The sequence below is a fragment of the Caballeronia sp. S22 genome, from assembly GCF_964261745.1.
In the GTDB taxonomy this organism is placed as follows: Bacteria; Pseudomonadota; Gammaproteobacteria; order Burkholderiales; family Burkholderiaceae; genus Caballeronia; species Caballeronia jiangsuensis.
The window spans coordinates 1255333-1311851 of sequence record NZ_OZ180035.1 but is presented as its reverse complement, the minus strand read 5'-3'; the positions used below and the strand labels follow the sequence as shown (position 1 = coordinate 1311851).

Below are 56519 nucleotides of genomic sequence, written 5' to 3'. Positions count from 1 at the left end.
GCCGGTCGCGCCTTCGCTCTGCGCGATCTCGTTCTCGTGATGCGGGAACTGCAGGTCCTGCCCGCCGCCGTGGATGTCGAACTGATCGCCGAGCAGCGTGCAGCCCATCGCGGAACATTCGATGTGCCAGCCCGGACGCCCGCGGCCCCACTTCGAGTCCCAGCCGGAGTCGGCGGGTTCGCCGGGCTTCGCCTGCTTCCACAGCACGAAGTCGAGCGGATCTTCCTTCGCGTCGTTCGCGGCGACGCGCTCGCCCGCGCGCAGGTCTTCGAGCGACTTGCCCGAGAGCTTGCCGTAGTCGGCGAACTTGCGCACCGCGTAGTTCACGTCGCCGTCCTTCGCCTGATATGCGTAGCCGTTCGCCTGCAACGCATCGATCATGCCGAGCATCTGCGGGATGAAGTCGGTCGCGCGCGGCTCGATGTCCGGGCGCTGGACGCCGAGCGCGTCGGCATCTTCATGCATCGCCGTGATGAAGCGATGCGTGAGCGACTTGATCGGCTCGTTGTTCTCGACCGCGCGGCGGATGATCTTGTCGTCGATGTCCGTGATGTTCTGCACGAACGTGACCTTGTAGCCGATCGTGCGCAGCCATCGTTGCACAATATCGAACACCACCATCACGCGCGCATGGCCGATGTGACAATAGTCATACACCGTCATTCCGCAGACATACATGCGTACCTCGCCGGCTTTGAGCGGCGTGAAGGGTTGCTTGTCACGGGCGAGCGTGTTGTAGATGCGCAGCGAGTTCATAGAAGGCGAAGCATGGACCGGAGTCAACCGTGTGCAGGGCAGCAGGCGGCGTGGTCGATGCGTGCGGGAGCGAACGAGACCCACACGCGAGCACGAACACGACGGTCATGCGACCAGGACGGAAGCGGCCACGAGTGGCAAAAGACAGTCTGGCGCCGGCGCGATACGCGTGCCTGGAGAACCAGGCGCAAGACACGTGCGCGGGACGTGCAGACCTTTTGTTAGAATGGGTCGGAGTATAACACCGGGACTTGAGCCTATGAAATGTCGAAGCGGCCGCGCGGCGGGCTTTACGAGCCGCGCTCCGGGCCAGGCTGAAAGCCTTGCCGGACGGTGTGCCGCATCGGGCATTTCTGCTCGCACATCGATCGTCGCGATCGTTCACGCAACCACGCGCTCGCGGTCTTTTTCGCCGCTTTCGTGGCTTCTTTCGCTGCATCATTCTTTGACTCGATTCCAAGTGACTCATCGCAAAGCGCGCACGTCTCTGCAACTCTCTTGCCGGTTCGCTTCCCGGACGCTCGCCATCGCCACCTTCGCGTTCGCCGCATGCGTCGGCATGTCCGGGGCCGCGCTCGCGCAGACCTCGACCGCCACGCGCGATGACACGCCGCAGATCGACTCGGCCATCGCGAGCAAGGACTGGAACGCCGCGCTCACGCAACTCGATGCGCGCATCGCGAGCAATCCGCGCGACGTGCAGGCGAAGTTCAAGCGCGCCACCGTGCTCGCGCGACTGAACCGCGACGACGACGCCATCGCCGCCTTCACCGAAATCACGCAGGCCTATCCCGAACTGCCCGAGCCGTACAACAATCTCGCCGCGCTCTACGCGAAGAAGGGCCGCTACGAAGACGCGCGCGCCGCGCTCGAAACGGCCGTCAAGGCGAACCCCGGCTATGCGCTCGCCTACGACAACCTGGGCGATCTTTATCTTCGTCTCGCGAGCGAGTCGTACAAGCGCGCGCAGTCGCTCGGCTCGAAGAGCCCGCTCACGAGCCAGCGCATCACGGCGATCCAGAACATCTACACGCCGCCGAAGAAGCGCGCGGGTGCGGCCGACGGCGCATCCGCAGCGGGCGCGGCCATCGCGCCGCGCACGGCCGCCGACGAATGGGCGCCCGCGTCCGGCGCCGTCTCGCCGGCCATGCCCGCGCCCGACGAGTTCTCGCCGTTCGGCGGCCCGACCGGCCCGCTGCCGACCACGCCCTATGTCGCACCGAAGGCGCAGCCGTAAGCGCCCTTCGCTGCCGACTGTCCGCATTCACCACACGAGGATCGATCCTTCATGAAATTCCTGATGTTGGCGCTTTCGAGCGCGGCCCTGATTGCGAGCGCGCCGGCGTTCGCCCAGCCGAATGCGCAGGCCGCGCACCCCACCGTGCTCATCAAGACCACGCAAGGCGACATCAAGGTCGAGTTGTATCCCGAGAAAGCGCCGAAGACCGTCGCGAACTTTCTCGACTATGTGAAGTCCGGTCAGTACAGCGGCACGATCTTCCATCGCGTGATTCCGGGCTTCATGATCCAGGGCGGCGGCTTCAGCACGAGCTTCGCCGAGAAGCCGACGCGCGCGCCGATCCCGCTCGAAAGCAGGAACGGTCTGAAGAACGCCACGGGCACGCTCGCGATGGCGCGCACGAGCGACCCGAACTCGGCCACCGCCCAGTTCTTCATCAATACAGTCGATAATGCGGGTCTCGACTATCCGAGCCCGGACGGCAACGGTTATGCCGTGTTCGGCAAGGTCGTCGCGGGCATGGACGTCGTGAAGAAGATCGAAGGCAGCCCGACCACCACGCGCGGGCCGATGCAGGACGTGCCGCAAAAGCCGACCGTGATCGAGTCGGCCACCGTGGTCTCGCAGTAATCCGAAGCGCCTGTCGCTAACCTGGCGCGCGCGCCGCGCCAGCGCTCAATCAAACTCAATGGAGTGAACATCATCATGGTCGAACTACATACCAACCACGGCGTCATCAAGCTGGAACTGGACGCGGACAAGGCGCCGAAGACCGTCGAGAACTTCCTCAACTACGTGAAGAAGGGTCACTACGACAACACCGTGTTCCATCGCGTGATCGACGGCTTCATGATCCAGGGCGGCGGCTTCGAGCCCGGCATGAACCAGAAGCCGACCGATGCGCCGGTCAACAACGAAGCGAACAACGGTCTCAAGAACGACGCCGGCACGGTCGCGATGGCGCGCACGAACGATCCGCATTCGGCGACCGCGCAGTTCTTCATCAACGTGAAGGACAACGACTTCCTGAACCATTCGTCGCCGACGCCGCAAGGCTGGGGCTACACGGTGTTCGGCAAGGTTGTCGAAGGCATGGACGTGGTCGAGAAGATCAAGAAGGTCAAGACCGGTTCGAAGGGCTTCCATCAGGACGTGCCGGTCGACGACGTGGTGATCGAGAAGGCCGTCGTGGTCTGATCCCGGTCATGGCATGATCGATACGAAGACTTCATTCGATCGCGAAGCAGCGGGTGCAGCGAACAACGCGCGCCCGCTGTTTTTCATTGCCGATCTGCATCTCTCGGAAGCGATTCCGAAAACGGTCGCGGCCTTCGAGCATTTCATCGAGGTCACGGCGAACGATGCGGACTCCGTTTTCATTCTCGGCGACCTGTTCGAGTTCTGGATCGGCGACGACGTTCTCGATGGTCCCGCGAACGACGCGCGCGCCACCTTCGCGCGCCGCATGACGCGCCTCATGCACACGCTCTCCGAACGCGGCATCGGTCTCTACGTGATGCACGGCAATCGCGATTTCCTGCTGGGCAAGCGCTTCATGAAAGACGCGGGCGCGATGCCGCTGCCCGACCCTTTCGTGATCACCGCGTTCGGCAAGCGCGTCGTGCTCGCGCACGGCGACGGCCTGTGCACGGCGGACCGGGCGTATCAGGGCTTCCGCAAGTTCGCGCGCAACCGCTTCGCGCAACGTCTCTTTCTGGCGTTGCCGCTCAACACGCGCCTCGGGATCGGCCAGCGCATGCGCACGAAAAGCGAAGGCTCGCGCGTGATGGGCGACAAGGCCAAATACGATGTCACGAAGAAGGCCGTGTCCGAGCTTTTCATCCACAGCCACACGAATACGCTGATTCACGGCCACACGCATCGTCCGGCGATGCATCGCGAAGTCGCGGGCGTGCGCTGGGTCCTGCCCGACTGGGACTTGGATGCGAAGACGCCGCGCGGCGGCTATCTGCGCCTCGATGACGAAGGCGTGCGCGCGCTGCCGCTCTAGCGTTCGAGCGACGCGACCCGCTCTTCCGTGGCCTTGCCGTCCATCGACGTGCACAGGCGCTTGAGATCGACGAGCGCGGCGCCGTCGACGGCATTGAGCGCTTCCACGCGCGCGCCGAGCCGCTCCAGCGCCGCGACGATGTCGTCGATGCGCTGCGTCTGCGTCGACGCGTGATCGATCAGGCCGTGAATCGCGAGCGAGACAGGATCGTCAGCGTTCGGCGTGATGCCGTAGGCGCAGAAACCTTCGCTCTTCGTTTCCTTCGGCTTCGAAACCGCCGGCATCACGATGCGCGCCGGATTGCCCACCGCCGTGCCGCCCGCCGGCACCGGCTTCACGACCACCGCGTTCGATCCGATCTTCGCTTCCGCGCCGACAGTAAAGCCGCCGAGCACCTTCGCGCCCGCGCCGACGATCACGCCGCGTTCGAGCGTCGGATGGCGCTTCGCGCCGCGCGTGAGCGACGTGCCGCCGAGCGTCACGCCCTGATAGATGGTGCAGTCGTCGCCGATTTCCGCCGTCTCGCCGATCACCACGCCCATACCGTGATCGATGAACACGCGCCGCCCGAGCGTCGCGCCCGGATGAATCTCGATGCCCGTGAGAAAGCGCGCGATCTGCGACACGAACCGCGCGAGCCAGCGCCATTGCCCGCGCCAGCACGCGTTCGCCACGCGATGCAGCACGATCGCGTGCAGCCCGGGATAACAGGTGACGACTTCCCAGGCGCTGCGGGCGGCGGGATCGCGCTCGCGGATGGCGGCGATGTCTTCGCGAAGTCGGTCGAACATGGCGGTGTCTCGATTGTGGGAAGGGGCGTGCAGGCGTCCGTGCAATGAAAACCTAAAGCACGGAACGCGCAAAGCTTATATCGGCCGTCGCCGTTTTTCGCCGATTGTAGGACGAGCGCGAAGAGTTCGCTCGATGCCCCCGACGGCAGCGCGGTCGTCGCCATCGGCCAGACGAGAGCCCGCGAGGGCACGCGCGTTCTAGACTTTCTTCGTGTGCAGCAGGATGTGCTTCGCCATTCCGCGGAGGATATTCACCTCTTCGCGCTCCAGTCCCGCGCGCGCGAAGAGCCGCCGCACGCGCGACATCAGCTTCTTCGGATTGGCCGGATCGAGGAAATCCAGCGCGACGAGCGCGTCTTCGAGATGCGCGTACATGCCTTCGATTTCTTCGCTCGACGCGCTCTGCCCCGCCGATTCGACGACGGCAAGCGCATTCGCGGGCGCCTGAAACGCGAGCCGCAGTTCGTAGGCGAGCACCTGGACGGCCTGCGCGAGGTTGAGCGAGCTGTACGCGGGATTGGCGGGAATATGCGCGAGCGCGCTGCAGCGCTCGACGTCCGCGTTCGACAGCCCCGTGCGCTCGTTGCCGAACACGAGCGCGATGTCGCCCTGACGCACGAATTCGTGCGCGCGTTCGGCGAGCGCGCGCGGCAGCATCTGCGGCGGACCGTATTCGCGCATGCGCGCCGTGAGCGCGACCGACCAGTGCACGCCCACGAGGGCATCGGCGAGCGTATCGACAACGTGGGCGGACGCGAGGACGTCATCGGCGCCGGAGGCCATCGCGATGGCTTCGGGCTCGTTCTTGACGTCGGCCAGTCGCGGCGCGACGAGGACGAGGCGCGCGAAGCCCATCGTCTTCAACGCGCGCGCGGCCGCGCCGACATTGCCGGGATGACTCGGCTCGACGAGGATGAAGCGCGTGGAGGTGAAGCCGCCTGCGGGCGCGGAAAGTTCGTTGGGTTCCAAGGCGCGATATGTGCTGAATGTGCGAACCCGATATGTTAACGCGCTTTGCCGAAGCGGCGAAAACGCGCGGCCACTTTCGGGTAAAATGGCCCCTTCGCGCGCCGCGAACGGTTTTTTCATTCAGTCGAACCTTCGCGCGAACGCACCGCTCTTATTCAATTCGTCTTTCGTCGACATAGTCGTTGTCGCCAACTTTTCCGTCCGCGCATTCATTTCACGTGAGCGCCGGCCGTCAGAGGATTTCGCTCATGCATCCGATGCTCAACATCGCTGTCAAGGCCGCACGCCGCGCCGGACAGATCATCAATCGCGCGTCGCTCGATCTGGACCGCATCCAGGTCAGCAAGAAACAGCACAACGACTTCGTGACGGAAGTCGACAAGGCGTCCGAAGCCGCCATCATCGAGACGCTGCACACCGCCTATCCCGATCACTCCATCCTCGCCGAAGAATCCGGCGAAACGGATCGCGAGTCGGAGTTCCAGTGGATCATCGATCCGCTCGACGGCACGACCAACTTCATCCACGGCTTCCCGTACTACTGCGTGTCGATCGCGCTCGCGCACAAGGGCGTCGTGCAGCAGGCCGTCATCTACGATCCGACGCGCAACGACCTCTTCACCGCATCGCGCGGCCGCGGCGCGTATCTGAACGAACGGCGCATCCGCGTCGGCAAACTGGATCGTCTGTCGGATGCGCTCATCGGCACGGGCTTCCCGTTCCGCGACGGCCAGGGCCTGAACGGCTACATGCGCCTCTTCAGCGAAATGACGCTGTCGTGCGCGGGCCTGCGCCGTCCGGGCGCCGCCGCGCTCGATCTCGCGAACGTCGCGGCCGGGCGTCTCGACGGCTTCTTCGAGCAAGGCATCCATCCGTGGGACGTGGCGGCGGGCAGCCTGATGATCACGGAAGCGGGCGGGCTCGTCGGCAACTACACCGGCGAATCGGATTTCCTCTTCAAGAACGAGATCGTCGCGGCCAATCCGAAGGTGTACGCGCAGATGATCAAGATTCTCGACATGTACTCGCGCACGCGTCTGACCGGCGAATAAGCCGCATCGACGGGGCGCGCCCTGCGCTCCGTCGTTTCTCTTCCCTCGCGCTCCGGGCGCGCCGCCTGCTCTGCAACGAATGCGGGGCTCCGCTACAGTGCAAGCTTTTCCCCCGTCTGTCCGCTCCTGCGGCGCGTGCCGCGCCACACGTCACCCCTGCTCATGAAGAAAGGCTTCTACACGATCATCGCCGCGCAGTTCGTTTCGTCGCTCGCCGACAATGCGCTCTTGATCGCCGCGATCGCCATGCTCGCCGTCGTGCATTCGGCGCCGTGGGTCACGCCGCTTTTGCAAATCTTCTTCACGATTTCATATGTGGTGCTCGCACCATTCGTGGGCGCATTCGCCGATGCCATCCAGAAGCGCCACGTCATGTTCGTCTCGAACGCGCTCAAGGCGGCCGGCTGCGCGATGATGATCGCAGGCGTCCATCCGATGCTCGCGTATGGCGTCGTCGGTCTGGGCGCGGCCGCGTATTCGCCCGCGAAGTACGGCATTCTCACCGAGCTCCTGCCGCCGCAGAAGCTGATCGCCGCGAACGCGTGGCTCGAATCCGCCACGGTCGGCTCGACGATTCTCGGCACCGTGATCGGCGGCGCACTCGTGAGTCAGGTCGTCGGGCGCTGGGTCACGCATGCGCATCTGCCGCTCGTGAACACCGCCGCGCACGCCGCGCTGTTCGCCGTGATGGTGATCTATGCGTCGGCGGCCGTCATCAACGTGTTCATTCCGGACACCGGCGCGCGCTACCCGAATCTCTTGAACCAGCCGACCCGGCTCGTCCACGATTTCTCGCATTGCTTCAAGGTGTTGTGGAAGGACAAGCTCGCGCAGATCGCGCTGTGGGTCACGACGCTGCTCTGGGGCGCGGCCGTCACGCTTCAGTTGCTCGTGCTCAAATGGGCCGATGCGAACCTCGGCCTGACGCTCTCGAAAGCCGCCGTCCTGCAGGGCGTAACGGGCATCGGCATCGCGCTCGGCGCGGCGGCGGCGTCCGCGTGGATCGTGCTGCGCCAGTCGCTCAAGGTCCTGCCGGTGGGCGTGCTCATCGGCGCCGTTTCGGTCGCGATGGCGTTCTACAACAAGGACCTGTTTCCGGCGGGCTCGGGTGTGCAGATCGGTCCGTTGTTCGCACCGGCGTACATCCTGATGGCGTATCCGCTGATGATTGCGCTGGGCGGTTTATCCGGCTTTTTCATCGTGCCGATGAACGCGATCCTCCAGCATCGCGGCGCGACGCTGCTTTCCGCCGGGCACTCCATCGCGGTGCAGAACTTCAACCAGAATCTCGCCGTGCTCGCGATGCTCGGCGCTTACGCGCTGCTTCTGACGACGAAGGTTCCGGTGCAGTGGATCATCGTCGTATTCGGCCTTTTCGTGTGCCTGATGATGGCGCTCGCCATCCGCCGCCACACGCAAAACGAGCGTGAAACGGATCTCGGCGCGCTAGTCGAGGAATGAAGCTTGCTCCACGGTGTATTCTGGGTTCATACCCCGGCGCCGGCGGACGAGGAAGAGGGATGGAACGCAGGCGGCGGGGCGAAGTCGTAACGCTGTAGGCGCGCGCCGGGATTGCCGCGCGAGCTGTGATTACAGTGACGAATGCGAAGCGGACCCGGCCATAATCATTACTCGGCAACGTCAATAAAGGAGCAAGGAAATGGGATTGTTCACACGTTCGACGCTCGACAGCAAGATCAATGGCGCAGCCGATCTCGGCCAGCGCGCGGTGCGCGGTGCGAGTGACGCCGTCGATTCGGCCAGCGGCCAGTTGCGAAGTCTGCTCGACGATCTGGAAAGCTCTATCCAGAACGCGAAGGACATCGATACGGACAAGCTGCGCAAGGAATTGCAGTCGAAACTGAAAACCGCGCGTTCGCAGTTGAATGGCGCGAACGGCGCGCTGGCGGGCAGGCTGAACGATGCCGCCGGTTACGCCGACGACTTCGTCCATGACAGGCCGTGGCATACGCTCGGCGCTGTGGCCGGTCTCGCGTTGCTCGTCGGTTATCTCGCCGGGCGCGCGTGAGGCGCTTCGGCATCATCGAAACTTGCAGCCGGAACGCCATCGCGCGCGTTCCGGCTGCGTGCTCCGCCCTCGCGACAGCCGCGAGGGCGCGATGCACGCGTGCCCTCACGATCTCCGTCCGCTAGCGACATCTCATTGGCCGTTCGGCCGACTCCGCCGTCATCCCGCGACAGGTTAAACTCATGCCCTATCGGCTGATTGGCGGCCGGCGCACGTCGCGTCCGGCCGTCTGGTCGTTCCGGCTTTCACAGCACGCAAGATGGGCAATCACACGGCACTCCCCGACACTTCCCCCGACACCGCCGCGCCGCTCGCGGACCTGTCGCAGCATACGCCGATGATGCAGCAGTACATGAACGTATACGCAGCGTTTGCACATTTAATCATTGAAATCAATGCTTTATATAATGCGGTATAAATTTAAACTGTTAAATTTTCCATTATTTTTCCGATTGAAGTAGGTCCCGTCAGTTCGCACGCTGTCGCTCCAAAGGGTGCTCTGGGCTCAGGCATACGGCAAGTTTGTCGCCGGTGCCAGTCAAGCCAAAGCATCGCTTCGAGAAGGTTGGAAGGGGTGGCACAACCCCGGGTATCGCTGCCTGCGCACTCTCCCCATAGGATGCGCGACTGTCCGTCTTTGAAAGACTACCGGACATCGAGTTACGGTTTAACGTAAGTCAGCAGCAACCGCCTCATCTCGTTTCAGCTTCCCTTTATAGCGAAACTGCTCGCAGACCGAAAAGGAAAGACGGAAGTAAAGAATATTTTGCCCTCTTCACACGGAAGAAAAAGTATGCGATTGAGAGGAAAGAATCCAAGTCCAATACATTGCCGTCAAGCGAAATTAATATTTGGGCGGCAATTCTAAAAATTTGCGGTCCGTTCCAATAATTGGTTCGAGTACCGATTATTGACCTCCCGAGCCCTATAATTCCAAGTGGCCGAGCTTAGTTGCGCGCCAGAAAAGCTTCGGGTTGACTTCGAATATCATGCACGTAACCTTCCTTGGCGTCTTTTCTCGTGGACATGAACAAATTCTTTTATTCTTTTTAAATCGCACTCGGGTAGTAAAGCGACACTTCGACCCACCGCAGAGAAACTGACGCCCGCCGACTTTTTGAAAAAGATTCGACCCTTCGAATCCTTATGGACGGCACGTGAAGGCGACATGTCACCGCTCGCCACACCGCCAGCCGCCCGCAATGACTCTAGTGATAGACAGACACGACAAACGCGATTTTGAAAATTCTGGTTGGAAACGTCGCGCCCCACGTCCCGCGTTCTCACTTCCCCAGCGATGAAGAAAGCGCCAGCCGAAGATTCATAGCACCGTGACCCTTAAACTTGCGAGAACAAAGGCGCGCTGCACTGCTGGATTCGTATCACACATTTACGTTCGCCAGGGCCATATACGGCGAGCCTCGACGACTAATTTCGTCTAGTACATCGGAAATCATTCGCGCCGAAGCGACTGGAAGGGAAGCTGCCGCAGGATTTGGTATTTGCTGCCTCAGGTGACCAAGTAGAAAGGGCACCCAAAGGGTGCCCAATATTCGTAAATCGCGTCAACCGTCCTTGAAGACTGACTTTAGATACTCATGGATTTGCTTGCCAGCGTCTGTTAATGAGATAACCGTGCCCGCTTCCTCTGTCTCGCGGAATTTCGCAAGTCCTTTCGAAACCAGCTTCTCGCAACCAACTTCTCGAATACGCCGCGCTTCTTCACGGTCGAACGCAAAACGTAGTCTCAGTTCGATAGACATGCTCGGCATGTCATCCTCATTTCCCAGCAGACAAAGGACGACCGCAGCAGCCGGATGAAGCGGTTGCTGCAGCTGTTGTGCGAAGGTGCGTTCCTTGCTGAAAAACAACGGAATCAACGCATCGAGCGCTGTTGATGCCGGCGTATACTTTTTTACTTCTTCTGCTGCTGACGAGGTCATTCTGACTAACATTCCTTTGTTAAACGGACTCTGTATAACGGCACGGCAAAATGATTCTAAAGGAGGTCTTGGCGGCAGCCTGCGGAGACGACAAGTACAGCGCGGGACAACACACACATCGCATACGGTCCCAAACGAAGGGTGGTAGAAGGAAATCGAGAGGCAACCAATCGAACGCTTGCCCCATGACCGCCTTTTCCACGTCGGTCTTCGACCCACACTCTCGCTAGCGCGGAGCCTCCTCACACATACCGTACTGCAGAGAAAGGCCCACGGCGCCAAAGACGTATCGTTATATTGCGTCTCTCCGCAGGCGAAAATTGGGCGACGGCGTATTCGGCCGCGCTGCAATACAAGCCGAGATTCACCGGCGGCCGCGAAAGACTCTGATTCAGGAGGCGCTGCATGCTCTGCGGTCCCCTGCTTGCACGCCCGCTTAGCGACCCAATTCTCTCGTGTTACCTGAACGTCTCTGACTATAAAAGTCAGCGAGCAAGTCAAGCTGCGCACTCCGCTGCATTTCTCGCGCTGAGGTTATTTCTGTAAAGTCAATCTGGTTCGAGTGAGCACCAAACGGTTTCCAAGTTACGCCATCGATTTATTCGGATTGCCGGTTTCAGCAAATGCTACCCAGGGCGCTTGCATATCTCGAGAAACGACCTCGTCGCGCTGATTGAAAGGCTGCGCCTGTCCGCGATGCCTGGCGGCTAGTGTGCCAAATACATACTCCAGCTCATCGCCGTGAACGGGCGGCCCATACTTATCGTCCCGATTTCGTGAAAACACGTAAGAGTAATAGCGCAGCTCGCGTCGAGTTCTCTCAAGTGCATGTAGCCAACGACGAGAATATTTCCATGTGCGGTGCGTATTTTAGGAACTCAGCTCACTCGAACCACTCGTTGGGAATAAGGCCGTCGCCTAAATTCTTCCATGCAGCAACTTCATTCATCTTGGCCGCCAGCTTCTTCGTGCCCCAAATCGTTTTATCCGCGTGCTCAACCACAATCGTCTGGTATCGATACTTCGAGCGCTGGAGGCCGCGTGCTAAAGCGACGAAAATAAGTCTAGTATCGTACACGTCATCGTCGCGACTCCCTTCCAGACTCGCAGCTTGGTCCTTGTACCTGTCCAGCACATTGTCGCCCGCGTGCGTGCTCGGGAAAAAGACCTGACTGGGTTGGTCGATTGCCAGATAGCTGAATACTGGTCCGTTGACTTGATTGTCCGAGGTGAAATACTCGTGCAACGCCAAGAATGTCGCCAAGTGAAACGCCATCCAATTCGCGCCGCTACCGATTTCCCACAAATAGTCCTTGCGCTGTCCACGACCTCTTGCGAAGGTCAGTGTGAGTTCCGACGCATCGAGCGCGATGGCCCCTTTGACTTGGACCCTAAACAGCGATGCGTAGCCCTTAATGAGGTCGCTCAATTCTTTCCCCACGTCCTTCTCTCGTTCCTCGTACCCGCACTCGCGAATATAGGTGTCAAGACTCCGGATACGCCTCTCGAGTTCGTTCATCTTGTCCGCAGAGTTGCCTCGTCCCTCGAGCGTGGCGAGTGCCATGAGTAGGGACTGCAGTCGGCCTAGAAGTACGAAGGCACGGCCAAGAGAGTCGAGCGGCGCGACTTCTCCCGGCTCTAGTGCGGCTCGCCTTAGCCGCACACTCTGTAGCCTGTCCTCAGCCGTGGAAAGCTTACGACCAAGCTGCTCCAGCTGTCGGTCGACAATGGGGCCATCCTGCAGCGCCTCCGACAGCCGATTTACATCGCTTAACCGCTCTTCCAGTTCCGTCAAGACGTCATGGCTGTGCCACGTCTGCGAGCCACAAACTACACAGCCACTATCGGTGGTGAGATTCTTCCGTAACCAGCCGAGATTAACCACACGGCCCTTCTCGATTTTCACCGCATTTCTAAGTTCAATCGACCTATCCGACAGCCGCTGGTAATCTCTCAGTTCGCGAGCGATATCATCGACCTCTCGTTGCGCCTTCTCTTCTTCATCGGTCGCCAGACGGAATTGTTGGTTCGTATAGCCGTATTGCGGCTTCTGCAAGCGGTCAGCAAAACGTCCGTTCAGGTAGTCATCGTTGAGCTCTTTCAGCCTGCTGACACGAGCATCGAGTTCCATGCCACTTGCAGAGTCGATTAACCCGAGTTGGACGGACTCGTTCCAGATTTCCCTTACGTCCGCCTCCCACGACAAAAACGCTCGGTGACGGGCCATCTCGTCCCTTTTGAGGTCGTCTAGCGTCTTTTGGAGGCGCTTGCGTTCCCGCGTCTTCGTAAGGTATTCGACGTCAACGACTCCAAGTGCGTACGGTAGAACCCGCTTCAATTTTTCTTTGTGCTTATACGAATCCGACTTGTAGAAAAGGACATTCGGATTCGCAACGATATGCTGCGGAAGAAGGTTGAAAGATGCCAAATCGCGGTAAGAGGGCCGATTCTCCGCATTCTCACCGTCGAGGTCGTCATCGACTAGCGAGACGTTGGTAACCTTTGCAATCTCGTTGAGCGTGTCTTTGAACCGACTCAGCGTGTGGGTACCAGACAGCATTTTGGGTATTGGCGCGTCGGCGCTCCGCAAATTCGAAAGGTGAAACTCTTTGGTGTCGTTTACCCTCTCAGGCGTGCGTCGAGCTATCAACAGCCACGTGTCGCGAATTCGAACACGTAGGCCGAACCAGGCCGTCAAATCCCGAATTTCTCCGACGGGAATCGAGCATCGCGACGCGCCAAGACAATAGTCGATGATGGCGAGAACAGACGATTTCCCGGTCCGACTACGCCCGTGGATGACGTTGACTTTGCCCTCGACGAAGGTCAGTTCCCGGATAGTCTTTTCCTGATTTTCTGGCCAGAGTATCAGTTGTTTGATGAAGAATCGCATAATCAGGTGAGACCAAACATCACGAAAAGTTCAGCGGCACTGTAGTCTTTAAACCATCGGGCCAGCCTGGATATGGCCGCAGAGATTTCTGTCGAGATACTCGTCGGATTGCTTCCTCTTGGCCACTGCGAGTGCTCGAAAGAGAACAGTGATTCCCCATCCTTGCGTCGCTGCGCGAGCAGCGCCGTCGAACATGCGAAGTTCAGGCCTTGACAGGTGACTCCAGCGTGCGCTGCCACACGAGAACGAAGCCCTTCGAGGATTCTCGGCGCTTCGATGATGACTGAGTGGAGCGGCGTTGAAAACTGTCTGCGTCGGATACCATCGCGGCTAGGCTTGTGAAACACCAAAGGCAGAACGAGTAGCAGTTTCTCAAAGGATGGGTGTCGAGTGTTCGCCGTTAGCTTCTGATATTCCCTCGTGAAACTTGCCAGCACAAAACACGCAAGCGCGCTGTTGTGCATGAGTGAGCGGTCCATATATCCGGCCATCACTTTTCATCCTCACCCTTTGACCGGTCTTTCCTTTCGAAATCGGAATGCCAATACACGAAATTAGGGTCCCTCTGCTTGTTGGCCAGTTGGTGATAGTGGCCGTGTGTGAAGTACAATTCGCGCGTGTCGTATTGGCCTAATCCAGCCCTGAAGTTTTCGTCCAGAGTCCTTGTGAGCGTTCGCTTCGCGAGCTGCTCGGGCGTCCCGTCCTCCATTTCCGTCGCGACGTTATCACGACATGTTTCCCATCTTCGATGGAGCTCGTCCTCGCGCGCTTGCCAGTCGTCAGGATTGATGCCGGCATCTTCCAAGCGAACCCGTTCAGCGTAGAACGCCCAAAACTTATCCAGATGACCATCGATGGTCCTGTCTGACAGTCCCAGCCGGCTCAGTTGCTTGAGGAAAAAGTGGTCTCTGCCACCTTCTTCCACGTGTTTTTTGAATCCCGTGGACATCATTGGCCGGTCGAGGTAACGCTTCAAGGACCTTCGGCATACTTCCTCGTGGAGCACGTCCCTGAAAACTTGGGGTGACATCCAGGCAGGTTCGCCTTTTTTCCATGCTTTCCGGCATTGCTCGAATGCGAATCCTAAAAGGCGCTGATAAATATCGTCGCCTTGCATCGCAATGCTGGAAGGTAACAAGAATCGATGTATCGTCGCCTCGCGTGGCTGCGCCTTCGAATCCGTTCCGCCATTGTCGAGAAGTGTTAGGCGCGCTACAAGATAGCTTAGGTCAATGTCACTGTATTGCAGGACTTTCTCCGCTTCTAGTCTTGCGGCCGACTTCTGATTGGCACAGACGATGCTCGCTTGCGCTCTCAGCCAGCGAACGCCTTCAGCGATACTCTCAGGTGACTTTGCATTGGAGAGTTGACGCGCAATTGCTCCTTCTGGAACGCAAGCGTTGGTCACCAAGCAGAATTCGACTTCCGGATACCCGCGCAAGTTCACAAGTTGACTTAGCCACACGCGCAACGTGTGCCAAAGTTTGCGGCTGCTATCCTGAAACGGATGATGGTCTTCTCTGACCGTATGTGCGTCCTGCTCCAACCTTGCAGAAACGATTCCGTCCTCTTTCGTCGTGAGTGAGGCTACGTCATCAAGGGTCTCGATACCTACTTGTTTATTTAGTGTCGTAGCCGAGAACAATTCATGCAATGCGCGCTCGAATTGGAACGCAAAGGCAACGATGGTTGAGCTCGCCGCTGTGTTAATCGGCTTCTCGATTTGTGGTTTTTCGTCTCGGCCACTCATAGACTTTCCCGATGGGCCCTGCAGTCTCTGCGGAATCTTTATTTCTTTGAATACTGTATAAAAACACAGCCCCTAGTGAGCGTCGAGGTTCAATTGCGGCTCAATCCCCATAACGTCAGGCCGACGCGTTCAATAGCGAAGACATACCTATTCCCCTTGACTACGGCGCTTTCGATAACGGCAATTTCGGGCCGCTCTTGAGTCTCCATTACCCTCGGTGGCCCGAGGGATTTACAGATTCCTCTCCCAATGGTTCCCTTCCCGGGCGACCCTGCCATGGGTCGCGGGCAACACCACCATGCGCGGCACCTCGGCGCGCAGTGCCGGCGCTCGCCAGAAATCGCTGACGGTTTCATCGATGACGAAAGCCTGGTCAACGCTGTCGACCGGATGAAGGGCGTGAACGATGACGCCCTGTATGCCTTTCATCGACGTCATGCCTTCGATAGAGGGCACGAGCTTTTCCATTCGCCTACGCTCGACACCCGGTCCTTCGAGCGTTTCAAACGCGATATGGACCATCGACGCACTGTCTTCCGGAACTTGCTCGGTGGCACGCGCCAGCGTCGCTTTCACGTCTCGGGCCTTCCGGTCGATAGCCCCTTCTGCATCGCACGCGAACGTCGCTCCACATGCCCAGTCGACGCTTGAATAGAAGCTGGAGTAGTAACCACTCTGTTCCGGAGCAGTGACTACCGTTCCCGCCGCAAAGAGCGATGTCGTCGAATTCTCGCTTACCCAGTCACCCCCAAGCAGATGTCGAAGCTTGGACCCAGACACCTTAACAGAGCTCCACGCTAGGTCCTCATTGAGGCGGCGTCTATCGATGAGGCGTGCTCTGACTGTTGCTTGCTCGTCGACGTCTCGCACTTCCGCTTCTGCTATTGGAAGCAACGCGCCGAGCTTCTGCACCAGCCAGTCAGGTGATATCTCCTTAGCTTCCTTATGCAAGACCACGTCCAACCAGACCCACTGGCCGTTTTTCTTCAAGACGTCCTCTGCGGAAGCCCAAATCTGGCGCCATCGCGCTTCTTCATCGATGACATACACCGACCGTGAGGACATCCGCTTGCACTCAACGGAAAGTTGCCTGCCCCCTTTCGTTACCCGCATGTCGGGTGTCTTTGTGGGACCCTCCGGGATGAATTCGACACTCCAACCCAGTTCGGCGTACGACAGCGCGACAAGAATCTCGAAGATATGCCCGTCGGGTTCCCGGGCGCGTTTGGTGACGGTCTCCTTGAACTTCTCGTTGAGATTGCTCACGGAGTCGCTGAACCGCAGCTTTGAGCCGATGGCCGCCAAAAACGGCAGTACACGACACGAGTATGACGTGGGCAGTTCGAACGGCCTCGAAATTGCAAGTTCGCACAGGTAGAGATACCAGCCAATCACGTCGCGAAAAGAAAGCGATGGAGCGTCAACGAAACCTTCGTAATCGCGCGATTTCTCCCGAAATTCGGCCTCGATGGCGTCCCTTCGCCGAAACCACTCTTCCACACCAATAGGTTCAACGAAAGCCTCGAATACGACTCGTAGCAATGCCGGGTCTTTTTCAATCGACGTTACGTCCGTATCCGCACCAGCGGGTGAAACCTCATCCCATCGAGGATGAGGACGAAGCCTTGCTTCGAACAGCCGTTCATTTCGAGTTCCCCGCTGCTTCGCTTGCCCCATGCTCCCGGCCTGCCTCATATCGATGTGTGCTGGCGAGCCGTTCAACTCGGGTTCGCTTTAGCTGACACCGCATATTCTAGCTCCCCTCGCAATCCTTCTTCGCCTCGGGAACACTGTGGCTCGTGAAAAAGTGCGAGGCTGATGCCGGCCTCCTCTGATTGGCGTTGACCTTCTTCTTCACCTTCCGAGTCCGTGCTGACTTATCGGCTCGGTTCCAAGCCTCCCAACACCAGGAACGCGTGCTGCACGGTTCGTTGTGGTACGCCGGCTCTAAGACAAGCGTCGGCGCAAATGTTCATCTCAGTGCGAGACGCGAACGTGACAGCCCGATACCCTCTGCGGACTGCCATCCGTGGGCCGTGATGTCCCACATTTTTATGCAGTCGAAGTAATAGCTTCCGCATTGCTCGGGCTTACAGTCAGCAACTTCGCCGGGTCCGGAGCACCTTCCCCGACATACTCACGCGACTTCCTCGAGGCAACTTTCTTAGCCGCAATTTTCTTGCGTTCGGCCAGTGCCCCTTCTTCGCTGCGGGCGTCGACTTCTTCTGCGGCCTTCTTGCTGGCAGGAGTGTTCACCGTTGTCGCCGAGGATTTCTTTGCAACCGCCTTTTTCGCGGACTTCCTGGAAGTGGTCTTCTTGGCCCCTGCTTTCTTAGCGGCGTCCGCCTTCGGTGTACCTTGCTTGGCAGCAGTAGCCGTGTTTGCGGGGCCGTCAATCAGGAACTTCGTCCTGTCCTTCGCGCTGGCGAGCCAACCCGGCGCCTTGCCGCGACCACTCCACTCGGCGCCGCTCTTGGGGTCACGATATTTTGCAGGTTGAGGTCCGCGAATGTAATTGCCGGCTGGCATCGCCGAAGTTTTGTCCGCAGCTCGCGTGGTCGTCGCATTGCCATCAATAAGGAACCGGTCGCGATTCTTAGCACTCGCCAGCCACGCCGGAGCTCTGCCGCGACCACTCCATTCCGCTCCCGACTTAGGGTCGCGGTACAGCGCGGGCTGCGGGCCGCGAACGTAATTGCCGACAGCCTTCGGCGGGTTCTTCGCCGCTATTGAGACGTTTGATGCGCCGCCATCAATAAGAAACTTGTCGCGGCTCTTTGCGCTCGCAATCCAGCTTGGCGAGCGACCGTGGCCGGACCAGGTTGCGCCAGACTTCGGGTCACGGTACTTCGCATTCGAAGCCTTCTTGTCCGAATCTGACGTGTTCGCCATTCTGCTGCCATGCTTTTCGCCACCAGACGGGGTGCCGAGGTCATCCACCGTAATCCCGTGCTCTGACATCAGGGCATGAATCTCGGCAATGACTTTCGTCGACTTCTTTTTAGTAATTGCGTCGGCTTGCGACTGCAACGTCGCAATCTTTGCCTCAATGCTTTCAAGCGTAGCCATGACTTCCCCTTATCGCGGTCACAATCAACGCAATATGCCACAAGAGCAGTAGGTTTTGCATGTTCCGCGCCTAGAGCGACGCTCTAACCGACGGCGGAAGTCGCGGGTAGGAACACTCAAGCGCAACTCTAGCGAACGAGCTGAAAGAAATTAAAGGCTTGCCTCATTCGGGCGCCACGACCGCAATGCCTCAAGTCAACGATGCAAGCAGCTTCATGAAGTTTCTCTTGGCCCCATACACGTCTCGAATGACCTCGAGCTCCTTCGCAAATTCAATCGGCTCGCCCAACTCTGTTCTCAGACTCCGAATCTTTCGGACGATGCCGAAAGCCTCCTCGTAGCGAGCTTTCCTCGTTCCCTGGTCGGCGGCAATTGGCAACAGACGGTGATAGAGAGCGATTGCATCGTGCGGATGCGTCTTCGCTCGGATTGATGCCATCGTTGCCCACAAATTCGTCGCTACCGGGCCGCCCGCAAACGCAGCCCAAGCTTTCTCGTACTCTTTGGAGGCGAGGAGGATTTCGACTATCGTGCTGCGCGACTTCGGGTGGTACCACGTAGACATATTGACGGCAGCTGCTGCTTCCTCCTTCTTGACCAGCGCCCAAAGAAGGGCGAACGCTCTCTCGCGTGCCTGGTTAACGCTGTCTGTCGTTTGCGCCACTTCCATTAGCGCACCGAACGCCCCGGCGTCCGCCCGCTGCTCGAAGCCCACCCACGCATACATATTTGCTTCCACGAAGTCGTTGCGACGTAGATACTCCTGGACGCAGAAGTCGAGCAGGCGCCGGTCCGGCTCCTTGAAAGCCGAAAGTCCTTGCCTGGCCCAATGAAGAGCGTCGTCGTATTGACCGTTCTGAGCGCAGGTTTCTGCAATCAGCAGAAACCGATATGGAGCCGAGAGGTCTTTTTGCCGAATTGCAATCAGTTCATCAACGTCGCCGTCGACTTCGGCAAGTGCCAACATCGCGTGCTCGAGCCGTGTTCGATTGCCTTCGAACGTCCGGCGCAGTCCGTCGCTGGGCGACAAGCTCGGAAGCTGGCGCCATTGGTTCTCGACAAGCTGCCTGTATCGCTGTAATCCAGCGTCGCCGAGTGCCTCAACGTAGGCCGGTATCACGTCATAGAAAGTGTCCCACGTGCCCTCAACCTGGAAGCGAAATAGACGCTCGGCAAGCTTGATTGGGTCCGGTGAGGTTTGCCGACAGCCTTCGAGATGAACTGATGCCAATTCGAGAATTCCCGGCATCACGTCGCCGTTCGAATCGTCAATCTGTTCAAGACTCTTTTCGGCGCCGGCAATAGCCAGTTCCGAAAGTTCTACAACGTGCGAGGCTGTCGGCCCGCTGAGTCTTTGGCGGAGCGCGTCGGCGAGCGACATTAGCCCATCGCCATAGCCACCTGCCTCACGCCAATCAAGCGGTCGACCGATTCTTGTTGCCTCCCTTACGGCGGCCTTCATGCTGGGCAGGTCGTTAGCGCTGGCTGCCCGCGCTGCGAAAAGCAGCTTGTCGCGCAACGCCATGTCGCGTCCTACCGCATCGAGCAAAAGTTCGCGCATGGCGTCGTCGTCCAGCGTCGCCACGTACTCGGCGATAAGCTCTTCAGTGGTCTTGCGCCTCTTTCTGGTCTTCGTCGGCTCTCGTTCGTCCGCATGAAAAACCTGCGCGCCGGAGTTCTCGAGCCAAGAGAGCGCGACGGCGACCAGATGTTTGCAGAACGCGCCTGACTGTCCAACCGGGCAGTTGCATTCGTAGGCGAGCTCCTCGTCAGGGCCGACCTTGAGTTCCACGCTGTAGCGATTCGAGCCGTTGACGGTTGCGCGCAATACTGCATCGCGCTCGTCGAGCCGCGATACGGCTCCGTCGTGGAGGTAGGCCCTGCCGCGAGCGAATGTCTTCAGGTCGGCAAGAGACTGGACGTCGTCCAATGTCAGAACATCATTGAGCTGAGTTTTGCTAGCCATGTATGCGCGTCCGCGTGCGGTCAAGCGACATTGTAGTCAATCCGGGTCGCCTGCTCTCCACGTCGGGCTACGAAAGCAACCCCGGAAATGGGGTCCTTCTTGGCCGTGTGCCGGATGTAGCCGGCGTGAGCATGTATCATCGTTCCTGGCCACGCGAGCCGGTCTTCGTGTGGACAAGGCTTACTTGTCCGTTGCGTTCAAGTATGGCCACTTCCACGTGGTCGAGGTCCACGGCATGGAGTTCCTGGCGTGCGGTTTCGAAGACGTCAGCCCGTGTGATAAGTGCGGCGGACATCTGCTCTTCGTTGAAGTGACCATCCTTGAAGATTTCTCTTTCAACGCCGACCACGAGTGACTCCAATCTCGGCGAGTGAACGCAAGCATATGCCAATGCCCGATGTATGAGCACCATCACAAGCGCAGCAACCATTGTCGGGATAGCGGGCGACGCGCCTACAATCACGCGGCTTAGCGTTGCGCCAAGTAGTATCGCGACCACATAGTCGAAAGGCGACCGTTGTCCGAAGGAGCGTCGGCCAGAGATTCGAATGAGAACGAGAGTGGCGATAAACACGGCGATTGTCCTGGCGGCCATCTGCAGGGTATCGAGGTCTCTGCCTTCCCCGAATATCGCGATAACGATGTTCATGTCGTTCTCCATTATGTTATGTGCAGAAACGGCGACCTTCGCCGCGCGACAGGAGCCGCGAATCGGATATGCGCGGCCGAATCATGAGCGTCTCGAACCCACACGCGTGGACCCGAGCATTCGCCTGGCGCTTCTGCCGAGCGGCGCACAAACAGCATGACCGGTGTGACGAAGCTAGGTCGCCCGCTAGGGCACTATCGAGCCATCCTGGCGGCGGCGCAAAGGCCACTATAGGTGGCTGTCGACCCAAGCACGTGCCCAAGCCAAACCCGCAGCACGCGCATCCTCTTCAGTGTCACACATCAAAAGCATGCCGGCGCCCTCAACGAGCTTCACCCCGGACGTTACTGTCCCGCTAGCCGCGAAACGGCCTTCCTGCGGAATAGCGTGGCCCCAGATTTGATACCCTTTGTAGGTTTCTGCGTTCATCTCGCAATCGACTTCTCTTGGCGTCGAATAGGTTTTCCGATGGGAGTGCGTGCATTGCTCCGCACGACTTCACTGTTTCATAAGCTCGCGCCTATCTTGCCGGTGACACAAGGCTGCGCCGCCCGTGAGAATCAATGGCGTCTTTCGCGCTGATGGAGCCGGGACATTTGTTTCGACGGCGCGGTGTCAAGCGAAATCGCCGGGCCACAAGACAATGCGGTGTCCATCCCCGGGCAATGCTTTGTCGTTGATAGCGCGGGCAATACGATGATGATTGAGCTTGAACGCGAGCAGAACCTGGTGACTTTGCTGGTCTTTCGCACCGAGCTTCGCGCACGCTGCTTCGATAGAAAGAGTGAAGGCGTGATACCCTCGCCCAACGCCGTATGCGGAGAAAAGCACACCATCGTACGGCGCGTACACGGGACTCGTAAAAGTCAGCTCAGTTGACTTGGCCATGTTGGTCTCTGATAGCAAGGCACGTCGGACTGCTTTTCGCGCCGCGCGGGCTGGGCGCGACGGCCACCCATTTTGCAAACTCGAGGACCGAACCATGCTCGGCCAATCGCAATGCCCGCGAACCGTCATGAAAGGTGATGCATTCAATTTCGAAGTCGTCACCGGTTTGGTCCGACGCTTCTAGGCACCTGCCACGAAAGTACTTGAATTCAAGGCCGCCCTCTCGGAGAAGGTCAATGGCGGACGACCCGTCGTCCTCTCGTTCGCTCGTCCGTTTCCAACCGTTTAACAAAGTTGTTGCAAAGTCGGCATCATGCATTGTCGTTTGCTCCGGGTAAGCTGGCAAGCGGGGCTGCCGCGAAGCCCAACGGCGCCAGAATGCGTGAAGCAAAAATTGTGCAATGCACCATGACAGTCTGATGACACGCGCCCTTGGTCAAAAGCGGCAGCTTCCGCGTGCGCTGTTCACTGGCAGGCGAGCGGTACAAGACCGTGGACGCGCCGCCGCACGTACCGTCTTGGACGAAATCGGCTTGATGCGTTCAGCTTTCTGAAGCGACGGCGGGCAATCGCGTTTCACCTACTGTCGGCTCCGCCGCGCAGTTGTGCTTATCCGAACGCCCGAAGGACCCATGGTACGTCGCGGCACCTTCAGCCGGCATCAGTACCGCGCCGGATGGACTCAATTCGATGCGCTTGCAGCGGGTTACCGCATGTTGGGCTGTCAACATGGCCAGTATTGAGCAATAGGCGGCAGGGATTCGCGAACAGCGGCTTCTGGTCGATTCAGCCTCTACGGCTGACAGCATCGCTCAGAATGGCGGGCGCTCGGAACAGCGCTTGCCGTCGGCCGAAGTTCCAAGAAGCGGGATTCGCACAGACAACGGTCGCCAGTGCCTTTGGTGCGACTACCCTCGTCGCCAGCTCGGCTCGCGCACGCATCGCTCGGAGAGCACATCGTTGCCGTCGACTACGCGCGCCACATAGGCTTTGTCGCGACCGTCGAGAATGTGTGCCCACCGTGCCGCAAGGCCCTCTTCTGTCGTTTCAAGAATAGCGACTCGAACACCGGTCTCACCGACTTTCGTTGTCATGCTGACCGTCGCGGCGCGCGCCTGGTCGACCAGTTCAATTTCCTCGTTCAACACTTCGAGCTCATATCGTCTAGTCATCGCCTTGTCTCCTTAATAAAACCTGGCAACCCAGCAGCTTCGGGCAGCCGGGATGCCGCGAACGCTTCGGCCAACATTAGAGCGAACCCTTCGACGGTTGAGGGGCGAAGGGCAATGCGTCGTCTCAAAAAATCCGCCCAGGCAAATTTCGCATTGAATTCACCGGGATTATCGTAGACGCGAGCGGTTCGCAGAGAGGCAGCGATGCTTTGATAGACATCATCCGGGAGTTCAGCAACGGACCGGGGCAAGCGCTCTACCGGCATTTCCCGACCGCAGTGGTCGAAAGGATGAAGCCAGCCACGCCGCGCCATCTCAGCATCAAATTCGTCGTTGGACAGGCTGCTGAAATCTTCAGCGATTCGAACAGGTGCCTCGGGAAGGCCCATGTCGAACCAGGCGCGAGACCAATGATGATGGTCGACGACATGCAAATTGCCCGACGGCCCCCGCACCACCTTAACCGCTTGCTGCTCGACAAACGACCGTCTTTTTCCGGAAGCGACCTCCAGATAACTGGCCCGCTTTGCCAGAACCTGCACGTACCCGATTGCGCCCTGCGTCGGCCGAAGCAAATCCCAGTGCACCAAGGCAACTGGGGCGTCGTTGCCGACCGAGGAACCGCTCTCCGACTTCGATTGGCCTTCCATGTTCGCTTCCTTCAAACGCCGACGCGCGATTGCGGCTTGAATCAGTTAGTAGGAAAAGCAAGCATCACACCTGGATTTCGAACGCTTGGCTTGCGGTATGTATTTTGCGTATGCTGGAGACCACTGAAGACGCGGAGGAAACATCGTGACGACCGACGAGACCGGTGACGCCGTTGGGCGCGACTCTGTGGCAGAAGCAAACTTCGCCACGTACGCCGACCCGCTGGTGAGCAAAGCCATCGAAGAAGCCTCAGCGCTGGAAGACACGGCGGACGCCGAGAAATTACACAAGCTGCGCGTCGCGTTGCGGCGGCTTCGGACACTACTGTGGGCGTACCGACCAATCCTTGACGAGCATTTCGACAACGAGCAGCGCGCACTTCTTAAATTTCTCGCGAACGCGGCAGGGAACACCCGTGACTGGGACATCTTGATTAGTCTAGTCGAGGGAAAGAGCGATGAACAACTATTAAGCGCCTTCAAACAAAGCAGAAAACAAACCGCCGACAAGAGCCGCGAGACGATTCTGAATTCTGACCTAACAAAACTGCTGCGAGATGCCATTAGGGAAGCGAACCGTGAGCTGAATACATCCTCCGCCCGCACTCCTTTGACCAGATTCGCGCGAAAGCGCGTGTCAGCGGCGCAGAAGCAGCTCAAGAAGCGCATGCAGCACGCGTCGAAAGCAGGCCGTTCGGACTACAACTCGTATCATAACGTCCGCAAAGCTGGAAAGAAGGTCCGCTACCTAATCGAGTTTTTTGAACCGCTCCTGCAGAAGAAGCAGCGGAAGGGCCTTAAAAATTTGAAGGAGTTGCAAAAGCGCTTTGGTGGGTTGAACGACGTTGTGGCCAGCCGGGACCTCCTGACAGCGCACCAAGGGTCACTGCCTGAAGGCGCGAGCGCCGACGCCGCACTGCGGTTGCTCAAGAAGGAACAGAAACGCCGCCTAAAGGCGGCGTCTAAGCTGTTGTAAGCGTCTTCGCGAATGCCTGGTCCAGCGGCGAGACATCATCACACGACCTACTGCGCACCATCCGGCGGCGGCTCGGGCGAGCCACGTTCAAGTTGAGTCTATTTTTTTTATCGTCTCCGACGGTCGACGTGCCGGCTCCGATGAGATGTTCATCGAGGGCGCGTCGGCTCAAAGTCCTAAATTATTCCAGTATCAGAAATCCGTCGCGAGTGGTGCGGTTTAAGGACATCGCGGCGCCCCGAAGTACGGGTTCGACCACACATCTCGTTCGGACATGAGCGTCCCGTACATGGTGTCATTCCGCGACCTCGAAAACCGGCGCCAGTCGCGCGCGGTTCATCATCGTGATATTGCGACGTGCCTTCGCGCTGGACGCTCTATTCTAACTGTCGAAGAACGCTCGTCCGTCGTTTTGTTCGGCGTTGTGTGTGGGCGACAGACCGTGGATATTGCACTTTTGAAGACGGCCTGCGTTCCGGTCGGGGACTGCAGAGAAACGACGTACTGGTCAAACGCTTCCAGATAGCCGGTCAGCTTAATGCCATTGACAAGAAAAATCCAAACGATTTCCCTGTCGCCGAGCAGGTCATTCAGAAACGAGGTCTGAACGTCATCTTCAATTCGTGACATGGCGGCCGTCCTTCTAATTTTAATCAACATCACGAGCCACGCGGAGGTGTGGTGCACCTCTCGCCAGGCCTGGTGGAACCGTGCACCGTGGAAGTTCGATTCCCTTCAGTCGAGCGGCTTCGTCCGATTCTCTGGTCCGCGCGTGCCGGATTGGTGGCATCGGCTCGTGACACGGAAACCTGTATTGTTACGCCATTCCCGATATCGTGCGACGTCTATAAATTCACTGATACTGGCTGCCTGTCGCGCCTGGAACGTCTGACCTTTGGAGAATCAGTTCGTTCTGGATGAGGACGCACTTCGCGACCGATTTCGAGTCGTCGGTTCGCATCCGTTCGTTTCCGTTCGTTTCGCAGGCGCAATATGGTAGGTGCTGGTGACGTGCGTGCGGGCGCGCGGGGCGGTAGCGCCAGTCCCCTGCACGCTCTAAGAACGATGACGCTGCCAGTAGCGCCCGCCCGTCGCCGCGCAGTTCGTCTCCCCGATGCACCGTAGTGCGACGTCGCTTTGTGACAAGGTCGAGGCCACAATCGGCGAGCGCATCCGCCGTTCCTCGAAGTCGTCGACAATAGGGTCGATGCCGTCGAATCGTGAGACCATGGATGCATTGTGGCCAACGACCCCCACAGCGTAAATCGACCTACGACCGGAGCACTCCCCTTTCAACGATATGGAGATTCCACCGTTTGGGGGGCCGGCCCACGATTCGGACAACACACACCACAATCATGTTGTAGAGGGCGCGATATGACCATCAATGTCAGCACGGCTGGCGCAACACAAGGTCAGACGCCAGAGTCGCTGCTGACGCTCGCGGAGTATCTCGAGCTTTCGCTCGATGTAGGCGGAAGTCTGGTCATGGTGTCGCCACATGTCCATACATGTGCGATGTATGTCGGAAACCCGGTAGGCTCCCGGGCCGACCTACGTAGCTGCGGGATGATTGAGAAGACGCTAGCCGACGAGATTGTCGACTTGACTCATGCCGGCGTGAATCGAATAGAAGTCGATGGACAAGTCTATCGCTTCATCCGGAGGTTCGCGCATATCTCTCGCCGAGCTGTGGTCGTCTTCGACCCGATGTAGGACGAAAGGGTTCGGATATAGTGGGCAATCCACCTCCTCTCTCTCGAATGACTCTCGGCTGCCGGCAATCTGAGACACCGCGAATTCACAATAAACTAGCGGCCAGGCATATGACCGGTTCGCGAGATGGAGAGCAGACGTTTTCAATCGCCGTCCCCTTGCTAGAGTATGTCGGGGACTTCTATGGATACTTTAATCTGGATACCGAATGACTGATAAAAACGATTTTAACGGGGAGACCTTATCCGACTGATGTATCTGACGAAGAGTTTAGTTTTGGGGTTCTTTGTCTGACACTCGTGGACAGCAACACACCACAGTGGAAGTAAGAGTTGCGGAAAATGTTCAATGCGTTACGTGAGCTCGTGCAGGCCGGGGCCGGGTGGCGCACGCTGCCGACCAATTTTCCTCCGTGAGAGTTCGTGTACCAGCAGACACCGCGACGGCTGCGTGCCGGCGGCTTTGAGGCGAGGGTCAGTGACTTGCGTTCGGTAGTGCGTCGCGCAGGGTCGGCAAGGCCTGCCCAGTGCGGTCATCTTGGACGGGCCCACCCTGCAGTCAACTTGCGAGAGCGGCGATTCTTCTATTCCTCGATGCGAAAAGGCGACCCTGCTGGTCTCGTTGCAACGGCGGAAGTGTCTAGCGGGACCCGAGTGCGCCGTCCATCAAGCCCTCCAGGTCACTGGCTGAGAAAGGCTTCAACAGAATGGGAACATTGAGCTGCTTCGCTCGCTCCAGTTCTCCCGCATATCCAGTCATCAAGGCCAACGGTTGCGAGGGCCACTGCTTCCTCACAAACTCGGCGACATCAAGTCCGCTGTGCTCCCCTGGCATCTGGACGTCAGATAGTATGAGGTTGAACACCTGGCCTTGCTGGAGTAGCGCAATCGCCTCATCACCGTTGCTTGCGAAACGAACCTCGTAGCCCAGGACCTCCAATACAGCAGTGAGGCCCGCTGCGACCTCCTCATTGTCCTCAACTAACAACACGGTACCCGACGCCCTCGATTCGTGACGGTCCAGTCCGGTCGATGCCGTTATGGATGGCGTAGGCGCGGTGTCGGGCGCTTCTGCGCGCGGAAGGTAGAGCAGCACGTCAGTGCCTTTTGCGGCTTCACTTCGCAGGCGCGCGGTGCCTCCGGCCTGCTCGCACATCGCGAGCACCTGTGCCAGTCCAAGGCCCGTTCCCGCGCCCGACTCTTTCGTCGTGAAAAGTGCGTCGAACGCCCTCCGTGCGACGGCATCACTCATACCGACGCCGTCATCCGAGCATGTCACGACCACATATTCACCCTTGGGCACCGGCTCGTCGTTCGCCACCGACACGTTCCGGCATCGAACGGTAAATGTTCCGCCTTCCGGCATCGCATCCCTTGCATTGCCGGCGATGTTGATGAGAGATGACTCAAGCTCAGCTTGGTCGACGACAATGTCCCAAAGGTTATCCGGAATGGTAAAAGAGCAGCGGACCTTCGGGCCAGCAGCGGCCTGGACCAACGGCACTGCGCCGGCAAACCAGTCGCACAAGCGAAGGTGCTCGTTCTGCGCGGGCTTCTTCCGGGCGACGCTAAGCAGTTTGCGCGACAATTCGGAGGCCGTCGTAGCCGCGCGTTCCACTGCTTGCACCTCGGCCTGAACGCCCGCGTACCCCTTCCGGCGCGCCAACTCCATGTTGGAAAAAACGACCATCAAAAGGTTGTTGAAGTCGTGTGCCACGCTCGCTACAAGATTCCCAAGCGCCCCCATGCGACGCAGTTGTCGGCTCGTGGCCTCAGCATCCGCGCGCAACACTGCCTCGCTTCGCCAGCTTTCCCACGCTATCTGCTCTTGTCGCAGTCTATAGAGAGAGAAGCCTATCAGGAGCCAGATTCCGATGCACGGCACGAGCGCCAACAGCGCGATGAGGAGGTCATGCTTCCACCACCCAGCGAAGACGGATGCGACGTCAAAGCTAGCGGTGACGTACAGTGGATAATGCGCAAGCTTCCGAAATGCGACCGTCTTGCTGCGCCCGTCAATCGCTGACCTCGTGCTCACGTGGCCTTCTCGCAGATTGCGCCTGATGGCTAAGACGAACGGATTGTCCGCAGGGATGACAATGCTGTCACCTGCTGCCGGATACCGCACGAGCAAATTGGCATCGGAACGGTACAGACCAACAGTCAGGTCCGGGTTATTCCCCACCAGTTGCCGATAGAAATCTCGGAAATACGACCGTCGAAGCGCCACAGATACCACGCCGAGGAATTCCCCGTCACTGCCGGTCCTGGCTATTGCCGTATTGAAGACGTCTGTCTGCGCGACGGCGCCGAACATTGGCAACGAAAAGTACATTGCCGGTCGATGGTCGCGCGCGGTCTGAAAGTCGTCGCGCCGCTGAATCGATATATCCGGCACCGGATACCAGCGACTATTAGCGACCAGGTCACCGTCTGCGGAGAAGACGGATACGGCTGCGACCTGGGGCAGCGTTCCCGCCATGGCGTTCAAACGGGCGTGCAAAATCGCCTGTCGTTGACGAGTGCCGGACTCATCGAGGTCGCCGAGAATTTCGACAATTCTGGAACTCATCTCACGGTTCAGGTCCAGAACTTTGACAGCGTTTTCTTCGGCAACCCTCGCGAGCCTATCCACCGCATCGAGCGCGTCCGCTTGCCGACGCTGATAATCGAAGTAGGCGTAAAGCCCGACACAAATCCCTGGCAACACCACGGACGCCAGTAGCAGCGCTACCAGGACCCTGCGAGTCGTGCCGAAATCTCGAGCAGGTGGAAGCGAACCTAGCAACTCCTCGTCGACAGCTGGCGCGGCAGAATCTCGCATGGGGTGTCGGATTGAATGACCGGTTTGCGGCTAGCCATGCCGAAATTGCGCTGCCCGACGCCTCTTCGCCAGCTCCAACCTCTGCGCGTCGGACGCAGTCGCGCGGTGATGTGGGCAGTGTACAAGAAGTTCACTTTGCCGCTGGTCGCGCTCACAGCGAAGGACCCAACGCTCCCGCTCGCTCAGAGCAGTGGCTCGGCCCCCTATCGACCGCATCACTTCGCGCGCACGTCGGGCGAGGTATGCATGCGCCGGAGGAAGCGCTTTCGCGCCTGCTCCGGCTCGCTCTCATCGAGTCATTGGACTGATACCTCAATCCGTCGCGGCTTCGCTTCTTCCCGACGCGGTATCGTCAGTGTCAGTACACCATCTTTCAGTGACGCTTCGACCTTGGACGTATCGAAATCCTCGCTGACTGTGAAGGTGCGTGCGAAGTAAGGCGCGCGAATTTCAGTATGAACAAGCTGCAGGTTTGACGGGACCAGGACCACCGATTCCGCCTCAATGGTCAGACTGCCATCGTGGACCTTCACGGCAAGTTTGTCTCTCGAAACGCCAGGCAGGTCCGCCCAGAGCGTCACTTTGTGAAGGTCTTCGACAATGTCGACGCTCGGTGTCAATGTTTGCCGGCGCCGCGCGTTCGTTACTTCTTGACGCGTCACGGCGCCTCGGTCGCGTTCTGCGATTTGCGTGTTGTTTTCGCTCATCATGCCACCTCACTGTACAGTAATCGAGCGCGGCTTCGAGGTCTCGCGCTTCCCAACCGAAATCAGAAGACAGCCATCGGTATATCTGGCTTGCACCTTGTCCGGGTCGGCCTGCGGAGGAAGCTCGATAACTCTGCGGAAGGACCCATTAAAGCGCTCCTGCGCGTACTGTCGCGCACCCTCAGGTAACTGGTCGTAGCCCGTCACCCTTTCACCCGCAATAGTGAGCAGACCTGTGTCGACGGATACGTCAAGCTTGCTCACATCGAGGCCTGGCGCGAACGCGACGATTTCGACTGAATCTTCAGTCGACCCTACGTTGATTTGCGGGAACGTTCCGACACGTGTCGAACGAAGGCTTGTGGGAAATCCGCCAAACAGGCTGGACATCTGCCGCTGCAGACGGTCCAGTTCGCTGAAGAGGTCGGGTGCAATGAATGCATCACTCATTTTCGCTCTCCTCTCACGGCAGGACGGGAAGCTGCAGCTGCCCCAGTGCCGTGGGCAATCAAGTTGAACACACACCGCGCGCGGCTGCGAGCGGCTGCCTTGTAACGCCTGAGATAGGAGCGGCGTCAGGCTTTTCAAGAGACCGCTGTTCAACTTTTTGAGACTTGAAAACAGGCGTTTCGACCATATCCTCCGCGCGATTCTACTGATTTGGAGGCATCATGGAATTCGATACAGACTGGCGTACGCTCGGTAAGCACCGTATCCGGCTCCGCTCGGCGAAGGGCTTTCCCACCGAGGTTATGCACCAACTCGCCGAAGTAATCCGGCTTGCGGTCGACAACAATATGAGTGCGCGGGCGCGTATCGTGGACATCGTCTTGCGCGAAGAAAAAGCTTACGACATCACAATCGGCTCGACGTTGCCAGAAGACCGCATTTGCGCGCCGCAACTCGAAGCAGCCGTGGCGACGCTAATGGGATTGCCGCCTGAGAAGGTGAACATCTTTGTGCAGACCGTGTCCCAGGAAGAGGTCGACCTGCACTTCGGCGTCTACGAAAGGATGCTCGCGGAAAAGTTCGGCGCGGTGCCGCCGATACAGTGACATAGAAGTGGATTTATGGACGGGAGCGCGACATATTTCGAAACGGTTATTGACGCCTCGTCTGGTCGTTACTAAATTCGATTTCGTCAAAGGCAAAGGCAATCATCTTGCGACGGTCCATTGTACGACTGTCCTAGTTGACGTCGTGAAAACGACGATGCGTCGCATCGAGGCTTCGGGAGAGTGCTATGTCGCGGTCCGCTAAGAATCACTCGTTACGGTTTCGGCGCGTGGTCGACCAGGCCAGTTCGGTACTGGCAGGCGCAAGGAAACGTTGGCGAAGTTCGTTGGAGGCTTGTTTAGCGAAAGCGAACAGGAAATCAGGTCGTCGAGGGCATGGCGGTGCCGGCAAGGTCGGATAATCGGCTGGTATCTTTAGGCAAGGCGCCTGTGTGTAGGCGAGCGCCCCGGCTCTGAGCCGGGGCTGCTGTGACGATATCGCGCGGGCCGCTGCGCAAAGTGCTGCGGCTATCCTTGACCCCATAACGGGACGTGCAGCGATGCCCTGAGCGAAGAGAGAGTTCGCTCGAACCAGTAACCTTTGGCTCGGCCTTCGACGACGCGGGCGGCATCGTAGTCGCGCTGCAGCGAAAGCAGCTTATCGAAGCCTATGCAAGTCAACTTCGGAAAGAGCCGTCTGAATTGCAGCCTCTGATGCCGTCTTTAATCATGGAGTCGGCTCGCAGACATCAGTGCCTCCAGGCCGCCGGTTTTTGTCCGTCCTTCGCCAATCGCTAACGTAGCCGCTCGGCGATGCTTCGCCAGCAGTACCGACTCCGTCAGGATGCCATCCCGTGCGGAGCGCTGGGCAATTGCAGGCCCTCGTTGTGCGGGGCAGCCCTCAACTCCTCACTGGCGAGCCTTTGAATGGCTTCGTAGCTTGCAATCAGCGCTTCTCTATACGCGTTACGCCGCTGCCAATCTTCCGCTCGCTTGACACATGCGAGAAATGCATGAAAGGTCGTAGGTTCAGGATTGAAATTGATTCCCTCGCGACGATAAGACGAAAGCCATGCCGTGTACTCGCTTGCTTGCTCGACAAATGAAAATTCCGGTTCACCGTGCAGCTCGCTCAAGACCTTCTCGAGCCGGGCGAGCGAGCGCTCGAAAGATTGAAGGCTCATTTTTTCTCCTCCGTGGGACCGCTGCTACCTCGCTCCGTCCGTGCGCTCAGGTCCGCGTTTGCCTCGCTCTGCAGCAACGTGTGAAGCGCTCCCCTTGGTCGCGCGCAACAAAAGGCAATTGCAAACTTCCTTCCCGCGCGCTGAATTGCCGCAGGAGACGCGGGAGTCGACCGAAATAAGCCGGCGAATTGGGCCTCTAAAGCTCAGGTGCGCGGAGGTCCGCTTGCACGATTTCGGAGCCCCTCAGCAATGCGACACGTTTCGCAGCATCCTTCGAATCGAACGGGCCGATTTCCTCGGCGCCGTCAAACGGGAAAAGCAACCGCCCGTCTGTCAAACGCACCACTTTCAATGTACCGACGAATCGACCACCGCTGCCAGGACGGTACGACGCATAGACCATGTAATCGTCCTCTGACCGCCCGGGCGTTGAGTCCCTCGGCTTCGACGAAAAAAGCACAAGCTTGGGTCGGCGGCGGCGGGAGCTGTCCATGGACGAGGATGCGTAGATGCAGTCAGTAAAAGCACCGACACATATGCCCAGCAATTTTGGCTCCAGGCGTGCCGCTGCGTGACGTCGGGCCTTTGCTCCGTCATGTAAGTAGGCTACCCTTTGGCTTTCTGGCAGGACCGAAGGCTCGGCGACTGCATTGCGAAAATCGCGTCCGAGAGTTTCGGTCTGTGAGGAGGCGAAATGAGCAACGTACTATTTGTCGATGACTTCAAGGAGGCTGCGGACGCCCTGGCGGACATCGCCTCGGCACTGGGACATCGGAGCGCGGTCGCATACAACGGCGCGTCGGCTCTGGCCCTCGCAGGTGGAAACTGTTTTGACGTTATTCTGCTGGACCTGACCTTGCCCGATGCCGATGGTCATGATGTCTGCCTGCAATTGCGCGAAGGTCAACACTCGGGCGCGCGCATCATAGCGCTCACGGGTCATGCCGAGCTAGTCGGAGAGGTCATGCAGTGTTTCGACGGTTGCGCGCTTAAGCCCGTGGACATTGACCATTTACAAGAGTTACTTGCCTAGGCGCCGCTCCCGGTTCAGTAGTCCAGCGATTGCCTGAATCATGATTGCGGGGTCGAATGGCTCCCGTAGGAATTCCGCAATCGGAATGTCGCGAGCATCTACATTCCCGGACATGAAGATGAACGGGACGACCTTGAGGCGCGGGTCCACCTGGAACCTTCTGTAAAGGGAAGCCCCGTCTAACACGGGCATCTGACAGTCCGACACGACCAGGTCTGGCGTCTGTAAGGCCGCGACTCGTAGCGCCTCTGAACCGTGAGATGCGGCTACCACCTCGTATCCGTGCGCCTCAAGTAGTGCGCCGAGCGAGGCAGCGACGACGGGGTCGTCATCGACGACGAGGACGGTTGAAATTGCTGTGTCGTCGTGCGGTCGAACGCGCGACCCTCGACTACAAAGGTCGCCCAGCGTTCATTTCTTGGTGCGCAATTCTGCGCTGAAGCAGATGGTTAAACGTCGAGCGCGTCTTGATGTCCCGTCATTGGCTCAGATGCCGCTGACCAATAAGGCGTGCGATTGTAATACTGATGCAACGAAGAGCCCCAGCTCAAGTCCGCCATCGCAGGCCAATGGTCCTTGTCGAAGCCCGGCTCGCTCTTGATGCGCTCTGCCGTTATGTCGACTCTGAACACTTTCTGGTCCGTATCGAGCGTAAGTGCGTTCCATGGAATCGCGCGTAATGTGTCACCGATGCCGAGAAACCACCGCTCCAGAGTACCGCATACGCAACTCGCCCGCTCCGTACGTCCAGCATGATTTCTTTGATTTTTCCAACGTCTTCCCCATCGGACGTAATAACTGTGGTGTCCTCCAGCGTCGATGCCGCCATCACATCGGGACCAGGACCGTCGCCCACCCCGCTTCCTACAATGTTCGCGCCGCTTTTCGCTGCGACTCCAGAACCAGTTGTGTCACCCGTCGCCATGATTGCCGCTCCAGTTTGCGGCCCGCGCTGTGCCGGCCAATTTGACTAGTCCCTCAATGCCTTGCCGCGCGCGGGCTGGAGACAGCAAGACTCACATCGGGAGGCGCAACGGTCGTGCCTTAACCGTCGCCGTCGGCCCATGAAGGCGTGTCGAAAAGCATGTCGACGCCGTCCTCGTACGCGTAGCGCTGCTTTCACAAGATGTCCCAATATCCCAGCGCCTAGCAACACGCCAGTCGCGTAGAGGATTGTTCCTTGAGGCGGCGAATGAGTCTTCGACGAGCCATCCGATGACAGCGGCGCGGTGGTTATGTACAGGCGAGGAAGTTTTAGCGCAGACAGCACCTAAATTCGCTCACGACTTGATTCCGATGAGCGGGAGGGCGCACGACACCAGACAATCTTCAAAGGGTGCCATACAACGCTTTCAAACTGACTCGCCGCGCCGATACGATATCTCGTTTCATGCGCCAATATGACGTGTTGCTTTTTGCCGGTCCTGTCCGTCTCTTCGTGCGCGATGCGGCGGATTTTAGACGGTCTCTTGCTGGTGTTGACCGTTTGGTCCATCACCGATTTTTGTGCTCGCACCAATAAGCCGGAAAAATAGCAATTGTGCAACGCAACAGGAATTGTTCTCCGTTGTTAAGGCTAATGCCCGAGACTCAGAAAAATCCATCAAGCAATGGACGAAGGCGCGCCCCGATTCGAATCCGCTTCCGCGAACCGTTGTTGAGCCGGAGTAGAATGAAAAGTTCGCGCACCTGGGCGGCCCAATGTCGCCTTTCGGATAGGGACCTGCTGGTGGCAATCGAAGCCATCAGTTCGTGATGGACTTGAGGAGCAGCATACGCCGGGTTAGCGGAGGAACGGCAGATGTCTTGAGGCGCACGCCCTTAGCCTTGAAACTGCGCAAGGCACTTGGAGCTTTATCGTGAGAGTCAGACCGGCAGTACCTCGTGACTTGGAAGCAATCCATGCAGTACTTCATGAGCACGGGCTATCGACGTCGGACGTTACCGTAGAAACCCTGAACGGTTTCCTTGTGGCCGTGGACCACAAGCGGATTGTTGGGTGCGTTGGTGTGGACAGGTACGGCAGCGTGGGTTTGCTCCGCTCGCTCGCCGTCAGACTCCTAGAGAGGAACGACGGTTTAGGGCATCGCCTGCTCGTGTCAGTTGAGAAGAGATGTCTCGCTGACGAGATTTCTGAACTTTGGCTGCTTACCACGGACGCTCCGAATTTTTTTATCGGCGCCGGCTATCGTCTGTCGGCGAGAAACACTGCGCCGGACGACTTGCGGGCGACTGCGCAGTTTGCATCGATATGCCCAGCAAGCGCCGTCTGCCTTAGGAAGCAGCTTTGCTGAAGGCCCGGCGGCGAGGGAGTAGGCATACATCACGCGTTGATGGAACATCTTCAATTGAGAGAGCTCTAATCCGCATTCCAAATATGTTCAGAGAAGCGCACGTTCTGGCAGGATATTCGCGTTCAGCGGGTTTAAGCGCCCGATGGGCGCAAGTGTAGCGGCATGTTCGGATTGGAGACTTACATCGCTGCTATTCGTCTCCGCCGGCGCGACGCTGGAAAGCCAGAGGCAGGAGGTCGACAGGAGGCGACGCGGTCAGCGCTCAATCGAAATTTGAAAGGGCATGCCGACTTCGACTCGACTCCGGCCGGCTCGCTTTGCAACATAAAGCGCCTTGTCCGCGCGCGCAAGGACGTCCTCCCGTCTTTCGCCCGGTCGGGTAAGCGTGACACCGGCCGAAAACGACACGGCTATCTCCGCCGGGCATTCCCCTAGCACCAGCTTCGGGGCGCTCGATAACATTCCCTGTAGCACATCCTTTGCATGTTCAGGGCTCGTCCCCGGCAGCAGCACGAGGAACTCTTCGCCGCCAAGTCTGCCGACGAGGTCGACCTTTCGCAAGGAAGAAACGCAGTACTTCGCAAAATGCCGTAGGACCTTGTCGCCGGCTTCGTGGCCGAAGGTGTCGTTTATCGACTTAAAATGGTCCAGGTCCAACAGCGCGACGCTCAGTTCCGTCTTCCGAAGATTTACTTCGAGAAGTAATGCGTCAAGCATGGACAGAGCAAAACGTCGATTTGGAACATCGGTCAGTTCGTCGATTCGGCTGAGCAGCAACGCGCGGTCGCGCGCGATTTTCAGTTCTGCTTCCGTGCGCTTAAGCGAAGTAATGTCGGCGCCGGATAGGACAATCCAGCCGTTCGCCAACAACGTTTCGGTGCACCAAAACCAGCGGCCGTTCACGAAATCGACAGGGAAAGAGCGCTGGCTGGGCGCACGCGGCAAGATGCGCCGCCGCATTTGAACTTCGGCGATGAAAGCGTGCGGGTCAGCCGCTTCGATGCGGACCCCTTTCTTGTCACGAGCGGCATCGAGGATGATGCTGGCAAACGTCGCGACCTCGCCCCCTCTGAGATTGAACGCCTGCAAAAAACCGTCGTTGGCGTAGCGCAGGTAATCGCTATCGTCGTAGATGCCGACGAAAGCGTCGCCTACAGAAAAGGCCCCCAACAGCGCGAAAAAGAGGTCTGGCAAGTCGCTCGACGACGCAAGACGGACGATTTCGGGGGCGGTACGCATTCCGTGACCTTCTTCATTCCACACAATTGGAGAATATAGACCGGAGCGAGGCAATCTGTCGACGCGGTCGCCAAAGCTGTTAACGACAGCGTGAACGGAGTCTGAAGAGGTGAGCGCGAGCCGGGAAGACGTAGCCAGCCAGCGGAGGCTGTTCTGCAGCCGCGAGGCTTTCAGTTTGTGGTTGTACTGCATTCGTCCACCGAATGCCGCTCGCACTGCTCCATTAGGTCGATGCGGGTGCGGCGCGGTATGAGCCACAGTATGCCGGCGTAGCCAAACTCACGGGGCGTCCGATATGGACTTCAAAAAACTCGAGACCTGTACGGTTAAACAAGATGCGTTCTGTCCTATGTCGCGCTGCGTACTCTCGGCTGACCAAACCGAGGCAACTGCGGCAGAGAGAAATCCATCGGCAAACGATTGAAAGAAGACGCCCGATAAGGATGGTATATCCATCCGCGATGAGAATTATCGGCATTAGCACGGGGCAGGCTAGAAGCCCATATTTTAACTAACTGGTACAACGCTAGCAATAAAAAACCGCACCCGTGTTCGACGCCACCCCGTGTAATCGCGTCGGGACCACCTGCTATGGCATCGCAAAGTCTTCATTTCGGCGCTTAGGTATGAAAATTGCGCATGTTTCTATGCGAATCCTGCACCTGCTGCCGAACTTCAATTCGCCCGTCAAGGAAACAAGCATGAATGCCACCGCAGTCGATGTGCGGTTCGACCGCGCACATCTGTTTCTGGAACTGACCGATGGGCGGGCCGTAGACTTTCCACTGGAATGGTTCCCAATCTTGCAGGCCGCTAGCGACGTTGAACGCGCCCGTTTTGCCGTCTCGCTCGACCGCGAGCAGTTGTACTGGCCCGAATTGGACGAGGACATCAACGTCAACGCGCTCATGGCGTGTCGACAGGACGTTTTCCGGCATTGGGTCGACGGTTTTCCCGAGGCAAGAACCGCCTGTGGGCTGGCCTGAACTTGACTCCCCGAGCAACCAGCACTGGGCCGGCCCCAAAAGCCCGCCCGCGTCCGCTCCCTATCGGCGCAGGACGTCTGCCAGCTCTTCGAGGGACGGGGGTTTGAGTAGGTAGCAGTCGAATTTATTCTCGGCGCCCGCCGGTTCCGGAAAAGCCACGCCGCTGAGTGCCACGAGCCGGGTTTCCGAGCATTGCACACGTTGCCTGAGCATGCCGGCAAGTTCACGACCGTCGATTTCCGGCATGTTGACATCAATCAGCGCGACATCGGGCGTAAATGATTCAACGATTGCCAACGCTTCGGCGGCGCTTTGCGCGCGTTTCACTTCGTGACCATCGAGCGTGAGCAGCATCGCTAGCGCCTCGGTCGCATCGGCGCTATCGTCCACCAGCAGGATGCGCTGATGAGCGATACCGTGTGTTGTCGCAGACGTATGCTTAACTCTGCTGCGGCAGACAATGGGGAGTCGCAAGGTGACTTCGGTTCCCTGGCCTTCCCCCTCGCTGGAGATACTGACCTGTCCTTGGTGCGCTTGAACCAGGTACCTCACAACGGACAGGCCGAGGCCCAATCCGCCTTCCGAGCGCATGAGAACGGACGGCGACTGTGCAAACATTTCGAAGACGCCTGGCAACAGCCCAGGCTCGATTCCCACACCATTGTCACGCACCGTGATAACGGCCTCGCGCGGCGCAGAATCATGCTCGGCTAGCGTGGCAGGGTCCGGTGCGTCAACGCGCAAGCTTATTTCGCCGCGCGCCGGGGTGTATTTCACGGAGTTCCTGAGAAGATTGGCGATAACCTGCGTCAGCCGGCCGGCATCGGCTATAACGGACACCGGATACGGCGGCATCGTTGTATGCAGCTGCTGCTGACGCTGCTCGGCTTCCTCGCTCACCGCAGCGACTGAGTCCTTCACGATGTCGCCGAGCAAACAGTAGGCAGGCACGATAGAAAGCTTCTCGTGACGGATACGTGACGCATCGAGCAAGTCATTCACAAGTCGCCGGAGGTGAGCCACCTGTCGATTTACCAGTGCCAGCGCGGAGAGCACCGCAGGGCTGTTCGCGGCCAGCTTCTGCGCCGCCTCGAGACCGGTGTCTATGGGCCCAAGTGGGTTGCGCAACTCGTGGCCGAGCACCGCAATGAACCTGTCCTTTTCGGCTTCGGCGGCAGCGAGCGCATTCCTTGCCGTCTCCGCTTCCTCTGCACGTGCTAGCGCCTCGGCTTTTGCCTGAGCGGTGCTGAGTGCCGCGCACGTGAAGCTTGCGAGGCTTGTCAGGAGGCGACGATGTTCGCTATCAAAGTGGCGGCGTTCATCGTGCGACATCACCCAGAGTGCGCCCCACGGCTCGGTCAGGCCCGGGACCGGCACGACAAGTTGCTCGGTGATTTCCGGCGTCACGTCCGCCAGGCAAGCAAAACGGCGCTTCGGATAGGCGAATAGTTGCGGCGCATCGAGTTCAAGCGCCACACCGGCGGGACTGTTGTTGTCCGTTGGAATGACGTGCCCCACCATGTCTGAGCAGCATCCCGACAGCGCCGCCCAACGGAAAGCGGAAGGCCTCAACGCATCGCGTTCGCGCAGGCTGATGCCCGCACTGCCGGCGTCACATAAGGCCAACGCCGTATCGACCAGTGTCTGAAGCATAACCGTCTCAGATGCAGTGAATGCCTTGGCCAGCACATGCAGAGCCTCGTTTTCGGCGGCATAGTCGGGCGAACGATGGGAACGGTCATCAAGTCCGGCAGTCACGAGCACATCCATGAGCTGGACGCCACGTACTGGTGACGCGCGTTGCCCAGGCATGCTGGCGCCTCCGGGAAGGTAATCGAGCGTTGGACTCGTGGACGAGAGTCATTGTAGGCGCATCGCAAAAAAATCGGCAAAACGTAGCGCACTTCCTTGTCGTTGCTGGGGTTTACGCGGGAAAGCTCACTTCCGGGGCCCGAGCACGAGTCGCACTTCGCCGTGCAGCCGTGATGAGGCAATCCGAATTCACTTTCGCAATAAGCCGTGGCCGAACGACCCCGGACTGATGACGCGCCGTCCACTTCCTGCTTGTCTTCGGGCACGGACTGCACAGACCTGGCCTCGATTGCTTCGGGAAAGTTTTCATCCACCGCCTTCATTGCGTTACTCGCATTTTCGAATCGACGGAAAACGACAACGTTTCCGACCAAGGCCGTTCGCAGTGTTTTCACCAGCATTTGGTCGGGTTTCGGCCCGCAGCCTTCCCATAGTCGCGGGCGGCGGGCGAGCGGATTCGCATAACGCCTATTCTCGGTCTCCCAGACGGCGGCACCGTCTTCGCGGCACCAAAGCTTGAGCGAAACCTGGTTCCATCCCATGTGTATCCCGTCTACCTGGAAGTTGTTCGCAGGCTTGTGTGCAAGCTTCCGCTTTCGGCCGCAACCAGCTGCGACATCGTGAGCGGCTCCGGTTCGGTTCACAGAAAAACGGTTCGTTCAGCGCCTCCAGGTTCCAACTATATGCCGACGATGCATGAGCTTGAAAATCGATTCGCGGGGCGCGCCGTTCCATGACTGTACGTCAGCGAAATTGCGAGCACATAGCCTAAGAGACCAACGCAGCCCGATACCGGTGCGCCCGGACCATTATGGGTTTTTCCTTCCGCTTAGAGCGGAGAGCCTCGTCGAAAACGACGTGTTCGGTCAGGCGGTTTCTCCTAGTGCGAATCGTTGAATGCCTGTTTTAGAATGAGGGCTCAGTTTCGCATTTGCGGACCATCCCAGTGTAATTTCTCATGGACTTGAGCACAAGACCGCCTGTTCTGCAACCGCGCTTCGCACCGTCTATCGCCACTGAAAGCCTTGCATTGCGACCTCGCCGGACGCCCGACTTCGCGGCCGAAATCGAATGCTTTCATGAGCTTGCTCATGCCTTAGCCACTTCTCCTAGCTCCGTGCTTGATGCCATCGCGGGCGTGGCGATGAAACTCTGCAACGCTGACAGCGCGGGCGTCAGTCTAATTGAGGTCGCTAATGACGGGGCTCGGTGTTTTCGATGGGTCACCACTGCGGGGCAATGCTCGCCCTTTGCGGGCGCGTCAACGCCAATTGATGACAGCCCCTGCGGAGTGACTCTCGCTTTGGGCAGCCCTCAACTGTTTTCGCGGCCGCAGCGACATTTCGATTGCCTCCACGATTCCGAATTAGAGGTGGTGGAAAGCTTGGTCGTGCCGATACCCGGCGAAAAGGGTCCATGGGGCACCCTCTGGGTCCTATCGCAAAAGGAGTCGGTTACGTTTGACGCAGAGCACAGCCGGATTCTGACGAGCCTCGCTAGCTTCGTCGGCGTAGCACTGAAAGTTGAAGAGGCGCGCGCAGCGGCAATGCTACGGGCATTGGAAACGCAAGCCTTGAATGAAGCGCTGCACAGCGCGGACGAGAGAAAAAACGAGTTCATCGCAATGGCGGCGCACGAAATGCGTCATCCGCTTGCGCCAATTGCCTCCGCCCTTCAGACCGCGCAGCGTCTGGTGACAGACGTCGGTCCGTTGCAGGCTGCAATCGCGATTGCTATTCGGCAATCGTCGCGACTAACCAGACTTGTGGACGACCTGTTCGACGCGACACGCATCAATAACGGGAAGCTTTCCTTGCGACCCGTGCATGCTCAACTGGAAAATATCGTCGAAGACGCGCTCGATTCCGTGCGGTCTGACATTGAACGGTTGGGTCAGAGTTTGCGGGTCTGCTTGCCGCCGATGCCGGTCACTGTCTTCGCTGATGCCGCGAGGATTACCCAGATTATCGCGAACTTGCTTTCGAATGCGGTGAGATATACGCCCGCAGGTGGTGAAATTGTCGTGACGGTGAACGCCGCGCTCCCAGTGAACCTTGTCAATGAGGAGTTCCGCGACGTCAGCATTACGGTGCGGGACACGGGAATTGGAATCCCGACATCCGTGCTGCCCCACGTTTTCGAAATGTTTGCGCAGTCTCCTGATAGCCCTATTCGAAGTGGTGGCGGTCTCGGCATCGGCCTCGCTGTGGTTAAACGACTCGTCGAAATGCACAAGGGGACGGTCGAAGTATCGAGTGCCGGGGAAGGAAAAGGCACGACTTGCATGGTGACCTTGCCCATCGCTTGCGTCTCTACGCTCGTCAATGGGTCGGCTGGGGACGTGCCGACCGTGCCGACCCTCGCGCGCAAAGTGCTGCTTGTGGACGATGACATTGATTCCCTTGAAGCACTGCGGATGTTGCTCGAACTGGACGGGCATGAAGTGCGAGTAGCCTTCAGCGGGACTGCCGCCGTGGAGAAGCTTGACGACTTTACGCCAGATGTTGCCTTTATCGATATTCACATGCCCGGGATGAACGGCTACGAACTCACGCAGATGCTCCGTTCGCGAAAAGATTTGCAGAAGACGCGTTTCATTGCGTTGACGGGGAGCGCGAAGATTTCCTCCTCAGAGGCACGTGCCAAGGACGGACATTTTCAGAACTGTTGTGTCAAGCCAGTCTCTGCCGAACGAATCGCAACCATCTTGCAATCGCTGTGACGCCTTCGACGCCCGCTACCGCTTGGTTACATCCGTTTGCATCGCCTCTGCGTGGCGGTTCCGGAAGATAGCCAGCTGTCGGCGCGCTGGCTATTGTCGGAGTTCGCAACAGCGACTCGGCTGCCCGCATTCCAGTGGCGTATGCGGCAAGTATCGCTAGTTCGACTCCGCGTCACCGATTCGCCGGAGCAACTGGTCTAGCTGCGCGCGCTGCAGCGGGCTCAGGCCGGGTGTTGACAACGCCTGGAGGACTCGTCCACGCCAGTAGGTTCGAGCGAACGTCGAATGCGCGCCCTCGCCACTGAGTATTCTTTCGAGGTGCTCAATTTCTCCTTCGATGCCGAGCGATTTGTATGTACTTTTTCCACCACTCGCAAAACCGGACTTTCGCTTCATTCTTCGCACCTACGCACGACGGACGGTCGCGCTCACGGCTGTATTTTTTCACCGCGCCAGTAGAGAGTCGCTTCTCCTGGCGACTGCCATGCCGGTGCCGCTGCGCCCTGCTTAGCGGGACACGGTCGCCTGGCAGAGCCCGCTTGGACCCAAACGGCGGTTTGACCGCCCAAAGGCGAAAAATTCTCAACGGTAGCCCGTCTGAGCCCGGTCCGAGATTGCGCACGCCAACATTATTTCGACACCGGGCGAGTTGTGCAATTCAATGCAAAAATCAATCAACCGTCGAATTTGATAGTCCCCCGCAGCGGCCTCGTGTTGACGCGACCGAATGACATCAGGGCAAGATACTCCGCCTGCGTGGAAGTCGGCGATGTAACGGCTACTACCTCGGGCTGCACGCCGCCCTGAGAAGCCGAGCATTCCTCGAAGGCTCCGATGTATCACGGAGGGGCGTCGTTACAAGCTACAGACCATGGTTTGAGAAGGCCTCGGTTGTTCATCAAATTGCATCTCAACCAACATGAACTTCTCGACACAAACCATCATTTTTTTCGTGCCTCCGTCTTCCCGGTTGACAGCCGGTGGCGCATAGAGGCATGGTCTAACGGAGCCATTTCGTCAGGGACCGTCATGTCAGATGCATCCGCACCTTCGCTGCGTGACTTCGCGGATGCGCTTCGGCGCGACCGCAACCGACTAATGGAAAGCTGGATGACAGTTGTTTCGTTAGACGCTGAGGACTTCGACAGACTGACATACGAGGAACTTGCGGACCATCTACCGAATCTGCTCGATGAGCTCTGTCAGGCGCTTGAGGCTGAGGACCTTGAGCGCGTCGGCACTGCAATGGAAAGGGATGCGCGACGGCATGGCTTGGTGCGCTGGCGACAAGGCTATCGAATCGAGGAGCTCATTCGGGAACTCGACTTGTTTCATCAGGTGTTAGTCGAGTCGCTCGACCGGTTCGTCGATTCGAACGCGGGATTTGCACGAACTCACGAACGTCAGGCGCGACGTCTCATCACGGAAGCGCTCGATTTAGTTACGCTGGCTTCAATTCGGGCGGTCGTCCATGAAAGAGACCAAAAATTCGCTGAAGACGCTGGCAAGCTCGAGCGCGCGAACCACGAACTTCTTCTCAGGCAGCAAGCGGTTAGCGAGCTTCACGAATCGCGCCTGCAAATTACCAGAAGCGTCGCACACGATATTCGAAACTTCCTTAATGCTTTTTCGTTAGCGATACAACTTATCGAACGCACACCTTCGAAGAACGGTCCGGCGTTGATGATGGCCAAGCGGCACGTTTCGGATATGGCGCAGCTCGTCAACGACATGGTTGGATACTCGGTTGCCCTCAGCGAGCATGCACCACTTACAACTGAGCCGTTCAGTCTCCGCGAACTTTATGACGAGCTTATCGCTGCCTGCCGCCCGGATATCGAGATGAAGGGGTTGCAATTGTCGGCGGCGTGCGATGCGGAGGGATTGTCGGTCCTGTCGGACCGGATAAAGGTCAAGCAGGTTGCGCTGAACCTGTTGTCCAACGCGACAAAGTACACAGAGTCGGGTGAGATTGAGCTGAAAATCGGTGCTTGTCCCGGAGGCAGATGGTATCTTCACGTCGCCGACACAGGTGTTGGCATCGCTCCATCGGACACAAGCCGGGTTTTCAACGAGTTCGAACGCGTTGCGGGAAGCGACATTCCGGGTGCGGGCCTGGGGCTGGCAATCGTCAAGGAGTTATGCCGGGTACTCCACGGGCATGTCCATTTTCGTTCATCCGAAGGGGATGGGACGACCTTCCGAATTGAGTTTCCCATTCGCTTGGAGCGGCTGCAGTGAACGACGCCCCGAACATAGAAGCAGGTCTGCCTTGACGTCTTGCTTCGACCCGCATTGCGGACTGAGGCATTCGTCAACCGGTCTGCTCGCTCTCCGCCGCTGTCAGCTTGGGGCGTCAAATCGAACAATGAAATGTGGCACGGGCGCAGGGGGAAACCATGCAGTCGTCCGGACAGGCGCATAACAGCGCAAACCGCCTCGGCGCCGAAACTTGAAATATTACAAAGACCTACTGTAAGCGACTGACCATATTCGCTCGTGAACACTGCGACGACGATGCGCGCCCGGGTCGACTCGATGGGCGCAAATGATGTGACAAAGGAATTGACGCCGTAGATTCACGTGGATACGCTGCCCCTTGCGAACTGATTTGACCACACGACATGGGCAAGCCATCCGAAGTTTCGGCGCTGGACGAATCGGCGCTGGAGATTCCCGTCCCGGGCCGCGACTTCGGAGCGGTGCGGCGTTCGTTACTAATCGTGTTGTTGGCGTCGGTCTTTATCCCTATTTTCTTCATAGCCGGATACGGGTATGCGAGTTACGAAAACCGGGTGACCGATTCGGCCCAAATGATTGGGCGTCTCGCAAATATCGCAGAGGCGCGCGTTGGGAGGATTCTCGATGCGGGGCGCGATGTCGCTTCGGATGCCGTTGAGTTGCTGGGAGTTGATTCAGACGCAGAGGTCCTGGCGCAGAAAGAAAAGCTCGCATTGTTGCTGCATACGATGGCGCGACAGTCTCCTGCCGTTGAAGCGGTTTGCGTGTTCGGCCCGACAGGTCGGTTGCTCGTCAGCAATCTCGACGCGGCCGCGAGTTCGAACTGGTGTATACGCGACAACTTGCCTACCAGAGGACTGCGGAAGTCTAATCTCGAGGTAAGTCTCTTACCAACCGGCGCGCGTGGACACGAAGAGCTCCTCGATATTTCGCTTGAGAGATTCGACCGCAACGGTCGCTATCTTGGCATAGTTTCAGTACTGCTGCGACGAAGCCACCTGCTCGCGCTCTACGAAGAACTTACGGCTCAAGACACCGGATTAACGCTCGGCCTCTATACGCTGAACGGAGGCATCCTTGCACGCTTCCCGCCCCCGCGACTTCAGCCCACTCCCGACACCAATGTCAATCTGATGAAGGCTATCGGGCGAGGCAGTTCGAGCGGAGAAATCCGTCTCTTTTCCACTTTGGACGGCGTAGAAAAGCTTCTCTCCTATCGACGTGTCGCCACGTTCCCGGTCTATGTAACAGCAGGCCTGTCTGTGTCGAGCGTGGTCGATAAGTGGTTGCGTCGCGACGGTCTTGTAGCTTTGGCCACGCTGGTTCCCTGCGTGGGAATCTGGCTGCTTGTTGGGTTTTCCCTGCGCAGGCTAAATGACGAGCGGCTCGCCTGGGAGCGTTGGCGAACCGAAGTCGGAATGCGGCTCTCGGCCGAGGCCAAGGCCCGTCAGATGACGAAGATGAGCGCGCTCGGAAATTTGGTTGCCAGCGTCGCCCATGACTTTAACAACCTGCTGATGGTGGTTAAGGCCAATATGGAGCTGGCCCGACGAAAGGGGTTCAACGGCCTGGAAAAAGAGGTGACGGCTGTAGAGCGTGCAGCAACCGGAGCGGAGGCGCTCGCGCGCAAGCTGCTAAGCGTATCGCGCAAACAACCCCTCCGTCAGGAGGTGGTGCAGTTGGGCAAGCTCGTTGAGGAAGCGTTTCCTTTGCTCACTACTTCGCTGGGTGACAACGTCGACGTCCAAATTTCTACCATGGGCGACGCGTGGCCAGTGCTGGTGGACCCGCACGAATTGGAGTCTGCCTTGGTCAACATCGCAGTCAATGCGAAGCAAGCGATGCCTCACGGCGGCAGATTCTCTCTCACGAGCGAAAACGCGCAACTCCCTCAAACGCCAGGATTGCACTCCGGCGAGTACTTGATAATCAATTGTTCGGACAACGGCGTGGGAATGTCAGCGGCGGTCGCGCAAAGAGCATTCGAACCGCTATTCACCACAAAAAGCGCGAGTGCCGGCGCGGGACTCGGCCTCGCCCAAGTATTTGCCATGTGTGAGCAGGCCGGCGGGACCGCGCGAATCGAAAGTGCGCTTTCGAAGGGCACAACCGTGCGGCTGTACTTCCCGCGATATACGGGAGTGGGAGCGCAGGGACAGCCCTCCGAAAAAACGAGTGATTCCTTCCGTCCCGTCGAGCAGAAATCCAAAGGTTCAATCTTGCTTGTTGAAGACAACGACGAGGTCGCGGCCGGGCTGGTTGCCGTGCTGGAAGTGTTTGGATGGGATGCCCGGCACGAATCAAGTGGGGATGCTGCGTTAGCGGTGCTGCAGACCGGTGAAACATTCGACCTTATCCTGTCGGACATCCAGATGCCGGGGCAGAACAACGGAATTGACGTAGCCGAGAAGGTTCGTAACACCTGGCCTCAACAAGCGATAGCGCTAATGACGGGATATGCGGACGAACTTGAGCGCGCGAAGCACGCCGGGGTGACGATTCTCGCCAAGCCCTTCAATATTGACGACCTTCAGGCCCTGCTCGAGCGTGTCCATATCTCATCCAGAGTAGGGCCCCCAGATGGACGACTTGGCCTGATTTAAAAGGCGTTCCTGGCCATCTTTGGCGCGACGACTAACGTCTTTTGCGGAGTGCTCTGACTCTTGCCAACGTGACAACATCGTCAAGTGCACCGGCCGCCACGGGCTTGGTCATGTGAGCATCAAAACCGGCCGCTGAAGTGCGTTGCCTGTCATCCTCGAGCCCGAAACCGGTCACGGCGACGACCATTAAATCGTCGTTCTTCACCGCATTGCGCAATAGGCGTATTGCCTCATAACCCGACATGGAAGGCATCGACAGGTCGAGAAGAATCAGGTCAGGGCGAAGCGCCGATGCCGCATCTACGGCATCGAAGGCGGAATATGCCGTCTTCACTTCGTGCCCGTCCACGCCTAGCAGCAGTGCCATGCTTTCCGCTGATTCTTCATTATCATCAACGACGAGAATCTTCAATGCTGATAATTTCGGGGCGGGCAATTGACGGCTTGAACTCGGAAGCGGTGTGTCCGCAGCCTGGTCTATCAATGGAATCGAAACGGTGAAGGTGCTACCTTGCCCCGCGCCATCGCTCTTACCCTCAATGTGGCCTCCGTGTAGTTCGACAATCGAGCGGGCAAGCGTGAGACCAACGCCCAGCCCGCCTTCGTCCTTTGTCGTGCCTGGCGCCTGCTCTTGAAAGAAGAGTTCAAACACGGAGTCAATCCGGTCCGCATGTATTCCACGCCCTCTGTCAATAACGCGAATGAGGGCCGACCGGTGCTCGATGACCACCTCGAGCCGGATGCGTTCTCCATGGGAGGAGAATCTGTGCGCATTGTCGAGGAGGTTAGAAATCACTTGCGTGAGACGCACTGCATCGCCGGACACCGCGACTGTGGAATCCGGTAGCTGAACCTCTAGAACTTGGCGCTTAGCAGCGATTCGAGGCCCGACGCTGTCGACGGCTCGCCGTACGATGTCTTTCACACTCACGGGCCGTCGGATAATCGGCACTTTCCCGGTTTTAATGCGGCTCACGTCAAGCAAATCGTCCAGCAGTCTCGTTAGGTTTCCTACCTGCTGTTCTAACACGTTTCTCGCATAGTCCACGATGTGATGTGGCGGCGACTCAAATCGCTTTAACAAACTCACGACGTTTAGAACAGGTCCAAGTGGGTTTCTTAGTTCGTGTCCGAGCAGAGCGAGGAATTCGTTCATCCGACGGCTCGATGCTTCGAGCTCTTCGAGCTTTCGCCGTTCGGTCATGTCGCGTGTAACTTTGGCAAAACCGATTACCTTGCCATTTGGGTCTTTTACCACGGAAATCACGACGCTCGCCCAGAATACTGAGCCGTCTTTTCGGACCCTCCAGCCCTCCTGCAGATGATGCCCTGACTCCGCTGCCACTCTTAGGTTTTCCTCCGGCTCGCCCATCGCGACCCGCTCGGCCGGATAGAAAATCGAAAAGTGCTTACCGACGATTTCGTCCGTCGAATATCCCTTGAGGCGCTGCGCGCCTGTGTTCCAGCTGGTGACAACGCCCGTCTCGCTCAAGCCAAAGATTGCATAGTCGTACACGGAGTTCACGAGCAATTCAAGGCTGTAACGCTCCGTCGGGGAGCCTTGCGGGCGATTATTTGTTGGACCGTCTTTCGGGTGCATTGCAAAATTTGGGCGAGCGAAGCGGGAGAGCAAGCCGATACTGCCTTCGGTAGCGCGAAGATGGCCGTCGCGCGCGGCCATTAGCCAACGGAAGCAGCAGTTTTTATGCCTGGAGTCCGGCTTCGCAGGTTTTAGGGAGCAGCGCGGCGACGGCGCGCGCTAAAAGAGCGGCCCGGGAACCGCGATTGCGCGCGACTCCCCGATTCCCTCACGTACAGCGACGAAGACGTTCGGTTGGTCGCAAAGTGTAACTGCGGCTGAGACCACCGTCCGGAGGGCGTTTCAACTATGCGCCCACTTTCTGAGACCGGAGTGATACGGACCGCAAGTGGCCGGCGCGTCAGGCATTTGTAATATGATGTAGACCATCAAGTCACGAATTCTTTCATCTCCACTAGCTCGCCTAATGCCCCATTCCGTCGAAATCGCCGCCGCCGTTATCTTCGCTTCAGCTCTTATCCACACGTTCGCGGTGGTACGCATTGAGGCTCTCGCTCACCGCTTGCCTCGACATGCGGGCGTCTTTCATTTTCTGGCGGAGGTCGAGGTAGTCTTTGGATTCTGGGCGCTTGTTCTTTGTCTTGTAATGTGGGCGCTTGTCGGCGCTAACGCGACCGTCGGCTACCTGGAGCATCGCGAGTTCACGGAGGCGCTGTTTGTCTTTGTCATCATGGTGGTCGCTGCAAGTCGACCGATTCTCGTGCTGGTGACGAACATCGTGATGCAACTATCGCGGCTCTTGCCCGTGCGCACCGAAGTTGCCATTATCTGGTTCTCCCTGTCCGCGATACCTCTCTTGGGCTCCGTCATCACCGAACCGGCAGCAATGACTCTTGCAGCGCTCTTGCTGCGCGACAGATTGTTCTCCACCCACATAACGGAGGGCGTGAAGTATTTCGGACTCGCGCTGCTCTTCGTAAATGTATCAATCGGTGGTGTCATGACCTCATACGCGGCGCCACCGGTGCTCATGGTTGCAAGCGCTTGGGGGTGGGATACTGGATTCATGGCAGCCACGTTCGGATGGAAAGCCGCCCTCGCTGTTTTCTTCAATGCAACCGCCTTCGTCGCGCTGACTGCCAAGCGCGTGCCGACGCTGCAAGGCAATGAAGATGCGGGCACCGTCCCATCACCGCGAGTTCCTGTTGGCGTCACTCTGGTTCATATCGCGTTCCTCGCGCTGGTCGTCATCAATTCGCATCACGCCGTCGTGTTCGTGGGTGCGTTCCTGTTTTTCTTGGGATACACCCAGGCGTACGAGCGCCATCAATCACCTCTCATGCTTCGAGAAAGCCTACTGGTCGCGTTCTTCCTCGGCGGCCTCGTTGTGCTCGGTGGACTGCAACAGTGGTGGCTGCAGCCAATCGTGCGTTCGATGGATGCCCTCACGCTTTACTTCGGTGCCACAGGACTGACTGCGGTGATGGACAATGCGGCCATCACTTACCTGGGGTCGCTAATCCCTGGCTTATCGGACGACGCAAAGTACCTGCTCTTGGCCGGCGCGGTTACCGGCGGCGGATTGACTGTGATTGCGAATGCGCCGAACCCGGCAGGCTTGGCGATACTGGGCAATCGGTTTTCCGAAGGAGCGGTGAGTCCGCTGAAATTGCTGGGCGCTGCGTTGCTGCCGACCATAACGGCCGGCGTCGCCTTCCTTCTTTTATAGGAGCCGTTCGGCAAAGGGCGTGCACACTTGCCCGGTCGCAGCAACAAGGGGCCGTTTTCGAGCCCCCTTAGCAAAGCTCCCCGTTACAAATGTCGGCGACGTCGAAGCGACCTCGCAAACGTCAATAAGCGATGCGGGTGACCACGTCAAACGCAAGTTGATTCTGGCGCAGGCGCTCCTCGACGGCTTGTCTTGTCATCTCGTCACGTGGCATTTCAAGGTAGCTCATTTCAACCCATCCTGGTTCAAACCGAACGCTGGCCTCGTCCGCGATGGCCCGCAAAATATTATGGTCAGCAGTTCGAACTATTGCGTTATCGGCCTGGTGGCGCACTGCAAAACACGTCAGCATCGGTGAGCTCCTGTGCAAGCATGCGGCGAGCTGTTGCGCGGCCGCATGCTTGTTCGTCCGGGCGTGCCGGAAGAAAATACGGTAGCAGATGTGTTTGACAGGAGCGCGACATCCGCTCACCGAAGCGGCACGGCTTACGAGTGAACAGTTCGACGCTACTTTTTCGTGTTCGCTGGCTCATTGCGTGCATCGGCGAAAAGATAGTAGCGAAGCGCCCCATTTCGTCCATCGGAAAACGCCTTCCCGGCAACGGCGAGGCGATAGAGCTGTTTGCTAATGTCAATTCTGGTCGAACCCGTGGCGTCACAAAGTTCCTTAACCGAGATTCCGAAGTGCCTCGGGCGGTGAAATCACGCATTGCAACGAGAAGGTTTGGAGCAGAAGGAGGTTCTGAGCTCATTGGGAGTCTGAAGTTGTTCGAGACCAGGATATGGCTGTTCGGCATTTTCCACCGCATAAACGTCACAGCCGGCGATGGAAGATTCAGATGCCCGCGTCCAACCGCTCGAGCTGCTTGAGACTGCCTGGCTTGACAATATGGCTATCGAACGATTTCACGTCGTCGTTGCGCTCCAAGTCGCGGTAGCCCGTTATCGCAATCCGCGCACGTGCCGAGCTGCCGTTGCGAATCTGACGGCAAATGTCACGTCCGTCGGCGTCCGGCAATGACACGTCGAAGCATATGAGCTCGAAGGCCTCGCTTGACGAAAATGAATAGCTGTTGCACCGCCGCACGCCCCCGGCTGTCCAAGGGCAATTGCCAGGTCGGCGAGCGCGTCAGCCGTGTCCCGGTTGTCGTCGACAAACAGCAGCTTCGACATAATTACTCTGCTCCGCAAAGACCGCTAATTGGCTCGGCAACGAGGCGGCAGATTTCCCGCGCAAGCTCCTCTGATGTGCCCACTCGGGTTACCGGACCGTCGTATTCAATTGCGTTCTGCTGCATTCCGTGCGCCGTAACACACGGTTGAAGCACCATTGTCACGCCGCCGGCGGCATGTATTTCCGCGAGGCCCCTTGAACCATCATCAAGCGCTCCCGATAAAATCACGCCAATGGCTCGATGCTTAGCGATTCGAGCAATCGAAGCCAGTAGCAAGTCGACAGTACGGTTGCGATACGCGTCCTTCGCGCCGGCAATCATATCGGCGCGACCTTGAGACATCAGCGTCAGATGCTCCGCCGGCTCGCCGATGTAGCAGACACCTGGCTGAAGTTCTTCCGCCTGTTCGGCGATTCTCACCGGCATTGCGCAGCAGCGTTGCAGAATATGCAAAAGCTCACTCTTTTGGTTGCTGGGGCGGTGGAGGACCACCATGAATATGGCGGCCGAGTCGGCAGGCATCGCGCCAAGCAAACGTATGATGTCGTCGAGCCCTTGCGGACCTGACGCACCTATCGCAACAAACCAGTTTTTCGTCGAACAAGGCATCGATTTCCGCCGATTGACGAACGGCGCGACGGCCGAAAGTCTCGAAATGGCGCATTTCCGCCGCATTGATGAGCGGACAATCGGCGTCTCATAGAGCTCGCGACGCAGTCGAGTTACTGCAGCGTTGTTGACCCTACGCGAACATAATGCGCCCTATATGTGACGCCGTCGAGCAATAACCTGCTGTCGCGCCGCGATTGGCAGACTACCTCAAGTTCATGCTGCTCGGACGTATCAAACAAGCCGAAGCGGCCCTTGTTCGAGACCCGCCTCTACGCCACTTGTATCCGTATTGATTGCGCGCCCAGCGCCGAACTCCCGCTGCAATTGGGGTTGAGGAATAGCTCTGGCGCGAATTCGCAGTCGCTCGGTCTCAGGAACGGTCACTGCTGCGAGTTCTGTCATATGACGGAGAACAAGAATGCGCAAAGTGCTTCTCGTTGACGACGACCAAAACACCCGCGACGCGATGTCCGAAATACTGGCAGTCAACGGCTACTCCGTTATTGTGGCGGACGATGGCTTAACTGGCCTCGAGGCAGCGGCATGTCGGCCAAATCTCATCGTCTCAGACATAGACATGGCCGAGGTCCAGGGCCCGCACATGGTCCGTATTCTGCGCGCGCTGCCCGAGTTTGCGCTGATGCCCATTATTCTGATGTCCGGTGCAGTCGATATTGCACCGATTCCTGTCGAAGGCATGCTTCGAAAGCCCGTAGACCCACGCCATTTTCTCGACCTCGTCAACCATCTCGCAGCTTCGGCACCTATCGGCGAGGCGGAGCCGCGCGTTTTGCAGCCCGCCACGCTTCCCAGCGGAACGTCGCAACGCTGCGATGCAGTCCGGCAACGGATACGACGTGGAATCGTGCTCTGGCGATATCAAGAAAAGCGGATACTCCTCCTTGCACACCTCCGCGCCGACACTGGCCTTTCTGAACAGTTGAGCCAGAATCTACTGCTGAGCGTGGCCGGCCTGGTCCGGCTTTATCATCTGAGCGTGGACTGGCCGGAAATCCCTGCATGCGCTCGGGGCGCCCGCGAATGAAGTCACTTGACCTGAGCATCCCGCTTCCATAGCCAAGGAATGCCTTGCCGACGTCCGTCAAACAGTCGCATCGCACGCCCGCAGGGAGATTAGGCCCTCCAAATAACATAGGTCACAAGTATCGGAATCCATTGGCTCGCGACTGGCCGCAATAAGCAGCTCGCGTCGTGGTCGCGGACCTACTTGACCGTGAGAAGGTATGCGTGACATCGGTCGTAAATGTCGCGAGTCGTGGGAGACGAGAAGTCCAGCCGCAGATTGCTGTCAAAGATAGTCGCCAAAGCACTGCCATTGAGCGCAAGGCCCGTCTCTCTTTCAATCGCCTCGGCAATCGAACACGCGCTACTCGCCAACATCGTTCTGGGCACAACATCTTCATCGCGCTGCATTGACCCGGACCAGTAAGCTGAGGACTCGACTGTATTCTCGACGGACATCCACCCACCGGTAGCAAACTTCGTCGCCAGATGGGAGACCACGAGAAATGTCAGCATCTCGGCCTGCGCCTGCAAATCGGAGCGAACTGAAAATGCCATAGGGAACTCGTCAACTTGGGCGTGATGTCTTGATTGTACGAATTCGCAGGCTGAGTTCAAGTAGCTGACCAAGCGAGACTGCCGTCAGCTCAGGCTACCGATTGTAGAAAGCTCGCCGGTTTGCGCTTCATGAGCGCGCGTGAGCAAAGCCGGCGGTCTACGTCGATGTGCGTTCTCTTCTCGGCTGCCCCAATGACGTGTTTCGACGTCAAAATCGGTGACGCCATTTTTTGGTTACGCTCGGTTACACGGCTGACATTGCCGTCGTACTTCCTACGGCCTGACGTCCCTACAATCTGCATCATTCGTCACCGTCTGGCACGCGCCAGAACTGGGCACAACAGGAGAACCCATGAAGCGCGGTACCCTCTTTCTCGCAGTGGGAATTTCCTCTGTAGCTGCCTCCAGCGCGGCTTTCGCTCACGCGGACATCGGAGTCTATCTGGGCGTCCCAGGTCCAGTGTACGTCGCTCCACCGCCGGTCGTGTACGAGGCGCCGCCGCCAGTGTTCTATCCTCCAACTGCAGTTTACGGTTACCGGTACGACCACGGTGGCGATTACCGTGACGAGCGCCGGTGGCATGACCACGGTCGGCATCGCGGATGGGAACATCATCATCGCGACGAGGACGACTGATTCTCGCGTGGGGCTGTTCGCATGCTGAGTCGAGATACCACTCTTCCGTGGCTAGAAGCCGCTTAGCACTCACAACCCGCCAGGTCACGCTCTCCCCGCTCCGTTTGATTTTGGCCGTTACGAGAGGAACCAGCGTCACCACGCAGAATCCTGCGCCGGCATAGAATGTGGCGCTAGCACCGAAGCGGTCCCAGATATAGGCGTTGCAGCATGGAACGGCGAACAATTGTTCGGGTTGTGCGCTCCCAATGTCGATGATTTTGCACTCGCGCTATGCGTGGGGGTTGCGCCGCCGTTTGCATTCTCCCCTGAGGACGTCGGTCCATTTTGTTGGGCCTGTTGCGGCATTGACTGCGACTCGTCGGCGGAGAACCGGGCTTGCGCAAAGCCCGTGAGCAATAGCGCAACGGCGGCTGCGGCTGCCATGAGAAAAGTCTTCATCTTCGACTCGGGCGGCTCCGGCGAGCGTTGGACCGGTTGCGGAGAGGGTGTTCTGGAAACGATTGCCAACGGCGCAGCCGGGGCGAGCGTGAGCGGCAGTAACGAGGCAGGAACCGACGACGGTTCAGAGACAACGGAGCGCGTTCGGGCTGTGGTCGAACGGCTCTCAGCGAACTGGCCGCAAGACTACCCGGGCGAGGCGGTCGAGTCGCTTTTCCTCCGCGAATCGAGGGAGCAACGATGATTGACCAAAGCAATTCGGCGATACCGCGCTAGAAAACGGCCCAATCTCGCAAAAATCGCTTGTTTTAAGGGGCTTTCTTGTTGCCAATCGTATGAACCGTTGCTACGCTAGCCGCCAGCTTACGACGACGCATGTGCCGAGTGCATCATGCACCGGGTGCGTCGTCTTAAGCAGCGTTCAACTTCAGGGAGAGCCTCAATGGCAACGAAGAAAGCTGCTGCAACGAAAACTGCTGCACCGGCCAAGAAGGCCGCAGCGACGAAGAAGGCTGTGCTGCGAAGACCACTGTGGTCGTGAAGAAGGCCGTCGCGTCCAAGAAGGCCGCAGCAACCAAGACCATTCCGGCGAAGAAGGCTGCTGCCGGCGGAACGTTCAAGCCGGTGAAAGACCAATTCACTAAAGCGTCGCTCACCGCCCACGTGGCAACGCAAGCCGGCGTTGAGCCTAAGCAAGTGAAGGCAGTGCTGGCAGCGCTCGAGGACACGATTCTGGGTGCTGTGAACAAGAAGGGCTTGGGCGAGTTTACGCTGTCCGGCCTACTCAAAATCAATGCGCAAAAGGTGGAAGCCAAGAAGCGTCGCTTCGGCAAGGACCCGTTCACGGGTCAAGAGCGATGGTTTGACGCCAAGCCGGCCACAGTGAAGTTGAAGGTGCGTGCGTTGAAGAAGTTGAAGGATGCGGCCGCTTAAACCGTCAATATTTCTTCACGACAGGCCCGCCTTTGCGGGCCCTCTAGCTCCTCCAACGTTGATGCCGTCACCTTCGCCCTGAGACACTTCCCTCAGGGCGTAGCGCTTCGTACCCGAATTCCTTGTTTGGATTGGAACTCTTCTCTTGCCAAGGCAACTTCCTTATCAACGCCAGCGAGAAGTTGCTCTGAGCCTCCATCGAAGCGACGTGTTGGCGCGTTTGTCACAGGCCACCGTAATTGAACACCGGTCGCCAGTGGTCTCGCACGAAGGACGCGCCTCTCGCTCTTGCCGTCGGCGAGAAGGAGCCACCATGTCTCGCAGCCGTCGGTCCTGTTGGTTCTATGAGCAAGATACGGCCGGTGGTCAAAAAGGATTTGTCGAACTTGTTCCAGGTCCATTGCGTGAAGGCAATATCTTGCTTTTTAGTCGTCAAGCGCTCAGAAATCGGAAAGCATGCAACGACCATTACTCACCTTTCTCTGGACGGAAGAGTAGTGCACGTTGAACTCTGAGCGCAACGTAGGTTGTTCCCGCCCACGCTAGTTACGAGTTGCCCACGCACACATGCGGCATACATGTCGCTAGTCGATACCGACGGTGCCCGTAATCATGGCGCGCGCGTCATTGTCTTCGACCAGCGCACTGTCAACAATGATGGACTGCTCATCCTCACTCGCCAATTCAACGAGGGCCGCTGGGAGGTCTTTCG

53 protein-coding genes and 2 pseudogenes (2 of these 55 only partly in view) are annotated in these 56519 nt (G+C 58.4%); 22 read left to right on the top strand and 33 right to left on the bottom strand.

The window, feature by feature from the left end:
• On the bottom strand, positions 1-756 hold the 5' portion of the coding sequence (gene cysS, locus ACEN42_RS06165; protein ID WP_371880921.1) for a cysteine--tRNA ligase. 642 nt of this gene lie to the left of the window's left edge; only the first 756 of its 1398 coding nucleotides appear in the window; it begins with the start codon at positions 754-756; its stop codon lies off the left edge, out of view.
• 559 nt (positions 757-1315) lie between these two features.
• On the opposite strand from cysS, the gene ACEN42_RS06160 reads away from it, so the two are divergent.
• From ACEN42_RS06160 to ACEN42_RS06145, 4 genes are all read left to right on the top strand, one after another.
• Complete coding sequence (locus ACEN42_RS06160; protein ID WP_371881075.1) at positions 1316-1993, top strand: tetratricopeptide repeat protein; 678 nt, start codon at positions 1316-1318, stop codon at positions 1991-1993.
• A gap of 51 nt (positions 1994-2044) precedes the next feature.
• On the top strand, positions 2045-2626 hold the full coding sequence (locus ACEN42_RS06155) for a peptidylprolyl isomerase (protein ID WP_035503040.1): 582 nt from the start codon (positions 2045-2047) through the stop codon (positions 2624-2626).
• A 75-nt stretch (positions 2627-2701) separates the two neighbouring features.
• On the top strand, positions 2702-3193 hold the full coding sequence (locus ACEN42_RS06150; RefSeq protein WP_187608838.1) for a peptidylprolyl isomerase: 492 nt from the start codon (positions 2702-2704) through the stop codon (positions 3191-3193).
• Between the two features lie 13 nt (positions 3194-3206).
• Complete coding sequence (locus tag ACEN42_RS06145; RefSeq protein WP_371880920.1) at positions 3207-4007, top strand: UDP-2,3-diacylglucosamine diphosphatase; 801 nt, start codon at positions 3207-3209, stop codon at positions 4005-4007.
• On the opposite strand, the gene cysE is transcribed toward ACEN42_RS06145, so the two are convergent.
• On the bottom strand, positions 4004-4798 hold the full coding sequence (gene cysE / locus ACEN42_RS06140) for a serine O-acetyltransferase (RefSeq protein WP_187608836.1): 795 nt from the start codon (positions 4796-4798) through the stop codon (positions 4004-4006). The genes ACEN42_RS06145 and cysE overlap by 4 nt on opposite strands.
• A gap of 198 nt (positions 4799-4996) precedes the next feature.
• The gene (locus tag ACEN42_RS06135; RefSeq protein ID WP_371880919.1) at positions 4997-5887 is read right to left on the bottom strand and encodes an RNA methyltransferase; all 891 of its coding nucleotides are present in this window, start codon (positions 5885-5887) and stop codon (positions 4997-4999) included.
• Between the two features lie 128 nt (positions 5888-6015).
• Between ACEN42_RS06135 and ACEN42_RS06130 the strand changes: the two genes are divergently transcribed.
• The 3 genes from ACEN42_RS06130 (at position 6016) to ACEN42_RS06120 (ending at position 8848) form a co-directional block, all read left to right on the top strand.
• Positions 6016-6819 carry an inositol monophosphatase family protein gene (locus ACEN42_RS06130; RefSeq protein WP_187608834.1) on the top strand — a complete coding sequence of 268 codons (804 nt, stop codon included), beginning with the start codon at positions 6016-6018 and terminating at the stop codon, positions 6817-6819.
• Positions 6820-6981: 162 nt separating this feature from the next.
• Positions 6982-8280 (top strand): lysophospholipid transporter LplT, encoded by a 1299-nt coding sequence (gene lplT / locus ACEN42_RS06125; protein ID WP_371880918.1) that lies wholly within the window; start codon positions 6982-6984, stop codon positions 8278-8280.
• A gap of 199 nt (positions 8281-8479) precedes the next feature.
• Complete coding sequence (locus ACEN42_RS06120; protein WP_187608832.1) at positions 8480-8848, top strand: YqjD family protein; 369 nt, start codon at positions 8480-8482, stop codon at positions 8846-8848.
• 1565 nt (positions 8849-10413) lie between these two features.
• Here ACEN42_RS06120 and ACEN42_RS06115 read toward each other — a convergent pair.
• From ACEN42_RS06115 to ACEN42_RS06055, 13 genes are all read right to left on the bottom strand, one after another.
• On the bottom strand, positions 10414-10791 hold the full coding sequence (locus ACEN42_RS06115) for a hypothetical protein (protein ID WP_371880917.1): 378 nt from the start codon (positions 10789-10791) through the stop codon (positions 10414-10416).
• A gap of 585 nt (positions 10792-11376) precedes the next feature.
• Positions 11377-11577 carry a carboxylesterase family protein gene (locus ACEN42_RS06110; protein ID WP_371880916.1) on the bottom strand — a complete coding sequence of 67 codons (201 nt, stop codon included), beginning with the start codon at positions 11575-11577 and terminating at the stop codon, positions 11377-11379.
• Between the two features lie 97 nt (positions 11578-11674).
• Positions 11675-13684: a DUF3732 domain-containing protein gene (locus ACEN42_RS06105; RefSeq protein WP_371880915.1), complete on the bottom strand. Its 2010-nt coding sequence runs from the start codon at positions 13682-13684 to the stop codon at positions 11675-11677.
• 2 nt (positions 13685-13686) lie between these two features.
• Positions 13687-14148, bottom strand: a complete 462-nt coding sequence (locus tag ACEN42_RS06100; RefSeq protein WP_371881074.1) for a three component ABC system middle component — start codon at positions 14146-14148, stop codon at positions 13687-13689.
• Between the two features lie 26 nt (positions 14149-14174).
• Positions 14175-15434: an ABC-three component system protein gene (locus ACEN42_RS06095; protein ID WP_371880914.1), complete on the bottom strand. Its 1260-nt coding sequence runs from the start codon at positions 15432-15434 to the stop codon at positions 14175-14177.
• A 231-nt stretch (positions 15435-15665) separates the two neighbouring features.
• On the bottom strand, positions 15666-17111 hold the full coding sequence (locus ACEN42_RS06090) for a hypothetical protein (RefSeq protein ID WP_371880913.1): 1446 nt from the start codon (positions 17109-17111) through the stop codon (positions 15666-15668).
• Positions 17112-17486: 375 nt separating this feature from the next.
• Positions 17487-18503 carry an H-NS family nucleoid-associated regulatory protein gene (locus tag ACEN42_RS06085; RefSeq protein ID WP_371880912.1) on the bottom strand — a complete coding sequence of 339 codons (1017 nt, stop codon included), beginning with the start codon at positions 18501-18503 and terminating at the stop codon, positions 17487-17489.
• Positions 18504-18693: 190 nt separating this feature from the next.
• A complete protein-coding gene (locus tag ACEN42_RS06080) occupies positions 18694-20469 on the bottom strand; it encodes an SWIM zinc finger domain-containing protein (protein ID WP_371880911.1) in 1776 nt (591 codons plus the stop codon).
• Positions 20470-20605: 136 nt separating this feature from the next.
• On the bottom strand, positions 20606-21118 hold the full coding sequence (locus ACEN42_RS06075) for a DUF421 domain-containing protein (RefSeq protein WP_371880910.1): 513 nt from the start codon (positions 21116-21118) through the stop codon (positions 20606-20608).
• Between the two features lie 228 nt (positions 21119-21346).
• Positions 21347-21547 (bottom strand): hypothetical protein, encoded by a 201-nt coding sequence (locus ACEN42_RS06070; protein ID WP_371880909.1) that lies wholly within the window; start codon positions 21545-21547, stop codon positions 21347-21349.
• A 186-nt stretch (positions 21548-21733) separates the two neighbouring features.
• A complete protein-coding gene (locus tag ACEN42_RS06065) occupies positions 21734-22006 on the bottom strand; it encodes a hypothetical protein (RefSeq protein WP_371880908.1) in 273 nt (90 codons plus the stop codon).
• A 908-nt stretch (positions 22007-22914) separates the two neighbouring features.
• A complete protein-coding gene (locus tag ACEN42_RS06060; protein WP_371880907.1) occupies positions 22915-23178 on the bottom strand; it encodes a hypothetical protein in 264 nt (87 codons plus the stop codon).
• Positions 23175-23828: a ParB-like protein gene (locus ACEN42_RS06055; protein WP_371880906.1), complete on the bottom strand. Its 654-nt coding sequence runs from the start codon at positions 23826-23828 to the stop codon at positions 23175-23177. The genes ACEN42_RS06060 and ACEN42_RS06055 overlap by 4 nt, the downstream gene beginning before the upstream one ends.
• A 145-nt stretch (positions 23829-23973) precedes the next feature.
• On the opposite strand from ACEN42_RS06055, the gene ACEN42_RS06050 reads away from it, so the two are divergent.
• Complete coding sequence (locus tag ACEN42_RS06050) at positions 23974-24804, top strand: CHAD domain-containing protein (protein WP_371880905.1); 831 nt, start codon at positions 23974-23976, stop codon at positions 24802-24804.
• 339 nt (positions 24805-25143) lie between these two features.
• Here the strand turns inward: ACEN42_RS06050 and ACEN42_RS06045 are convergent, their stop codons facing one another.
• Positions 25144-25434 (bottom strand): RNA chaperone Hfq, encoded by a 291-nt coding sequence (locus ACEN42_RS06045; protein ID WP_371880904.1) that lies wholly within the window; start codon positions 25432-25434, stop codon positions 25144-25146.
• A 747-nt stretch (positions 25435-26181) separates the two neighbouring features.
• Here ACEN42_RS06045 and ACEN42_RS06040 point away from each other — a divergent pair.
• Together ACEN42_RS06040 and ACEN42_RS06035 are read left to right on the top strand one after the other, a co-directional pair.
• Positions 26182-26520, top strand: coding sequence for a hypothetical protein (locus tag ACEN42_RS06040; RefSeq protein ID WP_371880903.1), 339 nt, complete (start codon positions 26182-26184; stop codon positions 26518-26520).
• Positions 26521-26744: 224 nt separating this feature from the next.
• Positions 26745-27096: pseudogene (locus tag ACEN42_RS06035) on the top strand (transposase); the annotation flags it as partial.
• Between the two features lie 63 nt (positions 27097-27159).
• Here the strand turns inward: ACEN42_RS06035 and ACEN42_RS06030 are convergent.
• The 3 genes from ACEN42_RS06030 to ACEN42_RS06020 all read right to left on the bottom strand — a co-directional run bounded on the left by ACEN42_RS06030 (position 27160) and on the right by ACEN42_RS06020 (position 30500).
• Complete coding sequence (locus ACEN42_RS06030) at positions 27160-29343, bottom strand: ATP-binding protein (RefSeq protein ID WP_371880902.1); 2184 nt, start codon at positions 29341-29343, stop codon at positions 27160-27162.
• Positions 29344-29639: 296 nt separating this feature from the next.
• Complete coding sequence (locus ACEN42_RS06025) at positions 29640-30053, bottom strand: Hsp20/alpha crystallin family protein (protein WP_371880901.1); 414 nt, start codon at positions 30051-30053, stop codon at positions 29640-29642.
• Between the two features lie 6 nt (positions 30054-30059).
• A complete protein-coding gene (locus ACEN42_RS06020) occupies positions 30060-30500 on the bottom strand; it encodes an Hsp20/alpha crystallin family protein (RefSeq protein WP_371880900.1) in 441 nt (146 codons plus the stop codon).
• A gap of 221 nt (positions 30501-30721) precedes the next feature.
• Between ACEN42_RS06020 and ACEN42_RS06015 the strand changes: the two genes are divergently transcribed.
• Positions 30722-31105, top strand: coding sequence for a hypothetical protein (locus tag ACEN42_RS06015; RefSeq protein WP_371880899.1), 384 nt, complete (start codon positions 30722-30724; stop codon positions 31103-31105).
• A gap of 779 nt (positions 31106-31884) precedes the next feature.
• Here the strand turns inward: ACEN42_RS06015 and ACEN42_RS06010 are convergent.
• Both ACEN42_RS06010 and ACEN42_RS06005 read right to left on the bottom strand, forming a co-directional pair.
• A complete protein-coding gene (locus ACEN42_RS06010; protein ID WP_371880898.1) occupies positions 31885-32229 on the bottom strand; it encodes a hypothetical protein in 345 nt (114 codons plus the stop codon).
• A gap of 196 nt (positions 32230-32425) precedes the next feature.
• Positions 32426-32632: a DUF6723 family protein gene (locus tag ACEN42_RS06005; RefSeq protein WP_371880897.1), complete on the bottom strand. Its 207-nt coding sequence runs from the start codon at positions 32630-32632 to the stop codon at positions 32426-32428.
• 291 nt (positions 32633-32923) lie between these two features.
• On the opposite strand from ACEN42_RS06005, the gene ACEN42_RS06000 reads away from it, so the two are divergent.
• Positions 32924-33262: a response regulator transcription factor gene (locus ACEN42_RS06000; RefSeq protein WP_371880896.1), complete on the top strand. Its 339-nt coding sequence runs from the start codon at positions 32924-32926 to the stop codon at positions 33260-33262.
• On the opposite strand, the gene ACEN42_RS05995 is transcribed toward ACEN42_RS06000, so the two are convergent.
• Entirely contained in the window at positions 33251-33616 is a 366-nt protein-coding gene (locus ACEN42_RS05995; RefSeq protein WP_371881073.1) for a response regulator, read from the bottom strand. The two genes, ACEN42_RS06000 and ACEN42_RS05995, sit on opposite strands and share 12 nt — an antisense overlap.
• 95 nt (positions 33617-33711) lie before the next feature.
• Positions 33712-34187: pseudogene (locus ACEN42_RS05990) on the bottom strand (PRC-barrel domain-containing protein).
• Positions 34188-35121: 934 nt separating this feature from the next.
• Between ACEN42_RS05990 and arsN2 the strand changes: the two are divergent.
• Positions 35122-35556, top strand: a complete 435-nt coding sequence (arsN2, locus tag ACEN42_RS05985; protein WP_371880895.1) for an arsenic resistance N-acetyltransferase ArsN2 — start codon at positions 35122-35124, stop codon at positions 35554-35556.
• Between the two features lie 255 nt (positions 35557-35811).
• Here arsN2 and ACEN42_RS05980 read toward each other — a convergent pair whose 3' ends face one another.
• Positions 35812-36987: a GGDEF domain-containing protein gene (locus tag ACEN42_RS05980; protein WP_371880894.1), complete on the bottom strand. Its 1176-nt coding sequence runs from the start codon at positions 36985-36987 to the stop codon at positions 35812-35814.
• A 434-nt stretch (positions 36988-37421) separates the two neighbouring features.
• On the opposite strand from ACEN42_RS05980, the gene ACEN42_RS05975 reads away from it, so the two are divergent.
• The gene (locus tag ACEN42_RS05975) at positions 37422-37781 is read left to right on the top strand and encodes a DUF2442 domain-containing protein (protein ID WP_371880893.1); all 360 of its coding nucleotides are present in this window, start codon (positions 37422-37424) and stop codon (positions 37779-37781) included.
• 60 nt (positions 37782-37841) lie between these two features.
• Here the strand turns inward: ACEN42_RS05975 and ACEN42_RS05970 are convergent, their stop codons facing one another.
• Together ACEN42_RS05970 and ACEN42_RS05965 are read right to left on the bottom strand one after the other, a co-directional pair.
• Entirely contained in the window at positions 37842-39551 is a 1710-nt protein-coding gene (locus ACEN42_RS05970) for an ATP-binding protein (protein WP_371880892.1), read from the bottom strand.
• Complete coding sequence (locus tag ACEN42_RS05965) at positions 39536-40135, bottom strand: hypothetical protein (protein WP_371880891.1); 600 nt, start codon at positions 40133-40135, stop codon at positions 39536-39538. The genes ACEN42_RS05970 and ACEN42_RS05965 overlap by 16 nt, the downstream gene beginning before the upstream one ends.
• A gap of 416 nt (positions 40136-40551) precedes the next feature.
• On the opposite strand from ACEN42_RS05965, the gene ACEN42_RS05960 reads away from it, so the two are divergent.
• From ACEN42_RS05960 to ACEN42_RS05950, 3 genes are all read left to right on the top strand, one after another.
• A complete protein-coding gene (locus ACEN42_RS05960) occupies positions 40552-42315 on the top strand; it encodes an ATP-binding protein (RefSeq protein ID WP_371880890.1) in 1764 nt (587 codons plus the stop codon).
• 1029 nt (positions 42316-43344) lie between these two features.
• Complete coding sequence (locus ACEN42_RS05955; RefSeq protein ID WP_371880889.1) at positions 43345-44556, top strand: sensor histidine kinase; 1212 nt, start codon at positions 43345-43347, stop codon at positions 44554-44556.
• A 383-nt stretch (positions 44557-44939) separates the two neighbouring features.
• Positions 44940-47159, top strand: a complete 2220-nt coding sequence (locus ACEN42_RS05950; RefSeq protein ID WP_371880888.1) for a response regulator — start codon at positions 44940-44942, stop codon at positions 47157-47159.
• Positions 47160-47190: 31 nt separating this feature from the next.
• On the opposite strand, the gene ACEN42_RS05945 is transcribed toward ACEN42_RS05950, so the two are convergent.
• Positions 47191-48840 (bottom strand): ATP-binding protein, encoded by a 1650-nt coding sequence (locus ACEN42_RS05945; RefSeq protein WP_371880887.1) that lies wholly within the window; start codon positions 48838-48840, stop codon positions 47191-47193.
• 325 nt (positions 48841-49165) lie between these two features.
• On the opposite strand from ACEN42_RS05945, the gene ACEN42_RS05940 reads away from it, so the two are divergent.
• A complete protein-coding gene (locus tag ACEN42_RS05940; protein WP_371880886.1) occupies positions 49166-50428 on the top strand; it encodes a putative Na+/H+ antiporter in 1263 nt (420 codons plus the stop codon).
• A gap of 121 nt (positions 50429-50549) precedes the next feature.
• On the opposite strand, the gene ACEN42_RS05935 is transcribed toward ACEN42_RS05940, so the two are convergent.
• The 3 genes from ACEN42_RS05935 to ACEN42_RS05925 all read right to left on the bottom strand — a co-directional run bounded on the left by ACEN42_RS05935 (position 50550) and on the right by ACEN42_RS05925 (position 52125).
• Positions 50550-50780, bottom strand: coding sequence for a hypothetical protein (locus tag ACEN42_RS05935; protein ID WP_371880885.1), 231 nt, complete (start codon positions 50778-50780; stop codon positions 50550-50552).
• Between the two features lie 483 nt (positions 50781-51263).
• Entirely contained in the window at positions 51264-51446 is a 183-nt protein-coding gene (locus ACEN42_RS05930; RefSeq protein ID WP_371880884.1) for a hypothetical protein, read from the bottom strand.
• A gap of 157 nt (positions 51447-51603) precedes the next feature.
• Entirely contained in the window at positions 51604-52125 is a 522-nt protein-coding gene (locus tag ACEN42_RS05925) for a chemotaxis protein CheB (RefSeq protein ID WP_371881072.1), read from the bottom strand.
• On the opposite strand from ACEN42_RS05925, the gene ACEN42_RS05920 reads away from it, so the two are divergent.
• Together ACEN42_RS05920 and ACEN42_RS05915 are read left to right on the top strand one after the other, a co-directional pair.
• On the top strand, positions 52097-52306 hold the full coding sequence (locus tag ACEN42_RS05920; protein WP_371881142.1) for a hypothetical protein: 210 nt from the start codon (positions 52097-52099) through the stop codon (positions 52304-52306). The genes ACEN42_RS05925 and ACEN42_RS05920 overlap by 29 nt on opposite strands.
• A 327-nt stretch (positions 52307-52633) precedes the next feature.
• On the top strand, positions 52634-53260 hold the full coding sequence (locus ACEN42_RS05915) for a PleD family two-component system response regulator (protein ID WP_371880883.1): 627 nt from the start codon (positions 52634-52636) through the stop codon (positions 53258-53260).
• Between the two features lie 179 nt (positions 53261-53439).
• Here the strand turns inward: ACEN42_RS05915 and ACEN42_RS05910 are convergent, their stop codons facing one another.
• Positions 53440-53796, bottom strand: a complete 357-nt coding sequence (locus ACEN42_RS05910; protein WP_371880882.1) for a hypothetical protein — start codon at positions 53794-53796, stop codon at positions 53440-53442.
• Positions 53797-54857: 1061 nt separating this feature from the next.
• Here ACEN42_RS05910 and ACEN42_RS05905 point away from each other — a divergent pair.
• Both ACEN42_RS05905 and ACEN42_RS05900 read left to right on the top strand, forming a co-directional pair.
• Positions 54858-55118: a hypothetical protein gene (locus ACEN42_RS05905; RefSeq protein WP_371880881.1), complete on the top strand. Its 261-nt coding sequence runs from the start codon at positions 54858-54860 to the stop codon at positions 55116-55118.
• Positions 55119-55405: 287 nt separating this feature from the next.
• Complete coding sequence (locus ACEN42_RS05900) at positions 55406-55807, top strand: HU family DNA-binding protein (RefSeq protein WP_371880880.1); 402 nt, start codon at positions 55406-55408, stop codon at positions 55805-55807.
• 584 nt (positions 55808-56391) lie between these two features.
• Here ACEN42_RS05900 and rmuC read toward each other — a convergent pair.
• Positions 56392-56519: the end of a DNA recombination protein RmuC gene (gene rmuC, locus ACEN42_RS05895; RefSeq protein WP_371880879.1), read on the bottom strand. It continues 1804 nt past the right edge of the window; only the last 128 of its 1932 coding nucleotides appear in the window; the start codon falls outside the window, past its right edge; the stop codon is at positions 56392-56394.

Excerpts from the sequence above, each read along its gene's own strand:
- ACEN42_RS06130 (WP_187608834.1), top strand. The coding sequence starts at position 6,016 with ATGCATCCGATGCTCAACATCGCTGTCAAGGCCGCACGCCGCGCCGGA.
- ACEN42_RS06065 (WP_371880908.1), bottom strand. The coding sequence starts at position 22,006 with ATGGCCAAGTCAACTGAGCTGACTTTTACGAGTCCCGTGTACGCGCCG.
- ACEN42_RS06030 (WP_371880902.1), bottom strand. The coding sequence starts at position 29,343 with ATGCGAGATTCTGCCGCGCCAGCTGTCGACGAGGAGTTGCTAGGTTCG.
- ACEN42_RS06055 (WP_371880906.1), bottom strand. The coding sequence starts at position 23,828 with ATGGAAGGCCAATCGAAGTCGGAGAGCGGTTCCTCGGTCGGCAACGAC.
- ACEN42_RS06085 (WP_371880912.1), bottom strand. The coding sequence starts at position 18,503 with ATGGCTACGCTTGAAAGCATTGAGGCAAAGATTGCGACGTTGCAGTCG.
- ACEN42_RS05925 (WP_371881072.1), bottom strand. The coding sequence starts at position 52,125 with ATGCCTGCCGACTCGGCCGCCATATTCATGGTGGTCCTCCACCGCCCC.
- ACEN42_RS06095 (WP_371880914.1), bottom strand. The coding sequence starts at position 15,434 with ATGAGTGGCCGAGACGAAAAACCACAAATCGAGAAGCCGATTAACACA.
- ACEN42_RS05905 (WP_371880881.1), top strand. The coding sequence starts at position 54,858 with ATGAGAAAAGTCTTCATCTTCGACTCGGGCGGCTCCGGCGAGCGTTGG.
- lplT (WP_371880918.1), top strand. The coding sequence starts at position 6,982 with ATGAAGAAAGGCTTCTACACGATCATCGCCGCGCAGTTCGTTTCGTCG.
- ACEN42_RS06135 (WP_371880919.1), bottom strand. The coding sequence starts at position 5,887 with ATGAAAAAACCGTTCGCGGCGCGCGAAGGGGCCATTTTACCCGAAAGT.
- ACEN42_RS06080 (WP_371880911.1), bottom strand. The coding sequence starts at position 20,469 with ATGGCTAGCAAAACTCAGCTCAATGATGTTCTGACATTGGACGACGTC.
- ACEN42_RS06160 (WP_371881075.1), top strand. The coding sequence starts at position 1,316 with ATGTCCGGGGCCGCGCTCGCGCAGACCTCGACCGCCACGCGCGATGAC.
- ACEN42_RS06025 (WP_371880901.1), bottom strand. The coding sequence starts at position 30,053 with ATGATGAGCGAAAACAACACGCAAATCGCAGAACGCGACCGAGGCGCC.
- ACEN42_RS05970 (WP_371880892.1), bottom strand. The coding sequence starts at position 39,551 with ATGGATGTGCTCGTGACTGCCGGACTTGATGACCGTTCCCATCGTTCG.
- cysE (WP_187608836.1), bottom strand. The coding sequence starts at position 4,798 with ATGTTCGACCGACTTCGCGAAGACATCGCCGCCATCCGCGAGCGCGAT.
- ACEN42_RS06090 (WP_371880913.1), bottom strand. The coding sequence starts at position 17,111 with ATGGGGCAAGCGAAGCAGCGGGGAACTCGAAATGAACGGCTGTTCGAA.
- ACEN42_RS05955 (WP_371880889.1), top strand. The coding sequence starts at position 43,345 with ATGTCAGATGCATCCGCACCTTCGCTGCGTGACTTCGCGGATGCGCTT.
- ACEN42_RS05935 (WP_371880885.1), bottom strand. The coding sequence starts at position 50,780 with ATGCTGACGTGTTTTGCAGTGCGCCACCAGGCCGATAACGCAATAGTT.
- ACEN42_RS06155 (WP_035503040.1), top strand. The coding sequence starts at position 2,045 with ATGAAATTCCTGATGTTGGCGCTTTCGAGCGCGGCCCTGATTGCGAGC.
- ACEN42_RS05975 (WP_371880893.1), top strand. The coding sequence starts at position 37,422 with ATGAAAATTGCGCATGTTTCTATGCGAATCCTGCACCTGCTGCCGAAC.
- ACEN42_RS06000 (WP_371880896.1), top strand. The coding sequence starts at position 32,924 with ATGAGCAACGTACTATTTGTCGATGACTTCAAGGAGGCTGCGGACGCC.
- ACEN42_RS06010 (WP_371880898.1), bottom strand. The coding sequence starts at position 32,229 with ATGAGCCTTCAATCTTTCGAGCGCTCGCTCGCCCGGCTCGAGAAGGTC.
- ACEN42_RS06145 (WP_371880920.1), top strand. The coding sequence starts at position 3,207 with ATGATCGATACGAAGACTTCATTCGATCGCGAAGCAGCGGGTGCAGCG.
- ACEN42_RS06005 (WP_371880897.1), bottom strand. The coding sequence starts at position 32,632 with ATGGTCTATGCGTCGTACCGTCCTGGCAGCGGTGGTCGATTCGTCGGT.
- ACEN42_RS05980 (WP_371880894.1), bottom strand. The coding sequence starts at position 36,987 with ATGCAGTACAACCACAAACTGAAAGCCTCGCGGCTGCAGAACAGCCTC.
- ACEN42_RS06015 (WP_371880899.1), top strand. The coding sequence starts at position 30,722 with ATGGAATTCGATACAGACTGGCGTACGCTCGGTAAGCACCGTATCCGG.
- ACEN42_RS05945 (WP_371880887.1), bottom strand. The coding sequence starts at position 48,840 with ATGGCCGCGCGCGACGGCCATCTTCGCGCTACCGAAGGCAGTATCGGC.
- ACEN42_RS05960 (WP_371880890.1), top strand. The coding sequence starts at position 40,552 with ATGGACTTGAGCACAAGACCGCCTGTTCTGCAACCGCGCTTCGCACCG.
- ACEN42_RS06020 (WP_371880900.1), bottom strand. The coding sequence starts at position 30,500 with ATGAGTGATGCATTCATTGCACCCGACCTCTTCAGCGAACTGGACCGT.
- ACEN42_RS06070 (WP_371880909.1), bottom strand. The coding sequence starts at position 21,547 with ATGAACGCAGAAACCTACAAAGGGTATCAAATCTGGGGCCACGCTATT.
- ACEN42_RS05920 (WP_371881142.1), top strand. The coding sequence starts at position 52,097 with ATGAATATGGCGGCCGAGTCGGCAGGCATCGCGCCAAGCAAACGTATG.
- ACEN42_RS06115 (WP_371880917.1), bottom strand. The coding sequence starts at position 10,791 with ATGACCTCGTCAGCAGCAGAAGAAGTAAAAAAGTATACGCCGGCATCA.
- ACEN42_RS06060 (WP_371880907.1), bottom strand. The coding sequence starts at position 23,178 with ATGACTAGACGATATGAGCTCGAAGTGTTGAACGAGGAAATTGAACTG.
- ACEN42_RS05950 (WP_371880888.1), top strand. The coding sequence starts at position 44,940 with ATGGGCAAGCCATCCGAAGTTTCGGCGCTGGACGAATCGGCGCTGGAG.
- ACEN42_RS06100 (WP_371881074.1), bottom strand. The coding sequence starts at position 14,148 with ATGCACAACAGCGCGCTTGCGTGTTTTGTGCTGGCAAGTTTCACGAGG.
- ACEN42_RS06150 (WP_187608838.1), top strand. The coding sequence starts at position 2,702 with ATGGTCGAACTACATACCAACCACGGCGTCATCAAGCTGGAACTGGAC.
- ACEN42_RS06105 (WP_371880915.1), bottom strand. The coding sequence starts at position 13,684 with ATGCGATTCTTCATCAAACAACTGATACTCTGGCCAGAAAATCAGGAA.
- ACEN42_RS05940 (WP_371880886.1), top strand. The coding sequence starts at position 49,166 with ATGCCCCATTCCGTCGAAATCGCCGCCGCCGTTATCTTCGCTTCAGCT.
- ACEN42_RS06120 (WP_187608832.1), top strand. The coding sequence starts at position 8,480 with ATGGGATTGTTCACACGTTCGACGCTCGACAGCAAGATCAATGGCGCA.
- ACEN42_RS06040 (WP_371880903.1), top strand. The coding sequence starts at position 26,182 with ATGACCATCAATGTCAGCACGGCTGGCGCAACACAAGGTCAGACGCCA.
- ACEN42_RS06045 (WP_371880904.1), bottom strand. The coding sequence starts at position 25,434 with ATGTCACGAATTGAAGATGACGTTCAGACCTCGTTTCTGAATGACCTG.
- ACEN42_RS05915 (WP_371880883.1), top strand. The coding sequence starts at position 52,634 with ATGCGCAAAGTGCTTCTCGTTGACGACGACCAAAACACCCGCGACGCG.
- ACEN42_RS06075 (WP_371880910.1), bottom strand. The coding sequence starts at position 21,118 with ATGAACATCGTTATCGCGATATTCGGGGAAGGCAGAGACCTCGATACC.
- ACEN42_RS05965 (WP_371880891.1), bottom strand. The coding sequence starts at position 40,135 with ATGGGATGGAACCAGGTTTCGCTCAAGCTTTGGTGCCGCGAAGACGGT.
- ACEN42_RS05910 (WP_371880882.1), bottom strand. The coding sequence starts at position 53,796 with ATGGCATTTTCAGTTCGCTCCGATTTGCAGGCGCAGGCCGAGATGCTG.